Source organism: Campylobacter geochelonis, from assembly GCF_013201685.1.
GTDB classification, from domain to species: domain Bacteria; phylum Campylobacterota; class Campylobacteria; order Campylobacterales; family Campylobacteraceae; genus Campylobacter_B; species Campylobacter_B geochelonis.
In genome coordinates this window covers 1,729,943-1,787,613 of sequence record NZ_CP053844.1, presented here as the reverse complement: position 1 = coordinate 1,787,613, position 57,671 = coordinate 1,729,943, and the positions used below count along the sequence as shown (strand labels likewise).

The 57,671-nt window shown below is 34.3% G+C and carries 58 protein-coding genes and 1 pseudogene (1 of these 59 cut by a window edge); 45 read left to right on the top strand and 14 right to left on the bottom strand.

Annotated elements, in window-relative coordinates; all coding sequences use genetic code 11:
* Positions 1 to 7 precede the first annotated feature (7 nt).
* The 4 genes from nhaA to CGEO_RS08215 are packed head-to-tail and all read left to right on the top strand — an operon-like array spanning position 8 to position 3,062.
* Positions 8 to 1,168 carry a Na+/H+ antiporter NhaA gene (nhaA, locus tag CGEO_RS08230; protein ID WP_172658131.1) on the top strand — a complete coding sequence of 387 codons (1,161 nt, stop codon included), beginning with the start codon at positions 8 to 10 and terminating at the stop codon, positions 1,166 to 1,168.
* A 25-nt stretch (positions 1,169 to 1,193) separates the two neighbouring features.
* Positions 1,194 to 2,294 carry a peptide chain release factor 2 gene (prfB, locus tag CGEO_RS08225; protein WP_075494558.1) on the top strand — a complete coding sequence of 367 codons (1,101 nt, stop codon included), beginning with the start codon at positions 1,194 to 1,196 and terminating at the stop codon, positions 2,292 to 2,294.
* Positions 2,295 to 2,315: 21 nt separating this feature from the next.
* A complete protein-coding gene (locus CGEO_RS08220; protein ID WP_075494557.1) occupies positions 2,316 to 2,639 on the top strand; it encodes a type II secretion system protein in 324 nt (107 codons plus the stop codon).
* A 9-nt stretch (positions 2,640 to 2,648) separates the two neighbouring features.
* Positions 2,649 to 3,062 carry an SEL1-like repeat protein gene (locus CGEO_RS08215; protein WP_075494556.1) on the top strand — a complete coding sequence of 138 codons (414 nt, stop codon included), beginning with the start codon at positions 2,649 to 2,651 and terminating at the stop codon, positions 3,060 to 3,062.
* A 483-nt stretch (positions 3,063 to 3,545) separates the two neighbouring features.
* Here CGEO_RS08215 and CGEO_RS08210 read toward each other — a convergent pair whose 3' ends face one another.
* The 8 genes from CGEO_RS08210 to gatC are packed head-to-tail and all read right to left on the bottom strand — an operon-like array spanning position 3,546 to position 10,458.
* The gene (locus CGEO_RS08210) at positions 3,546 to 4,331 is read right to left on the bottom strand and encodes a shikimate dehydrogenase (RefSeq protein WP_075540134.1); all 786 of its coding nucleotides are present in this window, start codon (positions 4,329 to 4,331) and stop codon (positions 3,546 to 3,548) included.
* Positions 4,331 to 5,194 (bottom strand): SPOR domain-containing protein, encoded by an 864-nt coding sequence (locus tag CGEO_RS08205; RefSeq protein WP_075540135.1) that lies wholly within the window; start codon positions 5,192 to 5,194, stop codon positions 4,331 to 4,333. The genes CGEO_RS08210 and CGEO_RS08205 overlap by 1 nt, the downstream gene beginning before the upstream one ends.
* Before the next feature lie 19 nt (positions 5,195 to 5,213).
* Entirely contained in the window at positions 5,214 to 6,458 is a 1,245-nt protein-coding gene (locus CGEO_RS08200) for a serine hydroxymethyltransferase (RefSeq protein WP_075494553.1), read from the bottom strand.
* Between the two features lie 2 nt (positions 6,459 to 6,460).
* On the bottom strand, positions 6,461 to 7,969 hold the full coding sequence (lysS, locus tag CGEO_RS08195) for a lysine--tRNA ligase (RefSeq protein ID WP_075540192.1): 1,509 nt from the start codon (positions 7,967 to 7,969) through the stop codon (positions 6,461 to 6,463).
* 9 nt (positions 7,970 to 7,978) lie between these two features.
* A complete protein-coding gene (locus tag CGEO_RS08190) occupies positions 7,979 to 8,449 on the bottom strand; it encodes a Fur family transcriptional regulator (protein ID WP_075494552.1) in 471 nt (156 codons plus the stop codon).
* On the bottom strand, positions 8,433 to 9,074 hold the full coding sequence (locus CGEO_RS08185; protein ID WP_075494551.1) for a CvpA family protein: 642 nt from the start codon (positions 9,072 to 9,074) through the stop codon (positions 8,433 to 8,435). The genes CGEO_RS08190 and CGEO_RS08185 overlap by 17 nt, the downstream gene beginning before the upstream one ends.
* The gene (locus tag CGEO_RS08180; RefSeq protein ID WP_075494550.1) at positions 9,075 to 10,157 is read right to left on the bottom strand and encodes a type IV pilus twitching motility protein PilT; all 1,083 of its coding nucleotides are present in this window, start codon (positions 10,155 to 10,157) and stop codon (positions 9,075 to 9,077) included.
* A gap of 10 nt (positions 10,158 to 10,167) precedes the next feature.
* A complete protein-coding gene (gene gatC, locus CGEO_RS08175) occupies positions 10,168 to 10,458 on the bottom strand; it encodes an Asp-tRNA(Asn)/Glu-tRNA(Gln) amidotransferase subunit GatC (protein ID WP_075494549.1) in 291 nt (96 codons plus the stop codon).
* A 124-nt stretch (positions 10,459 to 10,582) separates the two neighbouring features.
* Here gatC and CGEO_RS08170 point away from each other — a divergent pair, with 124 nt between their 5' ends.
* Genes CGEO_RS08170 through hisG form a run of 5 tightly spaced genes read left to right on the top strand, consistent with a single transcriptional unit; the run spans position 10,583 to position 13,697 of the window.
* Positions 10,583 to 11,152, top strand: a complete 570-nt coding sequence (locus CGEO_RS08170) for a hypothetical protein (RefSeq protein ID WP_075494548.1) — start codon at positions 10,583 to 10,585, stop codon at positions 11,150 to 11,152.
* The gene (locus CGEO_RS08165; protein ID WP_075540136.1) at positions 11,149 to 12,159 is read left to right on the top strand and encodes a hypothetical protein; all 1,011 of its coding nucleotides are present in this window, start codon (positions 11,149 to 11,151) and stop codon (positions 12,157 to 12,159) included. Before CGEO_RS08170 ends, CGEO_RS08165 begins: the two co-directional genes overlap by 4 nt.
* Positions 12,159 to 12,491: a hypothetical protein gene (locus CGEO_RS08160; protein ID WP_075494546.1), complete on the top strand. Its 333-nt coding sequence runs from the start codon at positions 12,159 to 12,161 to the stop codon at positions 12,489 to 12,491. The genes CGEO_RS08165 and CGEO_RS08160 overlap by 1 nt, the downstream gene beginning before the upstream one ends.
* Entirely contained in the window at positions 12,478 to 13,092 is a 615-nt protein-coding gene (locus CGEO_RS08155) for a type III pantothenate kinase (protein ID WP_075494545.1), read from the top strand. The genes CGEO_RS08160 and CGEO_RS08155 overlap by 14 nt, the downstream gene beginning before the upstream one ends.
* Positions 13,089 to 13,697, top strand: coding sequence for an ATP phosphoribosyltransferase (hisG, locus tag CGEO_RS08150; protein WP_075494544.1), 609 nt, complete (start codon positions 13,089 to 13,091; stop codon positions 13,695 to 13,697). Before CGEO_RS08155 ends, hisG begins: the two co-directional genes overlap by 4 nt.
* Here the strand turns inward: hisG and CGEO_RS08145 are convergent.
* Positions 13,692 to 14,579 carry a LysR family transcriptional regulator gene (locus CGEO_RS08145; protein ID WP_075494543.1) on the bottom strand — a complete coding sequence of 296 codons (888 nt, stop codon included), beginning with the start codon at positions 14,577 to 14,579 and terminating at the stop codon, positions 13,692 to 13,694. The two genes, hisG and CGEO_RS08145, sit on opposite strands and share 6 nt — an antisense overlap.
* A 117-nt stretch (positions 14,580 to 14,696) precedes the next feature.
* Here CGEO_RS08145 and CGEO_RS08140 point away from each other — a divergent pair, with 117 nt between their 5' ends.
* Complete coding sequence (locus CGEO_RS08140; RefSeq protein WP_082258972.1) at positions 14,697 to 15,791, top strand: YeiH family protein; 1,095 nt, start codon at positions 14,697 to 14,699, stop codon at positions 15,789 to 15,791.
* Between the two features lie 722 nt (positions 15,792 to 16,513).
* Here CGEO_RS08140 and CGEO_RS08135 read toward each other — a convergent pair.
* The 3 genes and pseudogenes from CGEO_RS08135 to nadD form a co-directional block, all read right to left on the bottom strand.
* Positions 16,514 to 17,884 carry a sodium-dependent transporter gene (locus CGEO_RS08135; RefSeq protein WP_075494542.1) on the bottom strand — a complete coding sequence of 457 codons (1,371 nt, stop codon included), beginning with the start codon at positions 17,882 to 17,884 and terminating at the stop codon, positions 16,514 to 16,516.
* A 100-nt stretch (positions 17,885 to 17,984) separates the two neighbouring features.
* On the bottom strand, positions 17,985 to 18,311 hold the full coding sequence (rsfS, locus tag CGEO_RS10240) for a ribosome silencing factor (protein ID WP_242647992.1): 327 nt from the start codon (positions 18,309 to 18,311) through the stop codon (positions 17,985 to 17,987).
* A 57-nt stretch (positions 18,312 to 18,368) separates the two neighbouring features.
* Positions 18,369 to 18,848 (bottom strand): annotated as a pseudogene (gene nadD / locus CGEO_RS10235) (nicotinate (nicotinamide) nucleotide adenylyltransferase); the annotation flags it as partial.
* A 61-nt stretch (positions 18,849 to 18,909) separates the two neighbouring features.
* Here nadD and gap point away from each other — a divergent pair.
* The 34 genes from gap to CGEO_RS07960 all read left to right on the top strand — a co-directional run bounded on the left by gap (position 18,910) and on the right by CGEO_RS07960 (position 54,455).
* Positions 18,910 to 19,914 (top strand): type I glyceraldehyde-3-phosphate dehydrogenase, encoded by a 1,005-nt coding sequence (gene gap, locus CGEO_RS08125; RefSeq protein ID WP_075494540.1) that lies wholly within the window; start codon positions 18,910 to 18,912, stop codon positions 19,912 to 19,914.
* Positions 19,915 to 19,917: 3 nt separating this feature from the next.
* On the top strand, positions 19,918 to 21,126 hold the full coding sequence (locus tag CGEO_RS08120; RefSeq protein ID WP_075494539.1) for a phosphoglycerate kinase: 1,209 nt from the start codon (positions 19,918 to 19,920) through the stop codon (positions 21,124 to 21,126).
* The gene (locus CGEO_RS08115) at positions 21,123 to 21,806 is read left to right on the top strand and encodes a triose-phosphate isomerase (protein ID WP_075494538.1); all 684 of its coding nucleotides are present in this window, start codon (positions 21,123 to 21,125) and stop codon (positions 21,804 to 21,806) included. Before CGEO_RS08120 ends, CGEO_RS08115 begins: the two co-directional genes overlap by 4 nt.
* Before the next feature lie 35 nt (positions 21,807 to 21,841).
* The gene (locus tag CGEO_RS08110; protein ID WP_075494537.1) at positions 21,842 to 22,132 is read left to right on the top strand and encodes a hypothetical protein; all 291 of its coding nucleotides are present in this window, start codon (positions 21,842 to 21,844) and stop codon (positions 22,130 to 22,132) included.
* Complete coding sequence (locus CGEO_RS08105; RefSeq protein WP_082258973.1) at positions 22,129 to 22,623, top strand: type II toxin-antitoxin system death-on-curing family toxin; 495 nt, start codon at positions 22,129 to 22,131, stop codon at positions 22,621 to 22,623. Before CGEO_RS08110 ends, CGEO_RS08105 begins: the two co-directional genes overlap by 4 nt.
* On the top strand, positions 22,620 to 23,447 hold the full coding sequence (gene fabI, locus CGEO_RS08100) for an enoyl-ACP reductase FabI (RefSeq protein WP_075494536.1): 828 nt from the start codon (positions 22,620 to 22,622) through the stop codon (positions 23,445 to 23,447). Before CGEO_RS08105 ends, fabI begins: the two co-directional genes overlap by 4 nt.
* Before the next feature lie 44 nt (positions 23,448 to 23,491).
* Positions 23,492 to 24,517 carry an NADH:flavin oxidoreductase/NADH oxidase gene (locus CGEO_RS08095; protein WP_075531435.1) on the top strand — a complete coding sequence of 342 codons (1,026 nt, stop codon included), beginning with the start codon at positions 23,492 to 23,494 and terminating at the stop codon, positions 24,515 to 24,517.
* Positions 24,514 to 25,368, top strand: a complete 855-nt coding sequence (locus tag CGEO_RS08090; RefSeq protein ID WP_075494534.1) for a 3'-5' exonuclease — start codon at positions 24,514 to 24,516, stop codon at positions 25,366 to 25,368. Before CGEO_RS08095 ends, CGEO_RS08090 begins: the two co-directional genes overlap by 4 nt.
* 18 nt (positions 25,369 to 25,386) lie before the next feature.
* A complete protein-coding gene (locus CGEO_RS08085) occupies positions 25,387 to 26,202 on the top strand; it encodes a DNA ligase (RefSeq protein WP_082258974.1) in 816 nt (271 codons plus the stop codon).
* A gap of 297 nt (positions 26,203 to 26,499) precedes the next feature.
* Positions 26,500 to 27,489, top strand: coding sequence for a UDP-glucose 4-epimerase GalE (gene galE / locus CGEO_RS08080; protein WP_075540138.1), 990 nt, complete (start codon positions 26,500 to 26,502; stop codon positions 27,487 to 27,489).
* An 18-nt stretch (positions 27,490 to 27,507) separates the two neighbouring features.
* Entirely contained in the window at positions 27,508 to 28,011 is a 504-nt protein-coding gene (locus CGEO_RS08075; RefSeq protein ID WP_075494532.1) for an ecotin family protein, read from the top strand.
* A gap of 22 nt (positions 28,012 to 28,033) precedes the next feature.
* On the top strand, positions 28,034 to 29,569 hold the full coding sequence (locus CGEO_RS08070) for an oligosaccharide flippase family protein (RefSeq protein ID WP_075540139.1): 1,536 nt from the start codon (positions 28,034 to 28,036) through the stop codon (positions 29,567 to 29,569).
* Positions 29,566 to 30,852: a Coenzyme F420 hydrogenase/dehydrogenase, beta subunit C-terminal domain gene (locus CGEO_RS08065; protein ID WP_075540140.1), complete on the top strand. Its 1,287-nt coding sequence runs from the start codon at positions 29,566 to 29,568 to the stop codon at positions 30,850 to 30,852. Before CGEO_RS08070 ends, CGEO_RS08065 begins: the two co-directional genes overlap by 4 nt.
* An 11-nt stretch (positions 30,853 to 30,863) precedes the next feature.
* On the top strand, positions 30,864 to 31,958 hold the full coding sequence (locus CGEO_RS08060; protein ID WP_075494529.1) for a polysaccharide pyruvyl transferase family protein: 1,095 nt from the start codon (positions 30,864 to 30,866) through the stop codon (positions 31,956 to 31,958).
* A 3-nt stretch (positions 31,959 to 31,961) separates the two neighbouring features.
* Positions 31,962 to 32,894, top strand: coding sequence for a glycosyltransferase family 2 protein (locus CGEO_RS08055; protein WP_075540141.1), 933 nt, complete (start codon positions 31,962 to 31,964; stop codon positions 32,892 to 32,894).
* Entirely contained in the window at positions 32,891 to 33,955 is a 1,065-nt protein-coding gene (locus tag CGEO_RS08050; protein WP_075540142.1) for a glycosyltransferase, read from the top strand. The genes CGEO_RS08055 and CGEO_RS08050 overlap by 4 nt, the downstream gene beginning before the upstream one ends.
* A gap of 274 nt (positions 33,956 to 34,229) precedes the next feature.
* On the top strand, positions 34,230 to 35,300 hold the full coding sequence (locus CGEO_RS08045; RefSeq protein ID WP_075540144.1) for a glycosyltransferase: 1,071 nt from the start codon (positions 34,230 to 34,232) through the stop codon (positions 35,298 to 35,300).
* A complete protein-coding gene (pglJ, locus tag CGEO_RS08040; RefSeq protein ID WP_075540145.1) occupies positions 35,297 to 36,421 on the top strand; it encodes an N-acetylgalactosamine-N,N'-diacetylbacillosaminyl-diphospho-undecaprenol 4-alpha-N-acetylgalactosaminyltransferase in 1,125 nt (374 codons plus the stop codon). The genes CGEO_RS08045 and pglJ overlap by 4 nt, the downstream gene beginning before the upstream one ends.
* Positions 36,402 to 38,501: an STT3 domain-containing protein gene (locus CGEO_RS08035; RefSeq protein ID WP_075540146.1), complete on the top strand. Its 2,100-nt coding sequence runs from the start codon at positions 36,402 to 36,404 to the stop codon at positions 38,499 to 38,501. Before pglJ ends, CGEO_RS08035 begins: the two co-directional genes overlap by 20 nt.
* A gap of 565 nt (positions 38,502 to 39,066) precedes the next feature.
* Positions 39,067 to 40,182: a N,N'-diacetylbacillosaminyl-diphospho-undecaprenol alpha-1,3-N-acetylgalactosaminyltransferase gene (pglA, locus tag CGEO_RS08030; RefSeq protein WP_075531428.1), complete on the top strand. Its 1,116-nt coding sequence runs from the start codon at positions 39,067 to 39,069 to the stop codon at positions 40,180 to 40,182.
* On the top strand, positions 40,175 to 40,780 hold the full coding sequence (gene pglC / locus CGEO_RS08025; protein WP_075540147.1) for an undecaprenyl phosphate N,N'-diacetylbacillosamine 1-phosphate transferase: 606 nt from the start codon (positions 40,175 to 40,177) through the stop codon (positions 40,778 to 40,780). The genes pglA and pglC overlap by 8 nt, the downstream gene beginning before the upstream one ends.
* Positions 40,767 to 41,354 (top strand): UDP-N-acetylbacillosamine N-acetyltransferase, encoded by a 588-nt coding sequence (pglD, locus tag CGEO_RS08020; protein ID WP_075540148.1) that lies wholly within the window; start codon positions 40,767 to 40,769, stop codon positions 41,352 to 41,354. Before pglC ends, pglD begins: the two co-directional genes overlap by 14 nt.
* Complete coding sequence (locus CGEO_RS08015; protein ID WP_075494519.1) at positions 41,354 to 41,563, top strand: alkylphosphonate utilization protein; 210 nt, start codon at positions 41,354 to 41,356, stop codon at positions 41,561 to 41,563. The genes pglD and CGEO_RS08015 overlap by 1 nt, the downstream gene beginning before the upstream one ends.
* A gap of 27 nt (positions 41,564 to 41,590) precedes the next feature.
* Positions 41,591 to 42,685 carry a UDP-N-acetylbacillosamine transaminase gene (gene pglE / locus CGEO_RS08010; protein WP_075494518.1) on the top strand — a complete coding sequence of 365 codons (1,095 nt, stop codon included), beginning with the start codon at positions 41,591 to 41,593 and terminating at the stop codon, positions 42,683 to 42,685.
* Positions 42,686 to 42,716: 31 nt separating this feature from the next.
* A complete protein-coding gene (pglF, locus tag CGEO_RS08005) occupies positions 42,717 to 44,525 on the top strand; it encodes a UDP-N-acetylglucosamine 4,6-dehydratase (configuration-retaining) (protein WP_172658130.1) in 1,809 nt (602 codons plus the stop codon).
* Entirely contained in the window at positions 44,525 to 45,415 is an 891-nt protein-coding gene (locus CGEO_RS08000; protein WP_075494517.1) for a PDC sensor domain-containing protein, read from the top strand. The genes pglF and CGEO_RS08000 overlap by 1 nt, the downstream gene beginning before the upstream one ends.
* Positions 45,412 to 46,029 (top strand): imidazole glycerol phosphate synthase subunit HisH, encoded by a 618-nt coding sequence (gene hisH / locus CGEO_RS07995; protein WP_075540149.1) that lies wholly within the window; start codon positions 45,412 to 45,414, stop codon positions 46,027 to 46,029. Before CGEO_RS08000 ends, hisH begins: the two co-directional genes overlap by 4 nt.
* Complete coding sequence (gene hisA / locus CGEO_RS07990) at positions 46,029 to 46,736, top strand: 1-(5-phosphoribosyl)-5-[(5-phosphoribosylamino)methylideneamino]imidazole-4-carboxamide isomerase (RefSeq protein ID WP_075494515.1); 708 nt, start codon at positions 46,029 to 46,031, stop codon at positions 46,734 to 46,736. Before hisH ends, hisA begins: the two co-directional genes overlap by 1 nt.
* 72 nt (positions 46,737 to 46,808) lie before the next feature.
* Complete coding sequence (locus tag CGEO_RS07985) at positions 46,809 to 47,645, top strand: 50S ribosomal protein L11 methyltransferase (protein ID WP_075540150.1); 837 nt, start codon at positions 46,809 to 46,811, stop codon at positions 47,643 to 47,645.
* A gap of 2 nt (positions 47,646 to 47,647) precedes the next feature.
* On the top strand, positions 47,648 to 49,585 hold the full coding sequence (ftsH, locus tag CGEO_RS07980) for an ATP-dependent zinc metalloprotease FtsH (RefSeq protein ID WP_106381570.1): 1,938 nt from the start codon (positions 47,648 to 47,650) through the stop codon (positions 49,583 to 49,585).
* Positions 49,585 to 50,205: a phosphatidylserine decarboxylase gene (locus CGEO_RS07975; protein ID WP_075540152.1), complete on the top strand. Its 621-nt coding sequence runs from the start codon at positions 49,585 to 49,587 to the stop codon at positions 50,203 to 50,205. Before ftsH ends, CGEO_RS07975 begins: the two co-directional genes overlap by 1 nt.
* Positions 50,195 to 50,923: a CDP-diacylglycerol--serine O-phosphatidyltransferase gene (gene pssA, locus CGEO_RS07970; protein ID WP_075494586.1), complete on the top strand. Its 729-nt coding sequence runs from the start codon at positions 50,195 to 50,197 to the stop codon at positions 50,921 to 50,923. The genes CGEO_RS07975 and pssA overlap by 11 nt, the downstream gene beginning before the upstream one ends.
* A 170-nt stretch (positions 50,924 to 51,093) precedes the next feature.
* On the top strand, positions 51,094 to 52,620 hold the full coding sequence (locus tag CGEO_RS07965) for a 2-isopropylmalate synthase (RefSeq protein WP_075540153.1): 1,527 nt from the start codon (positions 51,094 to 51,096) through the stop codon (positions 52,618 to 52,620).
* Between the two features lie 815 nt (positions 52,621 to 53,435).
* Positions 53,436 to 54,455: an AbrB family transcriptional regulator gene (locus tag CGEO_RS07960; protein ID WP_075494510.1), complete on the top strand. Its 1,020-nt coding sequence runs from the start codon at positions 53,436 to 53,438 to the stop codon at positions 54,453 to 54,455.
* A gap of 349 nt (positions 54,456 to 54,804) precedes the next feature.
* On the opposite strand, the gene CGEO_RS07955 is transcribed toward CGEO_RS07960, so the two are convergent.
* Entirely contained in the window at positions 54,805 to 55,866 is a 1,062-nt protein-coding gene (locus tag CGEO_RS07955) for an FUSC family protein (protein WP_075531422.1), read from the bottom strand.
* Positions 55,866 to 57,107: a serine--tRNA ligase gene (gene serS, locus CGEO_RS07950; protein ID WP_075531421.1), complete on the bottom strand. Its 1,242-nt coding sequence runs from the start codon at positions 57,105 to 57,107 to the stop codon at positions 55,866 to 55,868. Before serS ends, CGEO_RS07955 begins: the two co-directional genes overlap by 1 nt.
* Positions 57,108 to 57,305: 198 nt before the next feature.
* On the opposite strand from serS, the gene brnQ reads away from it, so the two are divergent.
* Positions 57,306 to 57,671 carry the start of a branched-chain amino acid transport system II carrier protein gene (brnQ, locus tag CGEO_RS07945; RefSeq protein ID WP_075494507.1) on the top strand. Its footprint extends 948 nt past the window's final position, so 366 of the gene's 1,314 nt are visible here — the first part of the coding sequence; the start codon lies at positions 57,306 to 57,308; its stop codon lies beyond the right edge, outside the window.

Here is a 57,671-nt window from a genome sequence, read left to right as displayed (position 1 = left end):
ATGGTCGTTGAAAAAATTGCAAGCGCTACTTAGACATGATGCTATTGGTGGAATTTTGATTATAACTGCTACAATTTTAGCTTTGATTTGCCAAAATACAATTTTAACTGATTTTTATAATGAGCTTTTAAGAACCGAATCAGGCTTTGTCATCGGCGAATACAAAGTTATAAAGCCTATTTTGTTATGGGTAAATGATGGGCTTATGGCAGTTTTTTTCTTTGCTATTGGACTTGAGATAAAAAAAGAGATTATGATAGGCGAACTTAGCACTCCTTCTAAGGTCGCACTTCCAGTAATCGGTGGTATCGGTGGCGTTGTTGTGCCATCTTTGATATTTGTCGCTTTTACTTTTAGTGATCCGTTTTTGGTAAAAGGTTGGGCGATACCAACGGTTAGCGATACTGCTTTTGCGCTTGGAATTTTGCTTCTTCTTGGCTCTCGCGTTCCGCCATCTTTAAGGCTGTTTTTGCTTCTTTTAGCCATTATCGATGATATTTGTGCGGTTGTGATAATCGCTATATTTTATACGGGCGAGTTATCAAATTTTGCTTTATATATGGCTGGAGTTGCTTTTGTTATCATGGCGGTTTTAAATATTTTAAAAGTAAACAAGCCACTATTTTACTTTGCGGCTGGAGCTTTTATGTGGGTTGCGTTTTTAGAATCAGGCGTTCACTCTACAATAGCAGGCATCGTTGCGTCGCTCTTTATCCCGCTAAAACCGATAAAAGGCTATAGAATGCTTATAGGCATAGAGCATAGCTTAAAAGGCGTGATTACCTATTTTATAATGCCAGTTTTTGCCTTTGTAAATGCTGGAATTGCTCTAAATTCTCAAGCATTTTTAGGACTACTTCATCCAGTATCTTTAGGGATAATCTTTGGACTTTTGATTGGAAAGCCGGTTGGAATTTTTATCTTTTCATATGCGGCTATAAAGTTAAAATTATCAAATTTACCAACAGGGTCAAATTTCAAGCAGTTTTTAGGGCTTGGATTTTTAACAGGAATTGGCGCTAGTATGAGCTTATTTATCGATTCGATTGCTTATGAAGATAGCGATTTATTTGTTTATGCAGATAAACTTGCTATACTTATAGCATCATTTTTAGCAGCATTTATCGGTTGGTTTATTTTAAGAAATGCTACGGTAAAATTGAAATAAAGTAAATTTTGTTAGAAGGAAAACTTTGGATAGTTATGAATACACAGAGCTTTTAAAAACTTTAAAAAATAAAGTTGAAAACATATCTTTAATCATAAAGCCAGAAATTATAAAGGCTAGATTAAAAGAGATTGAAGATATGCAAAATGACCCATCTTTTTGGAATGATGCTAAAAAAGCGGGTGAAATAGGAAAAGAAAAAACTAAAATTTCATCTATGCTAAACAAATTTCAAAATGCTAAAAATGCAGTAGATGATGCAAAAGATATATATGATTTGGCAAATGAAGAGCAGGATTTAGAGACTATAAACTCACTTTATGAAGATGCAGATGAGCTTGAAGAAAGAGTTGTAAATTTAGAAGTTGCGATGATGTTAAGTGGCGAAAATGACTCTAAAAATGCCATTGTAACGATTCACCCTGGAGCTGGCGGAACTGAAAGTAGTGATTGGGCTAGTATGCTTTATAGGATGTATTTAAGGTTTTGTGAGCGTGAGGGATATAAGGTTGAGGTTTTAGACTTTCAAGAGGGCGATGAAGCTGGGCTTAAAGATGTGAGTTTTATCGTTTCTGGAGAGAATGCTTACGGGTATTTAAAAGCAGAAAATGGAGTTCACAGACTCGTTAGAGTAAGTCCTTTTGATAGCGCAGGCAGACGCCATACGAGCTTTTCAAGCGTTATGGTAAGTCCAGAAGTTGATGATGATATCGTTATAGATATAGAAGAAAAAGACTTGCGATTTGACTACTACAGAGCTAGTGGAGCTGGTGGACAACATGTTAATAAAACTGAAAGTGCGGTTCGTATAACTCACATACCAACAAACATCGTCGTGCAGTGCCAAAACGATAGAAGCCAACACAAAAACAAAGCAACAGCGATGAAAATGTTAAAATCGCGCCTTTATGAACTAGAGTTAATGAAACAAAGCGAAGCAAATAATAGCGTAGAAAAAAGCGATATAGGCTGGGGGCATCAAATCCGCTCATATGTGCTTTTTCCATATCAAAGCGTGAAAGATAACAGGTCAAATTTAGCTTACTCGCAAGTAGAAGCGGTATTAGATGGCGATATAAAAAAGATAATCGAGGGAGTTTTAATCTCTCATGCAGATAAAAAATAAATTTCTTATGAAAGGATTGATATGAACGAAGAGGGAATTTTAGTATCTTTAGGATATGTTATGAGCGATGCGAGTTTAGCGCAACTTAGAGCTATACTTTCAAAATGCGATTTTAATCAAAATGAGCTTGAAAAAATTGTTTTGTTAAACGATAAAATCAAAGCTTATGGCGCTTATGTTGCTATGTCAAATTCAAATGATTATTTTAAAATCAAAAACGAATCAGACAGCGAAGATGTTAGAAAGCTAGTTAGAGAGACGATTTTTGCGTGGTCTGATAAGTATAAGTTAAGTATAGAAAAAGTTGATGGTAAAGAGACATTTTATATCACAGGAAGATACTAAGGAGTTGATATGAAAAAGATAACCAAAATTTTGGTATTTTCTATACCAATCTTTTTTTTGGGTTGTACGGCTCAAAACCAAGGAGTTAAACCAAGCGCTACCACCCAATCTGGAAAGCAAGATTCACAAATAGTTCAAAAAGCAACTACAAATTTAGCTCAAATTTGTGATGGTTTATCTATAGCAGATTGCGCTTATAAGGGCGATAAGTTCTATAATCAAGGTGATTTTAGATCAGCTATTTACGCATATGATACAAACTGCGCTAGACAAGATGTAAACTCATGCTTAAAAATGGCTAAAATGTTTGAAAAAGGCGAGGGTGTAAGCGTAAGCAAAGCAGCTGCGCTTGATATATATGAAAGAGCTTGCTACTCTGGAAACACTCCAAGTTGTAAAGATATGCAAAGACTTCAAAAGTAATTTCAGTTGCCAAATTTATGCTAGTTAGGCTAAATTTGGCACTTTTGTTTTAAAATATTATTTAATTTTAACTCGCGATAAACTCAAATTGAGAAATTTTTAGCTATAAATTTGGTTATAAAATTTAAACACGGTGTTTAAATTTGTAACTTTTCTAAATTTAATGGGCTAAATTTAGAAAAATTCCACAAAATACCTATCATATAAAAAACTATATCCAAAGCTAGAAGTGGAATTTAATAGATAGGGTTTGCATATGGGAATTTTGATTTTACTTAATGCATTTAGTTTAAAGCGCTAGATTAGTTGGATGTGGATTGTATACATAGAAATTTTTAAACAAGTTTGATGGGTAAGATTTGATTTTATTGTGTGCTAGTCGCACGTTGTGGATAAGTTGTGAGTTAATTTTTGCTCATCGCCAAAATCAAGGTTTTACTAAATTTAGATTTTAATATTTTGCAAAAAAGTCTGTTATAAAAGCTACAAATTCATCGCTTTTTGCATAGAAGATGTGATTTTATCTTCATCAAGACTTTGATTGTAAAATAAATTTAGTGCTAAAACAGCTTGAAAAATCAGCATATCAGCGCCATTTTTAGACTTTAAATTTAGAGAATTTACTAAATTTAAAAATGGAGTTGGTTTGTTATAAATCACATCAAAGGCAAATTTAGACCCTTTTAAAACCTCTTTAAGCAAAACTTGTGGCATAGGAAACTCATCATCTTTTAGTCCAGCTGAAGTTGAGTTTACAACTAAATCATAGCCTTTTGGCGTAAAATCATCCCAGCTAAAAGTGTTAAAATCGCTAAATTCACTTAAGCGGTTTTTGCTTCTGTTTATTATATCAATCTCTATATTTTGTGATTTTAAAGCATAGGCTAGAGCTTTAGAAGTTCCTCCAGCTCCGATTATAAGAGCAGTTTTTATGCCCTCAAATGGCGCTATGGATTTTAAAAATCCAGGCGCGTCTGTGTTGTATCCATAAAGCAAATCGCCTTTTTTAACAATAGTATTCACTGAGCCTATGTTTTTAGCGTGAGAGTCTAAAACATCACAAATTTCAAACGCTACTTGTTTGTATGGAACTGTGATGTTTGCGCCATCAAGCCCTAAAGTGTTAAATTTAGCTTTTAAAAGCGCGCCATCTTTAAGCCAAACTCTGCCATAAAAGGCATCTAAATTTAGCTCTTTTATGGCAAGATTATGCAGCCTTGGAGATATAGAGTGGGCAATCGGGTCTCCAAAAACTGCAAACTTTTTCACTATTTTACCTTGTAGATAAATGCATTTTTGTTGATAGCAGCTCTTATGTTAGCTATCTCTTTGCTAAGCTCTGCACCGCTATATGGACCAACTAAAACTTTAGTAAATTCTTTTCCATTTACTGTGGTTTTGTGAAGTTTATAGCCATATCCTTTGCTTTCTAACTTTTTGATATAGTCAGCATCTGGTTTAAATTCACTAGTTGCAAGAACTTGTATATAACTACCTTTTGGCACATCTGTGTGCGAAGTGGTTGGCTTTTGCGCTTTTGTGGCAGTAGGATTTACTTTAGTTTTAGGCTCAACTTTTTTAACCGGTGCTTTTTTCTCAGGTTTGGTTGCAGTTTTTGGTTGCTCTTTTTTGGCTGTAACAACTACAACTTCTTTTTTAGGCTCAACTTTTTTAACTTCGCTCTTAGTCTTTATAGGCTCAACTTTTTTAATCTCGATTGGTTTAGGTTCGATTGGTTTTGCTTCAACAGGCTTAGTCTCTACCGGTTTTACCTCTACTTTTATCTCTTGTTTTATAGGTTCTACCACGGTTGGTTTGATAACTTGAGAGGTTGCGCTAGGAGTTTGTGGTTGAGACGCCTCATTTACTTTTGGTTTTTCTTCTATAATTATAGTTTTTTGTGGCTCTTGTGCTTCTGGTTTTGGTTTAAAAATCAGCTCTTCGCTAGGCATAACAAGAGGTTTGTTATCTACTTCGCCGCCACTATTAATAAATTTCATAATGATAAGCACTATAAGAAACAAAACAACTAATATCGCTATTGCTGTTAAAATTTTTTTGACATTATTAGATCTGCTTTTTTCGGGATCTAGTACAATGCTATCATTGAGGTTAAATTTATTATCTTTCATGCAAACTCCTATTTAAATTTTAATACATCGCTCTATCATAAATGATAAATTGATGAGCTAGTTCTTTTACCTCTTTTTTCACTTTTGCTTGAAGCTCTGTGTTGTTGATATCATCTAGCACATCTGCGATTTTGTTTGCAATAAAGCCAAACTCAGCCTCTTTCATACCGCGCGCTGTCAAAGCTGGGCTTCCTATACGAACGCCACTTGTTACAAACGGACTTCTAGTCTCGCCTGGAACTGTGTTTTTGTTAGTTGTAATTCCAGCATTTTCTAACGCGTTACTTGCCTCTTTTCCACTAAAGTCATTGTTAAGCAAGCTTAGTAAAACTAAGTGATTTTCAGTACCACCACTTACTAAGTCATATCCTCTGCTTACTAAAACTTCGCCTAATTTTTTGGCATTTGCTTTTACCTGTTTTGCATATACTTTCCACTCATCGCTTAAGTTGTGTTTAAAACCAACTGCTTTACCAGCGATTACGTGCATAAGTGGACCGCCTTGAATTCCAGGGAAAATCGAAGAGTTGATTTTTTTAGCATACTCTTCATCATTTGTCATTATTATACCGCCTCTTGGACCACGAAGCGTTTTATGTGTGGTTGAACTTACGACGTGGCAGTGTGGGAATGGATTTGTATGCTCACCAGCTACAACAAGACCAGCCACATGAGCTACATCGGCAAACAAAAATGCGCCAACACTATCGGCAATCTCTCTAAATTTAGCAAAGTCAATCTCTCTAGTATAAGCACTTGCGCCACAAACTATCATTTTTGGTTTTGTAATCTCTGCTATTTGGGCGATTTTTTCATAGTTCATTCTACCATCAAGTTCAACGCCATAAAAAAAGCTCTCATAGTATTTTCCAGAGCTACTAACTTTTGCACCATGAGTTAAGTGTCCACCATGGCTTAAGTCCATACCTAAAATTCTATCTCCTGGTTTTAAAAATGCTCCATAAACACCTTGATTTGCTTGACTTCCAGAGTTTGGCTGAACATTTGCAAACTCACAACCAAAAAGCTCTTTACATCTATCTATAGCGATTTGCTCTATCTCATCGACAAATTCGCATCCGCCATAGTATCTTTTACCAGGATATCCTTCTGCGTATTTGTTAGTTAGGATTGAGCCCATAACTTCCATAACATCAGGATAGGTAAAGTTTTCACTAGCAATCATCTCAAGATAATCGCACTGTCTTTGTAACTCTTTGTTTGTTAGGTCAAATATAGCCTTGTCAAAACTCTCTAATGACATATTTACTCCTTATTTTCTTGTGTTTCTAGGTTTTTTATAGGTTTCATAGCTGGGAAAAGTATCACATCGCGGATAGATTTTTTGTTTGTTAGCAACATAACAAGTCTATCTATACCAATGCCCTCTCCAGCAGTTGGAGGCATAGCATAGCCAAGCGCTCTTACATAGTCTTCATCCATCTCATGAGCTTCATCATCTCCTGCGTTTTTCGCATCAATTTGTGCTTTGAATCTAGCGTATTGATCAAGTGGATCATTTAGCTCATTAAAGCCGTTTGCAAGCTCTCTGCCGGCGATAAATAGCTCAAATCTCTCTGCGATTTGACTATCTTCATCGCTTCTTCTTGAAAGTGGGCTTATCGAGATAGGAAAATCGGTTATAAAAGTTGGATTTATAAGCTTAGCTTCAACATAGTTATCAAAAAGTTCAGCCCACAAATGACCCATATCAAGCTTGTCATTTGCTTCAAAGCCATCAGATTTTAGTTTTGCTAAAATCGCTGTTTTATCATCTAAAATTTTAACATCTAGCCCGCCTATATCAACAAGTGCGTCTTTATAGCTAATGCGTGCAAAAGGTTTAGAAAAGTCGATTTTCATATCATCAAATTCGACTATCTCATCTAAATTTAGCCTCTTAATCAGCGTTAAAAATAGCTCTTGGGTTAAATTCATCAAATCTTTATAGTTATGATACGCCCAGTAAAACTCAATGCTAGTAAATTCAGGGTTGTGAGTTAAATCCATTCCCTCGTTTCTAAAGTTTCGATTTATCTCAAAAACGGCTTCCATGCCACCTACAACAAGGCGTTTTAGATAAAGTTCTGGCGCTATTCGCAAGAAACGTTCAACATCCAAAGCGTTGTGGTATGTAACAAACGGTTTTGCGTTTGCGCCGCCTGCTATTGGGTGCATCATCGGAGTTTCGACCTCTAAAAAGCCTTTATCTTCAAAAAAGCGTCTTATGGTGCTAACGATGATGGAGCGTTTTGTAAAGTCATCTCTAACTTCTGGGTTCATTATCATATCAAGGTATCTTTGGCGATATCTTGTCTCGATATCAACAAGCCCATGAAATTTTTCAGGCAACAAACAAATAGCCTTGCTAGCAAGAACAAGTTTGCTAACGTGGATTGAAAATTCTCCAGTTTTAGTGATAAAAGCATAGCCTTTAACTAAAACTATATCGCCAACTTCAAGGTTTTTCTTAAATTTAGCATAGTCTTCTTCTCCTATGCTGTCGCGCGAGTAATAAATTTGTATATTTGCGCTTTCATCTTCTATGTTTCCAAAGGTTGATTTTCCAGCAACTCTTTTTAACTTTAACCTTCCGCCAAGCGTAACTTCTTCATCACATCTTTTGTTTTCTAACTCTTTTATATAATCAAATTTAGCCTTAAACTCAGTTATACTCATATCTTTTTGTAAGAAATGAGGGTATGGGTTTGCGCCTAAATTTCGTAACTCATCAGCTTTTTCTATACGTTGTTGCTCTAATACGTTATCAAATATTTCCAAATTTTACCTTTTCATCTTTTTATTACAATCTGAACAAATTCCATAAAGTTGCATCATATGCCCAGTTAAAATAAAGCCATTTTCTTTAGCTATACTCATCTGTTTTTTCTCTATCATCTGATCTTGAAATTCTACTATCTTGCCACATTCTTTGCAGATAAGGTGGTCGTGGTGAGGCTTAGTAGCAAGCTCAAACTTTTTGCCTTGAGTTCCAAAAGATACAGATGTTACCATTTTTGCATCTTCTAATAAATTTAGCGTTCTATAAACAGTTGCTATGCCTATGTTTAGTTCTGGATATTTATCTTTGATTTTAAGATATAAATTCTCAGGCGTAAAGTGACAGCTACTGTTATAAAGTACTCTTAAAAGCGCTTCTCTTTGCTGGGTGTATTTTAAACCCTCATCTTTTATAACTTTTTTAAACTCATCTAATAAGGCATCAAATTCTAAATTTTCAATATTTTGACTCATTACTATCCTTTATATTGTTTGTGGCATTTGCGTCATTTTCTTCACTTGATTCATATACTACTTTTGTGTTGTTATCATCAGTTTTTAACTCAACTTCGTCTAAATTTATCTTAAAGTCATCTCTATCAAGCTGCATTAGATAGTTGCCTGTGCTTAAAAGATATGGATATATTATACTGTTTTGAAAGTATGGTTTAGCCTGTTCGTTTAAAAGTGCAGAAGATCTTATAAATACAGCCAAAATAGAAAAAATCAAAAATATCTTAGCGCTACTAAAAACAAAACCGGCAAGCTTATCAAAAATTCCAAGTCCGCTAAGTCCTAAAAGTTTTGCTAAAATTTCTCCTAAAATCAATGATATAAACCAAATAGCAAACAAAGCAGCTATAAAGCCAACTACTATCTCTGTGCCATTTCCATTCATTAGTCCGATTTGGTTTAGGTTATAGACATTAGCACTTATCCACTTTCCAACTACGGCTTTGTATTTTATAGCAGCTATAAATCCACCTATCATTCCAATAATACCAAAAATTTCTCTTATCATACCGCTTTTTAGCCCTTTTAAACCAAAAATCAGTATCAAAGCAAGCGAAATTATATCTAGCCAGTTTGCACTACCCATTTACGCTCCTATAACATTTGTAAGCTCTTGAAGATTTGTTGAATATCTAAGAGCATTTTCTTTTGTTATCAAATTTGCTCTAATAGCTTTTACAAAAGATTGAGTTTGCGTTGTCATGCCAGTTTGTTGCTGGTTAAGTTGCATTTGAGAGTAAATTTGATGAACTTTATCTTCTCTAATAAGGTTTGCAATAGCGTTGTTGTTGATTAAAATCTCATGAGCAGCAAGCCTTCCGCCACCTATTTTTGGAAGAAGTGATTGAGAGATAATCGCAGTTAGTGAAACCGAAAGCATGTTTCTAACTTGCGTTTGCTCACCTCCATCAAAGCTATCTGTGATACGGTTTATTGTTTGTATTGCTGAGTTTGTGTGCAGTGTTCCAAAAACAAGGTGTCCTGTTTCAGCTGCGGTGATGGCAATCGAGATAGTCTCTTTATCCCTCATCTCACCAACTAGTATGATATCTGGATCTTCACGAAGAGAGTATTTTAACGCTCTTGCGTAAGATTTAGTATCAGTTCCTATGTTTCTGTGAGAAAAAAGCGCTTTGTTGTTTTGATGAACAAACTCAACTGGATCTTCAACTGTGATTATATGTTTTCGCTCAGTTAAATTTATCTCATTTAACATCGCTGCTAGGGTTGTTGACTTACCGCTACCTGTTGGTCCAGTTACTAGTATCATACCCTTTTCTCTTTTTACTATCTCTTTAAAGATAGATGGAGCTTTTAAATCATCAAGTGATGGTATAGTTATAGGAATGATACGAAAAGCAGCCGCTAAGTCGCCATTCATAGTATAATAGTAGTTACCCCTGAAACGACCGATGTTTGGTATCTCAAGCGCAAAGTCAAGCTCTCTGTTTTCTTCAAGCTCGCTTTTTTGCGAGTCGGTTATAACAGCGTAGCAAAGATACTCTATATCTGATCCAGAAAGTGCGTCCATAGCAAGTGGTCTAAGCTTGCCATCAATTCTAACTTGTGGAGCACTTCTGCTTACTAAGTGAAGGTCGCTCGCTTTGTTTTGAACAACTACCTTAAGAAGGGATTGGATATCTATGTTTAAATTTCTTTTTTCTTCCATAGTTTAAGACTTATTCTATGATTTTTGGGACTACAAAAAAGCTTGCATCTGTGCTTGGAGCGTGGTTTAAAATAATATCTATAATCTCTTTATCGTTATTTGGTTCATCTTCTCTAAGAGGAGTTCCGCCAGATATGGTACTAACCGCTACTTTGTTTTTGTCTAAATCAAGCTCGTTTAAAATTTCTACAAAATTTACAATTTTATCAAGTTGGGATTTTATCTCTTCTCTTTTGTCATCTTCAATTTTTAAAGCACTTAGCTTTTCAAGCTTATTTAGTAGGTTATCATCTATCGCCATATATCTTTTCCTTTCATAAACAATAAAAAATCTTTTTATTATAACACAAATTAGCTTATATTAGGCGGTATTTAAAATATTTTATGCTACAATTGTGCAATATTTATTTTTTAAAGGATGTTTTTTGGCTATTAAAGATGATATCAAAGATGTGCAACAAAGTATAGGCTCAGAAGAGCAATTTTTAGAGAACATTATAAAAAGTGAGATGTTTGTTAGAAAATACAAAAAGATGCTGATAGCTATTTTTGTAGTTTTAGTTGTTGTTGTTTTGGGATACAGCTTGTTTAACTATATCGAAGATAATAGATTTCAAAGCGCTCATAAAGCTTATAGTGAGCTTGTAGCAGATCCAAACAACCAAAAAGCAAAAGATGAGCTTAAGTCAAAAGATAAAAATCTTTTTGCTATTTATGAACTTAGACAAGCCTTAGATGCAAACGACACAGCTAAAATCAAAGAGCTAGCAAGCAACACGGCACTTGATCCAATACTTCAAAATATTATAAAATTTGAAGCAGGAGAGGATAGTGGCGAGATGATGAGTGCATACTCTGCTTTTATGAAAGGTTATACACTTTTAAAAGAGGGTAAAATCGAAGCTGCAAAAAGTGAATTTGCAAAAATTCCACCAAATTCACAACTTAGCAATATAGCAAGAAATTTAAGACACTACAACGGAAGTAAAAAATGAAAAAAAATGTAATAATTACAGCAGTTTTAGCATCACTTTTACTAGCTGGTTGTTCTACAAAAAGACAGTATTTCTCACCACAAGATGAAGAGATAAAAGGTGAAGTATCTTATGAGTATAAATTACCAGATAATATAGCCCAAACTACCATAAATGGCGCTACTTTAAAAGACGGCACGATAGTTACTAAAAATGGCGTTTTTAGTGGTTTTAAGCTTGAAAAAGGCGAGAAATTTTTAGGAGAATTTGATGGCAAATTTGCATCTTCAAATTTAAATGGAAATTTTAAACTTAGAGATAGTGCTGGAAATATTTTGCTTGAAAATGATTTTGATGAGCAGGTAGTTTCTGCTAGTATTAATGGAGATGATTTGGCTTTAGTTTCTGCAGATAACGCTATTTATCTAATAAAAATTTCATCAAACAAAACAGTTCTAGCCCAAAAATTTCCAAGCGTTTTTACGATAGATTCAAGAACTGCCTCACCGCTTTTTATCGAAGATATCATCGTATATCCATCTCTTGATGGAAGGCTTTTTATAGTTCATAGAGCAAGTGCAAGAATTATGCAAGATATGTTTGTAAGCACCGAGCCGTTTTTTAATAATATTATATTTTTAGATATGGTCGGACAAACTATGTATGCTGCAACAAACACAAACCTTGTGCTTCTTAGCCCGACAGGAAATAAAAGATTAGTAGAAGATATAAAAGATGTATTAAGATATAAGGATAAATTTTATATTCTTAAAAAAGATGGAGTTATAAAAGTGTATGATTTAAATTTAAACGAAGTTGCGCAAAACAAGTTTAAATTCGCCATCTATTCGGGTGTTATCGCTAAAAACGATAGCTTATATATCTTTGAAAAAACTGGATATTTTATAAAGACAGATTTAAATTTACAAAACCCTCAAATTTTTGAGCTAAGCGATGAGATAGATGATAAAAGTTTTACTGGAAGCGACGCTTTTTACTATGATGATAGATATTTAAAGCTTGATTAATGAACCAAAAACTAACGGAAATTTTGATAGAAAAAGGTATGCTTTTTAAAAAAACAAAAAGCATAGAACTATCAAAATTTACCCGTTCAAAGTCTTATAGCGCCTTGTTTGCTGTGGATATGAAGTCAAATAATACTTTGATTTTTATAAGAGATGCGCTTAGTAGATTTTTACAAAAAGATGTTGCGATTTTAGAAGAGATTTCAAATTTAGTAGCTGATGATGAGGGGAAAGTTATCAAAAAAAAACTCTTTTTTTATAACTCTCAAATTTGTTCAAAAAGCCTAAATTTACTAAAAGAAAAAGGCTGGAGTAGTTATGCTTTTGTGTGATATAGGCAACTTTTCTGCAAAAATTTATGATAATGGCAAAATTTCTCATATGAGCATAGAGGCTTTAAATAGCTATTTGCCAACCCAAAATATATACTATATAAATGTAAATTCTAAATTTAGCCCAAAAAGTTCTAAATTTATCGATATAGCTTCATGCTTTGAGTTTGATACGGCCTATAAAGGGCTAGGAATCGATAGAATAGCGGGTTGTTATACTATCGAAAATGGAGTTGTGGTTGATGCAGGAAGTGCTATAACTGTTGATGCGATGCTTGAAAACAGGCATCTTGGCGGCTTTATACTTCCTGGGATTAGCTCGTATTTAAAGGCTTATGAAGAGATTTCTCCAGCTTTAAAAATTCCATTTAACTCTCAGATAGACCCAAACGCTATCCCGCAAAAAACAGCCGATGCGGTAACTTATGGCGTGGTTATGCCTATAATTTTATCTATAAAAGATATTGCTAAAAATCAAAAGATATTTTTTACCGGTGGAGATGGTAGCTTTTTTGCTAAATTTTTTGATAATGCTATTTTTGATAAAAATTTAGTCTTTCGAGGTATGTTAAAAGCAATAAAACAAAAGGATTTAAAATGATAACAGTAGCTCTTCCAAAGGGACGAATCGCAGATGATACGCTTAAAATTTTTAGACAAATTTTTAAAAGTGATTTTCTTTTTGAAGATAGAAAACTTATCATGGAAGAGGGAAATTTTCGTTTTTTAGCTGTTAGAAATCAAGACATACCAACTTACGTATCAAACGGAGCTGCTGATATCGGAGTGGTTGGGCTAGATGTGCTTGAAGAGCATAAACCAGATGTTTTAAGACTTTTGGATTTGGGTATAGGAAGGTGTAGAATTTGTGTTGGAGTTAGAAACGAGTATGAGTTAGACTACAACAACCCAGGCATTAAAATCGCAACTAAAATGCCAAATATAACGCGCGAGTATTTTGCCTCAAAAGCAACACCAGTTAAAATCATAAAACTTTATGGCTCAATCGAACTAGCTCCTTTAATCGGGCTAGCTGATGCGATAGTTGATAACGTAGAAACGGGCGCTACTATGAAACAAAACGGACTTAAGGTGGCTGAAGTTATCATGCAAAGTTCAGCTCACCTAATAGCTAACAAAAACAGCTATATCATAAAAAGAGATGAAATTTTAAGCTTATATGATAAAATTTCAGCCATTTTATAAAGTAAGGTTGTTGTGATACATCCTTATCTTTTCGACTAAGATGTTTATAACTCTTGAGAATGTTTCACTCTCATCTTTATCTTTAGCATAGACTATAGAAAGATCTCTTAAGAATTTAACGCCTCGTATTTTAACCTCATAAAGTCCATCATCAAGTTCGCCTTTAAGAGCAAACTTTGGCATACAGGTAAAAAGAGTTTTATTTTTTATACATCTTTTTATAGACTCTGTTGAAGTTAGTTCTAAAATAACGTTTAAGCTAAGATTTTTTGGTAAATTTTCAAACAAAATATCTCTAGTTCCAGAGCCTTTTTCTCTTACAACCCAGCCTAAATTTGCTATTTCTGCTATGCTAAATTCTCTATCTTGAAATCTCTTATCGCCAGTTACAACAACAAGTTCGTCATTACAAATTTTTATAGAGCTGACTTCGTTATCTCTTAGGTTGTTTTCAATCAAGCCTATATCGCACTTATTTTTTTTGATAAATTCTAAAATTCTTTCAGTGTTGCATATTATAACATCTAAATCAATGTTAAAATCTTTATTTGTAAAATCGCTTAAGATATAAGGAAGTAGGTAGTTTCCGACGTTTTGACTAGACATTATGCTTATGTCAAACATACTAGAGTTCCTCATATTTTTTTCTATTTCTAAAATTTTATAATACACTGGAGTGATAGAATTTAAAAAAGCCCTGCCTCTTTCGTTTAGGATTAGACTTTTACCTCTTCTGTCAAACAGATTTCCATTTAAAGATATTTCAAGGTTTTTTATGGCAATAGACATAGCTGATTGAGAAATTCCGAAGAATTTAGAACACTCGCTAATCTGTCTTAGTTCGCAAACTTTTAAAAAATACTCTATTTGTTTAAGTGTCATAAGATTCCTTTATAAAAAATATTCTTTAATTATAGCAAAATAAATAGCAACTTTATATAAAAATTTTAGATATAATTATGGGATTTATTTTAAAAAACTAATATAACAGGTGAAAAAATGAACAAAAACAAGCCAAATAGGCACTTTCATAGTGTAACAAAAAGAGAAAAATTCAACGAAAAAAGCACAAAAAAATTATATTTTTATAGAAAAGTAAGTTCGTGGGTTATCATTATGGTTATAACTTCGTTGGCTTTTTTGATTTCGGAGTTAAAACCAGTCAAAACTTTAGCCATAAGTCCACTTATAATCGCTGTAATTTTAGGAGCAATTTTTGCAAATACAGCTAAAAATTCGACAAATTTGCTTAAAAAAACATCAGTTATCGCTATATCAACAAAGCAAATTTTGCGACTTGGAATTATATTTTATGGGTTTAGAATCACAGTTTATGAAATCGCACTCGTTGGCGTTGGTGGTGTAAGCATGGCGTTTTTGATAGTTTTTACTACATTTTTTATCGGTTATTTTGTCGGCCGGATGATTGGGCTTGATAAAAAAAGCTGTATTCTTATAAGCGCTGGAAGCTCGATTTGTGGGGCGGCGGCAGTTTTAGCTACTGAAAGCGTTGTAAAAGGAGGAAGCGCTAGAGTTGGCGTTGCGGTTTGTACGGTTGTTGTTTTTGGCACGATGATGATGTTTGTATATCCTTTGCTTTTTAAGGCTGGAGTTTTTGACATTAACGCCTCTCAAATGGGCTTTTATATGGGTGGCACACTTCATGAAGTGGCTCACGCAGTCGCTGCTGGATGTGCTGTTGGAGGTGAGGGCGAAGAGTTAAGTGTGATTATAAAAATGCTTAGAGTGCTAATGCTTGTGCCGTTTTTAATGATGATGGGAGTTGCTAAAAATTTTATGATTGCTGGCGATAGCGCTAATAAGGGAGTTAAAGGTTCTATCCCATACTTTGCGATTTGGTTTTTAGTCGCTGTTGGGGTTGGCTCGTTGTTTACTGGTGATTTTAGAGCTTTAGTTTTGCCGTATTTAAATTTTGCCGATACGATTTTGTTAAGCGTTGCGATGGTTGCGCTTGGGCTTGGTATTAGAAAAGATATCTTAAAAAGCGCTGGTAAAAAGCCATTTATCTTAGCTTTTATCTTGCTTTGCTGGTTGGTCGGGTTTGGATATGTGGCGACTTTGGTTTTAAGCTAAATTTAATGATTTGAAAATATGTTTCTCAAAAATTTTTAGCTGCCACTTCGTATAAAAATAGAAATTTGCAGTTAAATTAGCAATTTTAAAGTGTTTTTTAAAAATGCGTAGAATTTTTGTGGCTATGCGATAAATTAGGCTAAATTTAGGCTAATTTAGTTTAAAACGCATTTGCATTTTTTTAGCTTAAATTTAGCTTATGCGTTTAGACTCGCTGGTTTGTGGATAAATTTGCTATTTTTTAGCAAAAAGTATTGCTAAATTGAGCCTTGCTTTAAATTTTTATAAATATATTTTGTTTTTAAATTTATATAAAATATTTTAACAAAGCTATAAACGAACATTTACACTATATTTCTTGCTTAAATTTGCAAATTTTGATAAAAGCTTGATTTTATCATCATAAAAAGGCATTTAAATTTAGCACACATCTAAATTTGTAAATTAAAAAATATCTAAAAAATAAAACTATCATAAAAATACTAAATTTTACTAAAAGTAACAACTAAATTTAGCTATAAAATATAAATTTATATCACATTTTACTGCTTTAAAAAGCAAAGTAAATTTAGACATTTACCTTTGAAAAAGTAAATTTTACTAAAGATATTAAAAATAAATTTTTATAAAGTTAAAATGAATATAAATTTATAAAATATTAAGAATAAAAGCTAAATTTATATTAAAAATTCATATAAATTTAGCTTTTTAAAAGCGCGAGTTTAGATTGATTTTATGCCGTATAAAAAGACAACTAAAATGATAACTGGCAAGATGTATTTGACATAAATCAGCCAAGCCTTTGCCTTTTTGATATCGACTGTATGCTCGTTAGTAATCTCTGCTAATGCATCATCTTTTAAGACCCAGCCAACATAAAGAGAGCAAAGAAGTGCTGTTAAAACAAAGAATATATTTGCACTGATAAAATCAAACGCATCAAAGACAGAGCGCCCTAAAATACGCACGTTTGACAAAACTCCATCTGAAAGCAAGCAAGGTATGTTTCCTAAAAGAAAAATGCCGCCAAGAGTGTAGTTTGTAGCCTTTGTGATAGAGATTTTAAAGCGCTCTTCAACTACATTGATGATAACTTGATATATCGTTATTGATGTTGTTAGGGCTGCGATTAATAAAATCAAGAAAAAAACCACCGCTATAACGTTGCCAAATGGCATATGAGAAAAGGCAATCGGAAGGCTTTTAAAAACCAAAGATGGACCACTACTTGGCTCAAGTCCTGCTGTAAAAAGGGTTGGGAATATCATAAAGCCAGCTAAAACTGCTATGACTGTATTTAGCACGCCTGTTATGGTTGCAGTTTGAAAAAGCTTCTCATCTTTGTTTAAAAAACTTGATAACGTTATCATAACGCCAAATCCCAAAGATAGCGCAAAAAAGACTTGTCCTAGAACGTCGATTAGAAGTTTTGGAGTGATTTTAGAAAAATCTACACTAAGATAAAATTTTATCCCCTCAGCCGCGCCATCGAGCGTTAAGTTGTTTGCAATTATCGCAAGAAAGCATAAAAAAAGTGCTGGCATAAGAAATTTAACATACTTTTCAATGCCATCGATTATGCCTTTTTTTAAGATATACCAGTTTATCGCAACGAAAATAAAGGTATAAAGTCCCACCATTAGCGGATTATTAGCTATATTATTATCATAAAAAGCAGTTGTGTAGGCTTGATCTGTGATTTTAGCTGAGAGGTCAAAATTCCCCATCAAAATATTTGCTATATATGTCATAACCCAGCCGCCAAGAACCATATAGTAAGCTAAAATTCCAAACGAGCCAACCAAGCCCATATAGCCTACGATTTTCCATGCTTTGTTTATTTTTGTGCCATCTTTTTTAGCCACGCCAAATGCATCAACTGAGTTTTTCATCGCTCTTCTTCCGATAACATTTTCAACTAAAATCATCGGAATTCCAAGCGCTATCATCGCTATACAAAAGACTAGAACATACGCCCCACCGCCATTTTCTCCTACTAAATAAGGAAACCTCCAAGTACAGCCAAAGCCGATAGTCGCTCCAGCAACGGTTAAAATATAGGTTAGTTTGTTACTCCAAGTCTGTCTTTGCACTTTTTGCCTTTTGTTAAAATTTGTAGAATAAAGCGGTAAATTTAGCCAAATTTAGCTTAATTTAAGTAGTAAATTTTGGCTAAATTTGGAAAAAGTGGTGTTAAATTTGCTCTTTTTTAAGCTTTTCTAAAAACTCTTCGATGTTGTATTTTTCTCTATAAGTTTCGCTCATTAAGTGAACTATAATATCGCCAAGATCAATCACGCTCCACTCATCGCTACTTTCAATATTTAAAAATTTCTCTTTAAAAGGTTTTAAAACCCCTTTTAAATCATCAACCAAAGATAGCGCATGGCGACCTGTTAAAGTGGTTGCTATGATGACAAATTTAGCCATATACTCTTTCTCGCTCATATCGATAACTTCGATGTTTTCAGCCTTTTTTGTGTCTAAAAGCTCAGTTATGGCTTTTACTCTTTTTTCCATTTTTAATCCTTGATAAAATTTAATCACACTTTCGCGAATTTGAGGTAAAATTCCATCTTCGCTGATGAGATTTCGTATTTTTGTGGATGAGATATTAACATTTAAATCAATTTTTTGCAAATTTGGTGGTATTTTTATCCCATCGCGAGCGATAACTACAAACTTTACTAAATTTTTGAGCCTTTCAAACTCATCCCATAAATGAAGCGAACTTAAGTGATCTGCTCCTATGATAAGATATAGTTTTTCTATATCATACTTTTTTTTAAGCCATAAAACACTTTCTATGCTAGGAACTGGGCGGTTTTGTAAAATTTCATAATCACAAATTTCAACTTTATCTAAATTTTGCCAAATTTTCTTAACCCATTTTAATCTAAGCTCTGGTGGGGCGCAAAAGTCTGATTTAAAGGGATTTATAAAGGTTGGCATGATGATAAGCTTGTCTATAACTAAATTTGCTAAAACCACTTTTACAACGCCATCGTGTCCTAAATGAGGCGGATCGAAACTTCCGCCATAAAGTGCAATCTTCATTTAACGTTTTTTAACCTCAATTTTTGTAAAATTAGCAAAATTATACCCAAAAGGATATTATATGGCATTAAAAGTTGCAATTAACGGTTTTGGCCGCATAGGAAGATGCGCGGCTAGAATTATCTTAGATAGAGATGATGTGGAGCTTGTAGCGATAAACGATACAGCCAAAAGAGATATAACTAGATATTTGTTACAGTATGATTCTGTTCATAGAGAATTCAAAAAAAAAGTTGAAGTTATAGATGATGATTATATCGCAGTTGATGGCAAGAAAATCCGCGTTTTCTCAACTAGAGATCCGCAAGAACTTGGGTTTAAAGAATTTGGCGCAGAAGTCGTGCTAGAGTGCACGGGTGCGTTTTTAACCACGCAAAAATGCCAAGCATATATCGATATGGGTATGAAGCTTGTAGTAATGAGTGCACCTGCTAAAGATGATACGCCAACTTTTGTTATGGGTGTAAATGAGCATACTTACAAAGGGCAAAATATCATTTCAAACGCAAGTTGTACTACAAACTGTTTAGCGCCGATTGCAAAAGTTATAGATGAGAAATTTGGCATAGTAAAAGGCTACATGACTACAGCTCACGCATACACAGCAAGCCAAAATTTACTAGATGTAAAGGGTAAAGATTTTAGAAAAAGTAGAGCGGCTGCGATTAATATAATACCTACCACAACAGGCGCTGCAAAAGCGATTTCTTTAGTGCTTCCAAATTTAAAAGGCAAGTTAAATGGACTATCTTTAAGAGTTCCAGTGCCAAATGTTTCTATGGTTGATTTAAGCGTTTTGGTATCTAAAGATGTAACCGCTCAAGAGGTAAATGCCGCATTTAGCGAGTATGCAAATGGTTCGATGAGAGGAATTTTACTAGTTGATGAGGACGAGAGAGTTTCGAGTGATTTTATCTCATCAAGTTACTCAAGTATCGTAGCTAAAGATGTAACTGGGGTTGTTGATTCAAATATGGTAAAAGTCATGGCATGGTATGATAATGAGTGGGGTTATAGCACCAGACTTGTAGACTTAGCAGTTTATGCGATGAAAAATAGGGGCTAAGAGATGAGAGAGCTTTTATCAGTTAAAGATATGAATTTTACAAAAGATGCTAAGGTTTTTATAAGATGTGATTTTAACGTACCAATGGATGAATATAGAAATATCACAGATGATAGGCGAATTCGCTCAGCCATCGCAACTATCCGCTACTGCTTAGATGAGGGTTGTAGCGTGATTTTAGCTAGCCATTTGGGTCGTCCAAAAGAGGGTTTTGAAGATAAGCTTTCACTTGAGCCAGTTTCAAAACGCCTTTCAAGACTTTTGCAACGTGAGGTTAAATTTGTTAAAGATGTTGTTGGAGAGCAAGCTAGTGAAGCGGTCGATACGCTAAAAGCTGGCGAGATTTTACTACTTGATAATCTTCGTTTTGAAAAGGGCGAGACAAAAAACGATGCTTTGTTTGCTAAAAAGCTAGCTTCGTATGGGACGTATTATGTAAATGACGCATTTGGCGTATGTCACAGAGCGCACGCTTCGGTTGAAGCGATAACTAAATTTTATGATGATGAGCATAAGGCGGCTGGATTTTTGCTTCAAAAAGAGATAGCTTTTGCACAAAATCTTATAAAACGTCCAGCGCGCCCTTTTGTAGCGGTTGTTGGTGGAAGTAAAGTAAGCGGCAAGCTTCAAGCGCTTAAAAACCTACTTCCAAAAATCGATAAGCTAATCATCGGCGGCGGTATGGCATTTACTTTCTTAAAAGCGCTTGGATATGATATAGGAAACTCACTTTTAGAAGAGAATTTGATAGATGATGCGCTTAAAATCCTAAACAAAGGCAAAGAACTTGGAGTTAAAATTTATCTTCCAGTTGATGCGATTGCAGCGCCTACTTGCTCGCAAGATAGTGTTATGAAGTACGTAACAGCGCAAGAGATACCAAATGGCTGGATGGGGCTTGATATAGGACCTGCTACTGTTGTGCTTTTTAAAGAGGCGATTGATGATGCGCAAACGATTTGGTGGAATGGTCCGATGGGTGTTTTTGAGATAGATAAATTTGCAAGAGGAAGTTTTAGAATCAGCCATGCCATCGCAGAAAGCCCAGCAACAACGGTTGTTGGTGGTGGCGATACAGCCGATGTTGTGGAGCGCGCTGGCGATACAGATGAGATAACGTTTATATCAACTGGCGGTGGAGCAAGCTTAGAGTTAATAGAGGGCAAAGAGCTTCCAGGCGTTAAAGTGCTACTTAAAAAGGAAGAAGATTGATATATGCAGCAAATTTAAAGTGTAACCACACAAGACAGAGCTTTTCTTACTATGCAAAAGCTCTTGATGAGGGCATTAGCGATGAAAAAGTGCTTGTTTTTCCTCCAGCAAGTGCTTTTAGTAAAGGCGAGTTTAAATTTACTCAAGGTGCGCAAAATTTCTATCCGGTAAAAAACGGCTCATACACAGGCGAAATCGGCAAAGATATGCTTGATGAGTTTGATATAAAAACTGTTCTTATCGGACATAGCGAGAGGCGAGTGCTACTTGGCGAGGATGAGAGTTTGCTAAAAGCTAAATTTGACTTTGCAGCAAGAGAAGGTTGGGATATAGTTTATTGTATCGGCGAGAGCGATGTGGTGCATATGAACGGTTCTACAAAGGAGTTTTTAGCAAGCCAACTTAAAAACATAGATTTAAGTTATAAAAAGCTAATTATCGCTTATGAGCCAATTTGGGCGATAGGCACTGGAAAAGTCGCTAATGGCGAGATTATCCATGAAGTTTTAGAACATATCGCTACTTTTACAACCGCGCCTTTGCTCTATGGCGGAAGTGTAAATGAAAAAAACATAAGTGAAATCGCTAAAATAGAGCTTTGCGATGGAGTTTTGGTAGGTGGAGCTAGTCTGGTTGCGACTGAGTTTTTAAAGCTGATAGAAAAAGCTGGAAGAAAATAGCTTTTAAATTTAATAAATTTGGTTTGGGGATAACAATGGATATTAAAGATATGGAATTTAGTGAGAAGAGATTAGAAATTTCATTAGAAGATATGAATGATGATGAAATTACAAAATTCAAAACAGAGATGTATCAAGCCTTGTATCTTGCAATTTTTAAAACAGCAAATGAACAAAAAAAAGCAAAAATAAGGACATATAGTAGTATTGAAAACAGTAACAATACTTTGTCTGATGACGAGTTTAAAAAACTTAAAGATAAAATGCAAAATATAATTAATCAGAAAAAAAATAGAGAAGTTTTAGAGAGATTAAAGAATAAATGAAGTATTTAACTTTAAAGCAAGCAATCGAATTTCATGAGCAAATAATTGCAACATCTGGTGGCTTAGGAGGATATAATGAAATCCAATTAGGTTATTTAGACTCAGCTTTAAAGCAAATACAAAATGATGATTATTATTCAGATTTTATTGAAAAATTAACCCATCTAATACACTCTTGTATAAAATTTCATCCATTTTTAGATGGGAACAAGAGAACTTCTATACAGCTTGGAAGAGCTTTTATAGAAATGAATTTTCCAGGAGCTGATATTGACGATTATTATTTAAACATGGAAGATATGGTTGTTGGAGTAGCTGAAGGTAAAATAGCAAAAGAAAGTTTGTATAAAAAATTACAAGAAATGGTAGAAGTAAGAATTAAGGGAATAAAGATAATAAAAAAAGATGGCAGTATTGAAGAGCTTGACTTAGAAAAACTTAATCAAATAATAGTAGAAATTTTAACAAATAAAAATAAGGACAAGAAATGATTTTAAAAGGCAAAAAAGGGCTTATAGTTGGCGTTGCAAATACAAAATCAATCGCTTATGGTATCGCTAAAGCATGTCGTGAGCAAGGCGCAGAACTAGCATTTACATACTTAAATGATGCGCTTAAAAAGCGAGTTGAGCCGATTGCAGCTGAGCTTGGAAGTGATAAAATTTATGAACTTGATGTAAATAACGAAGAGCATTTTAAAGCTTTGGTAGTAAATTTAGAGCGTGATTTTGGCAAATTTGACTTTGTACTTCACGCTGTTGCTTATGCTCCAAAAGAGGCGCTAGAGGGCAGGTTTGTAGATACTACAAAAGAGGCGTTTGATGTTGCTATGCAAACTTCGGTTTATTCGCTTTTAAGTCTTACAAAGGCGGTTTTACCACTGCTTAATGATGGTGGCTCGATTCTTACGCTAACTTATTTAGGCGGAGAGAGATTTATCCCGCATTATAACGTTATGGGCGTGGCAAAAGCAGCACTTGATAGCGCTGTTAAATACCTTGCGAGGGATTTAGGAGCGCAAAATATAAGAGTAAATGCTATTTCGGCAGGTCCGATTAAAACATTAGCAGCAAGTGGGATAGGGGATTTTCGTATGATTTTAAAATGGAACGAGCAAAATGCCCCACTTAAACGAAATGTTAGCATAGAAGATGTTGGCAAGAGCGGAATGTATCTTTTAAGCGATCTTTCAAGTGGTGTAACAGGCGAAATTCACTATGTCGATGCTGGATATAACATCATGGGAATGGGCGATGTAACCACCGATGAAGAGGGTAAAACCACTCTTTGCTGGGATAAAAATCAAGATAAATAAATTTGGCTAACTTAGCCAAATTTCTACCTTTAAAAGGAAAACTTATGTCAAAAATACTTACGCCTATAACTCTAGGCAAAACCACAGTTAAAAATCGCATCGTAATGCCTCCAATGTGCACTTATAAAGCTAAAAACAACAACGGTTTTCCAAGATGTTTTCACAACCTTCACTACGCAACTCGCGCTTTAGGTGGAGTTGGGTTAATCATCGTTGAAGCCACAGCAGTTGAAGCTAGAGGGCGGATAACAAATGATGATTTAGGACTTTGGAATGATGAGCAGATAGAGTATCACAAAGAGCTTGTAAAACAGTGCCATAAATTTGGAGCTTCAATCGCAGTCCAGCTTGCTCATGCAGGGCGAAAAAGTGAGTGTGATGACTCGCGTTGTGTTGCTCCAAGTGCTATTAAATTTAGTGAAAAATACAGCGAGCCTTTAGAGCTTAGCCTTGAAGAAATCGCTTCTATAAAAGAGGCTTTTGTGCAAGCAGGAAAAAGGGCGGTTGCGGCTGGATATGACTTAGTAGAGCTTCACGCTGCGCATGGATATCTTTTGCACGAGTTTTTAAGCCCACTTACAAATTTAAGAAAAGATGAATTTGGTGGGAGTTTTGAAAACAGAGTTAAACTGCTTTGCGAAGTGATGGATGGGCTTAGGTGTGAGGGCGTTGAATTTGGCGTTAGAATCAGCGCTGATGAGTGGGAAGTGGGTGGTTTTGGTTTAGATGATAGTTTAAAACTTGCAAAGCTTATCCAAGATTTTGGCGGAGTATATATCCATGTAAGTGCTGGCGGAAATCACGAAAAACCTAGCCTTGTGCCTAAATTTGTTCCGTTTTATCAGTGTGATTATGCAAAAGAGATAAAAAAAGTAGTAAATTTGCCAGTGATTGCAGTTGGACTTATAACCACGCCATCTCAAGGAGAAGCGCTACTTTTAGGAGATGTTTGCGATATGGTTGCATATGGCAGAGAGCTTTTGAAAAACCCAAATTTAGCCTTTTATGCGATGAGTGAATTTAAAGAAAACGAGCTTATAGAAAAATCCTATCTAAGGGCGTTTGTATGATAAAACAAGAGCTAATATGCGTTTTTGACTGCGAAACAGTCCCTGATACGCAAAGTCTACTTAGAGTGCTTGAAAAAGAGGTTGTTGATAGTTGTTATGAGTCTAGTGATACAAGCGAAGAAAAGGTGCTAAATCACAAAAAGCTAAGCTATAAAGCTATGGAAGTTTTTAAAGAGAAAAATGGAAGTGATTTTTTACCAGTTTGCTTCCATCAAGTTGTTAGTATAAGTGCGGTTATGGCGGATAAATTTGGTAAATTTTTGCGTGTAAATACGATTGAGGGGGAAAATGAAGAGCAAATCATAACTAAATTTTTAAAATTTATAAATTCCCATCAACCACGCCTAATCAGCTTTAATGGACGTGGATTTGACCTTCCGATGCTTATGGTTAGGGCGATGAGGTATAATATAAGTGCGCCTGCATACTTTGAAGTAGAAAACCGCGAATTTAACAAAAACAAGTGGGAAAATTACAGAAGTCGCTATGATGGGCGCTTTCACCTTGATTTATTAGATCATATTAGCGAATTTAGAGCTGTTTCTGGACTAAAGCTTGATAATCTTTGTTGTGCGCTAAATCTACCTGGTAAATACGAAGTCGAAGGCTCGCAGGTTTTAGAGCTTTTTTATGATAAAAAGCAAGATAAAATCGATGAGTATTGTCAAAGTGATACGCTAAATACATACTGGCTTTTCCTAAAATACGAGCTTTTGCGCGGAAATTTGACTCTTGAAGATTATGCAAGTTATTTGGACGCGATGAGTGAGTATCTGCTAAAAGAGAGATTTGGTATGAGTTATACGCCGATTTTTACGCAATTTATAAAAGATGAGTTAAAAAGAGTCTAGTTTGCATAAGGATAGAATTTGAGAGTTTTAGCCCTGTTTTTGCTGCTTTTTAGCATTGTTTTTGCTAAAGATGTTATGCTTTTAAACGAGTTTAGAGGCGATGAAAATCTAAGTGGCTGGGTGATGAGCGAGAAATACGACGGCGTTAGGGCGATTTGGGATGGTAAGAGTTTAAAAAGTAGAAATGGCAACGAAATTTATGCTCCAGCTAAATGGAAAGAAAATTTTCCACCGTTTAAAATCGATGGAGAGCTTTTTACTAAACGTGGGGAGTTTGAAAGAGTTTTTTCTATAGTTGCTGATAAAAAACCAAGCGATGAGTGGAGTGGGGTTAAATTTATGATATTTGACGTTCCTGATGAAAATGGAAATTTAACCCAAAGATTAGCGGTTTTAAAGAAATTTTTAGATAAAAATCCAAACAAAAATATCGTGATAATAGAGCAAATTCCAGTAAAAAACACAGAGCATTTAAATCAATTTTTAGATGAAATTTTAAAAAATGGTGGCGAGGGCGCAGTCGTTAGAGATCCAAAAGCTGAGTATAAAAGTGGTCGAAGCGATAAAATTTTAAAGGTTAAAAAATTTCACGATAGTGAGTGCAAAGTGCTAAAAATCATCGCTGGAAAAGGAAAATTTAAAGATAAAATGGGCTCAGTTTTATGTCTTGATGAAAAAAGTGGAGTTGAGTTTAGGCTAGGTTCTGGCTTTAGCGATAAAATGCGTGCAAATCCCCCTAAAATCGGCTCTATAATAACATATAAATATCAAAATTTAACTAAAAATAACAAACCGCGATTTCCAGTTTTTATGCGTTTTAGAGATGAAATTTAGCTTAAAATAGCGCGTTAGGGATAAATTTGTATTTTATTTTAACGTTAAAAAGTTTGAAAATTTCTAACGAGTAAAAACGGCTTTGTCGTTTAGTTGCTGGGTTTTTAGATACAAAATGATAATAAATTTATAAACAGAGCTTAATATGGCTTTTTAGCGGGGTTTGTTCGCGCGTAAGTAGCTAGATAAAAAGAGTTTTGTTTTTTAAAATTCAAAGCAAAAAAGCATAGCTTATGAGGCTTGAAGGCTAAATTAATACCTTTTTTAGGTATAATCACAACAATTTAAGGAGAAAATATGAAAATTCTTATAACTGGTGGAGCTGGATATATCGGCAGTCACGTCGCCAAGGCGCTTTTAGAAGAGAACAAACACGAGCTAACTATCATAGATAACCTTTGTAAAGGCTCGCAAAAAGCCATAGAAGCGCTAAGAAGCGTTGGGGAGTTTGAGTTTATAGAGACTAGTTTAGAAGATGTTGCTAGGCTTGATGAGATTTTTAAGACTCATAAATTTGATGCGATTATTCACTTTGCAGCATTCATCGAAGTTTTTGAAAGTACGCAAAAACCGCTAAAATACTACTTAAATAACACAAGCAATGCTATAAATTTAATAACCTTATGTAACAAATACGGCGTTAAAAACTTTGTATTTAGTTCAACTGCGGCAACTTATGGCGAGCCAGATGAGGCGCAAGTTAGCGAAAGCACATCTCAAAACCCAATAAACGCATATGGCAGAAGCAAGCTTATGACTGAGTGGGTTTTAAAAGATACAGCTGCGGCAAATAGAAATTTTAAATATGCCATTTTAAGGTATTTTAACGTAGCTGGAGCTAGCTTAGATGGGCTTTTAGGACAAAACTATCCAAATGCAACACACCTAATCAAAGTCGCTACTCAAACCATACTTGGCAAACGCGATAAAATGTCGATTTTCGGCGATGATTATGATACAAAAGATGGAACTTGCATAAGAGACTACATCCACATAGAAGATCTTGCAAACGCGCATTTATCGGCTCTTAGATACTTAAAAGATAACGATAGTAATATCTTTAATGTAGGATATGGCACGGGATATTCTGTAAAAGAGGTTATTGAGGCTGCAAAAGAGGTTAGCGGCGTGGACTTTAAAGTCGAAATGGCTCCTAGAAGAGATGGCGATCCAGCGTGTTTGATAGCAAATTCAGACCGTCTTAGAAGCTTGACTGATTGGAAACCGGTAAATGATGATTTAAAAGTTATCATAAAATCGGCGCTAGAGTGGGAAAATAAAGCATAAATTTATAAGGAGTTTAAGATGAAATTTTTGACTGTTTTGATGCTGTTTTTTGGACTTGTTTTTGCTTTTGATACTTCAGTTTTTCCAAAGCCAAAAGATGGCGAAAGCTTGCAAACTCTAACTCTTAAACCCCTTAAAAACGAGCAGAACTACAAGGTTGAAGTTGAGTTTGGTAAAATCGTAGAGGTTGATTGTAATCATCACTTTTTTATCGGTGGAAAGCTAGAGCAAAAAAACTTAGATGGATATGGATACGTTTACTATAAATTTAGCGCCAAAGCCGATATGGCTGGAACTTTGATGGCGTGCGGGGACACAAAAAAAGAGGCTAAATTTATTAAATTTGAACCAAAAATCAGCACTTATTATAACAGCGCTTTACCGCTTATAATCTACACTCCAAAAGATGTGAAAATACGCTATAAAGTCTATAAACTCGTAGATGAGAAGTTTGTAGATGTGGTTGATGATGAAGCTAAAAAACTGCAAACTGATTCAAATAGCTCTTTGGCTAAACCATAACACCTAAATTTAAGCCAAATTTATGAGTTTTTTTATCTTAACCCCTGACAAACAACGAAGAGCAGGGGTTTTGCTATCATACGCAAATATTTTTTTAGGCACATTTTTAGCTTTTGTTTATACTCCTTTTATGCTTAGAATGCTAGGTCAAAGCGAGTTTGGTATTTATTCACTAGCAGCGAGTGTGATAGGGTATTTAGCAATACTTGATCTTGGATTTGGTAATGCTATTATTGTTTTTACTTCAAAATATATCACACAAAATCGCAAAGATGATGAAAAAAAACTTCATGGAACTATTTTTAGTATATATCTTGTAATGAGTATTATTGTACTTATTGCTGGAGCTTTGTTTGTAGTGTTTGCAGATGCGATTTTTAGCTCTTCTATGAGTACAGAGGAGATAGCAAAAATGCGGATAATGTTTGCACTTTTGACTCTAAATTTAGCTATAAGTTTTCCTTTTAGTATATATTCATCTATTTTGAGTGCTTATGAGAATTTTATTTTTATAAAACTTATTAGTATTTTTCGCACGGCTTTGATGCCTATTTTAATGGTTCCAATGCTTCTTTTAGGACATAAGGCTATAACTATGGTTGTAGTTGTAACGCTTATAAATTTAGCTTGTTTGTTAGCGGATTTTATCTACTGTAAACGAGTTATCAACCCGCAAGTTAGCCCTAAAAACTTCGATAAAAGTGTTTTGAAAGAGGTTTTTTCCTATTCGTTTTTTATCTTTCTTGGTATGATAGTTGATCAAGTTAATTGGAATGTTGATAACTTTATTCTTGGTGTTGTAGCTTCAAGTGTGGCAGTTTCAATGTATTCGGTTGCTTTGATAATTAATAATATGTTTATAACGCTCTCGGTTACGATCAGCGGTGTAATGCTTCCAAAAATGGCTAAAATGGTATCGTCAAATAGCACAAATACCGAACTTACAAACGAGTTGATTAAGGTTGGTAGGTTGCAGTATTATATAATTTTTTTAATCGGCTCTTTAATCGTGCTTTTTGGGCGAGAATTTATTGTGCTGTGGGCTGGAGCTGAGTATGAGATAAGTTATTATATAACGCTTATTTTGGTTGTTCCAGTTTGTATTCCACTTATACAAAATTTGGGTATCAGTATACTTCAAGCCAAAAATATGTTTAAGTTTCGTGCCATTGCGGCATTTTTTATGACATTAGTTAATATCGCTATCTCAATTCCACTTGCTAAACTATACGGAGGTGTCGGAAGTGCAATAGGAACGGCGTTTGCGTTAGTTGTGTTAAATATCTTTATAATGAACTTTTACTATCATTTCAAGGTTGGGCTTGATATGATTAGGTTTTGGAAAAGTATCGCTAAAATGAGCTTTGTATTTGTCTTATATGTCGGTTTGATTTTGATTTTTATGCATTATATTAGATTTAGTGGAATTTGGTTTTTGATAGTAAATGGTGGAATTTACATATTGATTTATATTTTTATAGCAGTTAAATTTGTGATGAACGAGTATGAAAAAGCGATATTAAACTCACTTTTGACTAAATTTAGGATAAAAATATGAATGTTATTAAAGAAGTTGTAAAACAAAATCGCTGTATTGGATGTGGAGTTTGCGCACCACTTTGTCCTGCAAATGTGCTAGATATGAAGCTTTCAAGCTTTGCAAATTTCACTCCTATATTAAGCGAAGGTTGTATAAAAGGCTGTGATATTTGCTTAAAAGTTTGTCCGTTTTATGATAAAGAACTTGAAGAAAACGAATTGACTAAAAAGCTTTATCAAAACACAGCAAATATCAAATTTGATGAAGACTTAGGCTATTTCTTAAACGGATATGAGTTTTATAACAAAGATGAAAAAGAACGCCTAAAATCAGCATCAGGTGGAGCAGGAAGCTATGTTTTAAAAAAGCTGTTAGAACAAAATTTAGTTGATAAAATCATCTGTGTTAAATCATGCCGTGGGTCAAACAGTAAAGGTTTTAATGAAAGTGATTTTTTATTTGAGTTTGGTGTTTTTGATAGTTTAGATGATAATTCTCGCTCATCAGCCTATTATCCGCTAAATTTACAAGAAGTTTTAGACTATGTTTTAAAAAATGATTTTAAATACGCTATTACTGCGCTTCCTTGTTTTGCAAAAGCTCTTAGGCTTGCTATGTCAAAAAGTGCAAGAATAAAAAATAGAATTAAATTTATTATTGGACTTGTTTGTGGGCAGAATAAAAGTGCAAATTTCACTCAAAAACTAGCTAGTATTGCTTTTGATAAAAAAGACATTAAGTTAAAAAGTGTGAATTTTAGGTATAAATTTGCTGATAAAAACGCTATGCAATTTGGGTTTAAATTTAGCAAAAATGATGATGAAATCGCTTTTGACGATAGAAATAAAAGTGCTTTTAAATGGTGGTCAAGCAGGGCTTTTACCCCATTTGCTTGTAATAATTGTATTGATACATTTGCAAAGTGTGCAGATGTTGTTTTGATGGATGCATGGCTTGAAGATAAAATCGCTGATTATCGTGGGCATTCTCTTGTTTTGGTGCGTTCAAGTATCATTGATGAGATTTTTAAAACCAGTGATGAGTTTTGTAAAAGTATAGACAAAAGCCTAATTTTGCGCTCACAAGCTGGAGTTATGGCTAATAAAAAACTTGTGTATTATGGTTCAAAAAACATTATAAAAAAACGAATTTTAGCCTTAAAACTTGAAATTCAGAAGTATTCAAACGAGCATTTTGACTGTGATGAGTTTGTAGAAAAAAGAGTTAAAAAAATAGAAAAATTTGCTAAAATGGATGCTAAATTTGAAACAGCAAAGTATCTTTTTAAAAAGTATTTTTAAAGGAAAAAATGATGAAAGTTGGAATTTTTACCCTTCCTCTTGTAAATAATTATGGTGGAATTTTGCAAGCATATGCCCTTAATAAGGCGCTGAAAAATCTTGGATTTGAAACGATTTTGATAAATATAAGTATTGAAAACTCTACTAAAAAATTATCTAAAAACTATCTTAAATTTTTGATAGCAAAATATTTGCTATTTTTTATGAAAAAATATCAAAATATAAATTTTACAGCATACAAACATCACAAAGATTGTAAAGAATTTATTAAAAATGAGATAAATCCAAAAACAAAAAAAATAACAACTTCAAAAGAGCTTTTAAAATTTTTTAAAATAAAGCAGTTTGACGCTTGTGTTTTGGGGAGTGACCAGGTTTTTAGACCATCATATTTTGTCGGTTTTAGTGAGGATTTTTCGCTTGGATTTTTAAATGATGATGTAATAAAAATCGCTTATGCTGCAAGCTTTGGAGGTGAAGAATTTGCCGGTGGAGTTAAAAATTTAGAAAGACACATACAAAATTTGGCTAAATTCAAAGCTATTTCTGTTAGAGAAAAAAATGGAGTTAAGATTTGTAATGATGTTTTTAAACAAAACGCAGTTCATGTGCTAGATCCAACGTTGCTTGTGGATAAATCAGAGTTTGATATCCTTATAAAATTTGGCAAAAGCTTGGCTGATGATAAAATTTTGACCTATATTTTGGATAAAAATAAAGAAAAAGATGAGATAATTGAAAAATGTTCCAAAAACCTAGCTACAGAAATTTATGCAATTGATGATGATTTAAACGGAAATAAGGTTAGTGTTTATGAATGGGTTAGAGCGTTTAGTAGGGCAAAAATGATAATCACAGATTCATTTCACGGGTGCGTTTTTTCTATCATTTTTAATAAACCATTTTTTGTTTTTATAAATGAAAATCGTGGAAATCAGAGGTTTTACTCGCTTTTAGAAATGTTTGATATAAAAGATAGAATTATAAAAACTATCGATGATATAAATTTAGACAATACTATAAATTGGCAAAGAGTAAATGAAATTCTAAAAGAAAGACGAGAATTTTCTAAAGAGTTTTTGATGCAAAATTTAAAGGCAAATTAAAATATGGAAAATTTAGTAAGTATGATAATCCCAACATATAATCGTCTTGAATTACTCAAAAAAGCAATAAATTCTGCTATAAATCAAACTTATAAAAATATAGAAATTATAGTAACTGATGATAGTACAAACGAGCTTAGTTATGATTATTGTAAAAAGTTAGCAGTTAGTGAACCGCGTTTAAAATATTTTAAAAACACAACTCATAAACAAAGCCCAAACGGAAATAAAAACAATGGATTTGATAATGCAAATGGTGATTTTATCTGTATTTTGGATGATGATGATGAGCTTAAAAGTAGTGCGATACAAGAGTGTTTTGAATTTTTAAGTAGTGGTTATAAAACTGTTTTTGCTGATTGTTTGTGTGAGATTGATGGGGTGATAAGTGAGCAAATTTCTGGAAGAAATCCATACAAAGTAAGCGGAAAAATGAGCAAAATCGATTATCATTGTGGTCGTATTAATGGAGAGTATTTTAAACTTTTTTCACGTGAGTTTATCGATGAGTTTAGGTTTGATGAGAACTCTTTTGGCGGAGAAAATGAGCTATATATTCGTTTTTTTGAAAAAGATGTTTATTATCATAAGAAACCTCTTTATATTTATAGAATTTTAAGAGCAGATTCTGCTACAACAAATGCGAGCAAATATCCAAAAAATGTAGCTTATGCGTATTTAAAAACAGTTAGTTTAACACAAAAAATAGCCTTAAAGCATGAGCCAAAATTTATAGCTTTTTTATATAAAGAAGCTGCATATTATGCTAAGATTGCTGGTGATTACGTACTTATGTATAGATGTATTTTCAAAAGCTTAAAAACAAAAATTACAAAAGAGGCGATAATATTTTTGTTTGTGAGTTTTTTGCCAAAGATTGCGTTATTTAAGCTTTCTAGTTGGCGAGTTAAAATTAAACAAAGATTTGGTATATGAAAATTTTATTTGTTATCTCGACTCTTGGTTTTGGTGGTGCTGAACGTGTGTGTTCGCTTCTTAGCTCTCGATTTGCTAAAGATTTTGAAGTATGCATAGCCAAATTTGATAAATCAGAGCCGTTTTATGAGTTAAACAGCGACATTAGACTTGTTAATCTTGATTTTGGTGTTGGCGAAAAAGGCTTTTTAGGAAATATAAAAAAGCGTTTTGGAAAGATTTTTTTATTAAGAAAATTTATAAAAGATGAGAAATTTGATTGCGTGATTTCGTTTATGGATAGTACAAATATCTTAGTATTAATGGCAACTAGGTCATTAAAAATCCCGATTTTTGTTAGTGAACATACTAGCTTTGAACTTGTAAAAGATAAAATTTGGGATAAATTAAAAAGAATTTTTTATCCACGAGCTAATGGATTATCTGTTTTAACTCATGATGATTACAGATATTATAAAAAATTTGTTAAAAATGTAAATGTGATTTATAATCCGTTTTTTGGAGAGCAAAAAGCTGTTTTGCAAAAGCAAAATTTAGTACTTTTTGCTGGACGACTTATCAAGCTTAAGGGTTGCGATTTATTTTTAAAAGCTATTTTTAAACTTGATAAAAAATTGATTGATTCATGGGAATTCGCTGTTGCTGGTAGTGGCGAGTCGGAAAGAGAATTAAAGAATTTAGCAAAAGAACTTGGAATAAAAGTAAAATTTCTTGGAAATGTAAAAAATATAGATGAAATTTATAAAAAGAGTAAGATTTTGGTTTCATCGTCTTATGTCGAAGGGCTTGGAAATACGCTAATTGAAGCGATTTATTATGAATGTGCTAGGATTTCTAGCAAGACAAGTGGAGGATGTGAGCTCATAAGGGATGAATTTGATGGACTTTTGTTTGAGGTTGGAAATAGCAATCAGCTAAGCCAAAAACTAGGAACTTTAATGCAGAGTGATGAAAAAATTACTCAAATAACAAAAAATGCGAAGTTAAAAATAGCTGAGTTTGATATAGAAACAATTTATCAAAAATGGCTTAATATGCTTAAAAATGGCGGTTTTGAATGAAAATATTTTATGATGGTTACAAAAATTTTCAAGAAAGATATTGCGCATTATATACTCAAACTAAGGTTGCAAAAACAAAAAATGCTTTAGAAGTTAAAATCATAGAGTTTTGCCCAAAAATACATGAGTTCTCTAATTTTGCAAGAGCAAATTTAAAATGTATTTTTTCTATAACAATAAAAAATAAAAGCTTTAAATTTCTTATAATTTTACTTAGAAATAGTCAAAGGCTTTTTAATCTGGTTTTAAAATTTATAAAAAATAAAGAGATAAAATGAAAGAAAAAACAAAGCTTCTTTTTGTAATTGCAGCGCTTCGAAATGGCGGAGCTGAGCGAGTTTTACAAGTTATAGCTAATCACTTTGCAAAAAGTTATGAAGTATCGATTGCCATATTAGAAGAAAATGAAAATTTATATAAATTTGATAAAAATATAAAATTTATTTATCTTAATGTCTATAAAAGTGGTTCTAAATTTGATAAATATAAAAAGCTAAGAGAGTGTTTTAAGGCTCAAAATCCTAATGTTATTATAAGTTTTATTGACTGGACAAATGTTGCGTGTGTAGTGGCAAATTTTGGGCTTTGGTACAAGCTTATTTTAACAGAACATAATGCACATGATTATCTAAAAAGCAAAATTTTTACAATTATACGAAATTTAGCCTATAAACAAGCTTCATCGCTTACGGTTTTGACTAAAAAAGACTATGAATATTACTCAAAATTTAACCAAAATTGCGTTTTGATGTATAACCCATTTTTTGGTAAAATATCATCAAATTTAACTCAATATAAAAAAGAAAATATCATCTTGAGTGTAGCAAGGCTTGAAGATGTAAAAGGCTATGATGGGCAACTTGAAGCTTTATCAATGCTAAATCCAACACTTTTAAATACGTGGAGAATTCTCATAGCAGGAGATGGCTCAAGACATGCGAGTTTAGAGCAAAAGGCTAAAAATTTAGGGCTTAAAGTTGAGTTTTTAGGTCATGTTGAAAATGTTGGCGAACTTTATAAAAAGTCTAAAATTTTTGTACTTAACTCATCTAGTGAAGGTTTGCCAAATGTGTTGATTGAAAGTGCGTTTTATGGGTGCGCAAGGTTAAGCTCAGCTACTTTTGGTGGGCTTGAATTGATAAAAAATGGCGTTGATGGAGTTTTAGCACCGATTAATGATACAAAAGCTCTGGCTAACAACTTAGAAAAACTTATGGTTGATGATGAGTTTAGGCAAAATTTAGTTAAAAATGCAAGTTTAAATTTAGATAAATTTAGCCCAAAAAATATAATGCAAAAGTGGGAAAATTTGGTTAATAGTGTTATAAAAGAGAGCAAACAATGAAAAAGCTTAGTGTTTTTATATACTCAATGGCTGGTGGTGGGGCTGAGCGAGTTGTAAGTATCTTGCTTGATGAGCTTGTTAAAAAATACGAAGTGCATTTGGTTTTGATGAATGAGAGGATTTTTTATGAGATTGCGCCTGAAGTTAAGGTTCATTTTATAGAAAAATCAGCTCCATTTGAAAATGGCTTTAAAAAGCTTATAAAACTACCATTTTTAGGGCTAAAATACAAAGCACTTTGTAAAAAACTCGGCATTGATATGCATTTTGTTTGGATGAACCGACCTTGTTATGTGGCTGGATTTGGGCGAGTTTTTGGCGATAAAAAGCCGATGGTTTTTAATGAGTGTTCAACTCCATCTGTGCTTTATAAAGAGGATAATTTCAAGTCAAAAGTTAGTAAATTTTTACTTAAGTTTTTTTATCCAAAAGCGGAGTGGATTTTCCCAAATTCTATGGGAAATTTAATCGATTTAAGAGATAATTTTGGCATAGATGAGCGTAAAATGAGCGTTTTATACAACGCCATCGATATAGAAAAAATTCACGCCTTAAGCTGCGAGCCAATCGATTTTAACAAGCCGTTTTTCTTAAGCGTTGGCAGGCTTGATAGTGGGAAAAATCACGAACTTTTAATCAAAGCTTACGCAGGACTTAAAAATAATGACAAGGATCTTGTGATTTTAGGCGAGGGTATTTTAAGAGAGTATCTTGAAGCGTTAATTAAAGAGCTTGATTTAGAAAAAAGAGTTCATCTTTTAGGCTTTGATAATAATCCTTATAAATATATGTCAAAATGCTATGCTTTTGTTTTTACCTCGCTTTTTGAAGGATTTTCAAACGCCTTAATAGAAGCTTTAGCGTGTGAAAAGCTAGTGATTACAAGCGATCATAAAAGTGGCGCAAAAGAGCTTATGGGTGAAAATGAGTGGGGCGTTTTAGTCGGTGTAAATGATCTATCTAGCACGCAAGCAGCGATGCAAAAAGCCATCGATGAGCCAAGTTATGTTAAGTTTTATGAAAATAAGGCTAAAATAAGAGCTTGCTTTTTTGAAAAGAAAAATATAGCTTCAAAGCTTATTATTAAATTAGAGGAAATTTATGAACAAAACAAGGCTTAACTCAAGAATTCTAACAATTGCGTTGATTTTTATCGCATTCATTTTTAGTATAACTATTAGGCTTTACTGGGTTTCGTGGGCTAGTGGTTTTGAGGATTTGATGTATAATGGCGAGGTTATGATAAATACCGGCGATGGATATGCCTTTGCAGAGGGCGCGCGTGATATTATCGCTGGATTTCATCAGCCAAATGACTTAAGCTATGTTTGGAGTCCGCTTTCAAAACTAACTGCTTTTTTATATACCATTTTGCCAGTTAGCTTTGAAGCGTTGATTTTATATATGAGTGTGTTTTTTAGTTCCTTGCTTGTCGTGCCTATCGTGATGATAGCAAACGAGTTTAGAGCTACAAAAGCAGGTCTTATAGGCGCACTAATCGCCTGTGTGGCAAACAGCTACTACAATCGCACGATGGCAGGATACTACGATACTGATATGCTAAATATCACCTTAGCGGTTTTTGTTTTATGGGGTATGATACGAGTAGTTGTGAAGCAAGATAGGTATTCTATTATCTTAGCGCCGTTTTTTGTGCTGATTTATCAGTGGTGGTATGGCTCGGCATTTACGCTAAATTCGGGCTTTCTTACTATGTTTTTGCTATATACTTTGGTTTTTGAAAGAAAAAGTTTAGTAAACTATCAAACTATTATTTTAATCATTTTAGCACTTTCTAACCTCTCTTTTGAAGTTAAATTTATAGCTATTTTTGCTCTGTTTTTGCTGTTTGTTTTAAAGAATTTAAACTACAAAATAATAGCTAGCATAGGAGTTGTTGTTTTTGCTGTTTTTGCTTATAAGGGTGGGTTAAATCCTATAATTTTCCAGCTTAAATTCTACATTTTACGCGATGTTGCTGAAGTAAGCCAACAAGGTATGGTTTTTAAATTTTTTAATGTAAATCAAACCATACAAGAATCAGGCATAGTCCCACCTGAGATTTTTATGAACCGCATTAGTTCTCACGTGGTTGTGTTTATCATATCTCTTTTTGGTTATGCGCTTTTGTGCTATAAACATAAAGAATTTCTTATCTCGCTTCCACTTTTGGTTTTAGGCTTTTTAGCGGTTAAAGCCGGACTTAGATTTACTATTTATGCAGTTCCTGTTATGGGGCTTGGATTTGGTTTTTTAGTTGTTTATTTGCTAAATTTACTTGGTTTTAAAAATGCTGTAAAAAACTCTATTTTGGTAGTTATAACCATGCTTGCTTTAACTCCAGCCATTAAGCATATCGTTGAGTATAAAAGTCCAACCGTGTTTTTCCACGAAGAAGTTAAGGTTTTAGATGAGTTAAAACACAAAACCGGCAGAGAGGACTATGTGCTTGCGTGGTGGGATTATGGTTATCCGATTCGCTACTATAGCGATGTTAAAACTCTTGTAGATGGCGGAAAACACTTAGGAAATGATAACTATCCAGTTAGCTTTTCGCTTTTTAAAGACCAAACTAGCTCAGCAAACATGGCGCGCCTTGCTGTTGAGTATACAGAGCGTCAATTTAACCAAAATTTCGCACTTTTAAATCAGATGTTAAAAGACTATAATCAAACCGATATAGATGACTTTTTATACGCGCTTTCTTTTAAGAGCTTTGAGTTGCCACAAAAAACGCGTGAAATTTACTACTATTTGCCAAAAAGAATGTTAAATATATTTCCAGTTGTTACATACTTTTCAAATTTGGATTTAAAAGATGGCAAAAGTTATAAAAACCAAATTTTTATAACCGCTCAAGCAGTTTCAAACAGTGATAATGGGCTTGTTTTGGATAACGGTATGCTTATAAGCCATGATTTAACAACGATAAATATGGGCAGTGAGCAGCTTAAGATAAAGAAATTTTATGAAACTGGTTATGATGCGAACAAAAAGCTTAATGTAAGCTCGATAGATGTAGATCTTGATGGGGCGCTATACTTGATTTTTACAAAAGAGAATGGAACATTTATAATAGCCGATGAAAAGGCGTTTAAATCGACATATGTGCAACTTTTTGTGCTAGAAAATTATGATAAAGAGCTTTTTGAGCCAGTGATTTTAGATAAAGATGCAAAAGTCTATAGGTTAAAAAGATGATGAATTTGGTTAAAAAAAGTCTAAATTTAGTGTTAAAACGACAACTTGCGACTTTAAAATTTGGAGTTTTAAGATGAGAATTTTTTCGCGTGTAAATTTAGATATATTTAAAGAAACAAGTTGCGAATATCGCGTGTTTTGCTTAAGCAAATTAAGGTATTAAAAAATGGCTAGAATCGGATTTTTAAGTCACGCGGATATGAGTAAACAAAGCAACGATACAAATTATCGTTGCGACTTTACGAACCACCGATTGCGAATATCGCGTGTTTTGCTTAAGCAAATTAAGGTATTAAAAAATGGCTAGAATCGGATTTTTAAGTCACGCGGATATGAGTAAACAAAGCAACGATACAAATTATCGTTGCGACTTTACGAACCACCGATTGCGAATATCGCGTGTTTTGCTTAAGCAAATTAAGGTATTAAAAAATGGCTAGAATCGGATTTTTAAGTCACGCGGATATGAGTAAACAAAGCAACGATACAAATTATCGTTGCGACTTTACGAACCACCGATTGCGAATATCGCGTGTTTTGCTTAAGCAAATTAAGGTATTAAAAAATGGCTAGAATCGGATTTTTAAGTCACGCGGATATGAGCCTCTACTTCTTTCGCGCTCCAATTATGAGGGAGTTAGCAAAAATGGGGCATGAAGTCTTTGCTATAGCTCCAAAAGGAGCCTATACAAAAGAGCTTGAAAAGGAGTTTAACACCGTAACTTACGAGCTTGATAAGGCTAGTATAAATCCGTTTAAGGTTTTTGATAACAACTCAAATTTAAAAGAAGTTTTAAAAAGCTTAAATTTAGATATGCTTCAAACTTCAGCCCACAAATCAAACGTTTTTGGCACATTTGTAGCCAAAGATATCGGCATAAAAGTTGTGCTAAATTTAGTCGAAGGTTTGGGTAGTTTTTATATAGACAGCGATTTTAAAACTAGAGCTATTTGCTTTATAATCGAACGGCTGTATAAAAAAGCTTTTAGCAAATCAAATGGCTGCATTTTTGTAAATGACTCAGATCCAGACTATATGATAAGTAAAAATTTAATAGATAAAAACAAGGTTTTTCGTATAAAAAGCGTTGGGGTAAACAGCGCTAAATTTGATAACAAGCTTTATAAAAGCTTAAATTTAAGCGATAAAAAAGTCGTTTTGATGATGGGTAGGGCTATGTGGCATAAGGGCGTGCGCGAGTTTTACGAGGCAGCTAAGCTTTTAAAACACAGAAAAGACTGCGTTTTTGTCTTTGTGGGCGAGGGTTATGAGGGAAATAAATCAAGCGCAAATGAGGCATTTTTAAAAGATGAAAATGTAATGTGGCTTGGCTGGAGGCGCGATATTTGCGAGCTTTATAAAAGCGCTTATATGTTCGTGCTTCCAAGCTACAAAGAGGGCTTTCCTATCACTGTTTTAGAGGCTATGAGTATGAGTTTGCCTGTTGTGGTTAGTGATTGTGATGGGTGCGTTGAAGCGGTTAAAGATGGCGCGAATGGGCTTATTTGTAAGATGAAAGATAGTGCGGATTTGGCTAGTAAGATTGAGAGTTTGCTTGATGATGAAAATATGGCTAAAAAAATGGGCGAAAATGGGCGAAATATGGTCTTAGAAAAATACGATGAAAAGATAATCGTTGAAAAATATATAGAAATTTATAAGGAATTTATCGATGTATAGTATGTTTTTTAAGCGAATTTTAGACTTTTTTGGTGCGTTGATTTTGATAGTTTTAACCTCGCCAATCATGCTTATAGTCTATTTTTTAGTGCGCAAAAACATAAGCCACACACCCATTTTTAGGCAAGAAAGACCGGGTTTGAATGAAAAAATTTTTAAAATTTATAAATTTAAAACAATGAGCGATGAAAAAGATGAAAATGGCGAACTTCTACCAGATGAGCTTCGTTTAAACGAGTATGGCAAAAAAATCAGAAGTCTAAGCCTTGATGAGCTTCCACAGCTTTTTAATGTGCTAAAAGGCGATATGAGTTTTATCGGTCCTAGACCACTTTTAGTTGAATATCTTAAAATTTACTCTTCAAACCAACGTCTTCGTCATACCGTTCGCCCAGGGATTACTGGACTTGCGCAAGTTAATGGGCGAAATGCGATAAGTTGGGAAAAAAAGTTTGAGTATGATACGCAGTACGCGCGTAATCTAACCTTTATGCAAGATGTTAAAATCGCACTTTTAACGATAAAAAAAGTGATTAAAAAAGATGGCGTTAGCAAAGAAGGCATGGCTACAACGGAGAAATTTAATGGTAAAAACTAAGATTTATATCTATGGAGCAAGCGGACATGGGCAAGTTTTATCTGATATCGCAAGAGCTTGTGGATACGATGAGGTTGTGTTTTTAGATGATAGTAGTGATACTAAATTTAGCAAAGATTTACCTAAATTTGATATCTTTATAGGCGTTGGAGTAAACGATACAAGAGCTATACTACAAGAAAAAGTTCAAAAGTGTGGTTTTAAAGTAGTAAATTTAATCCACCCAAGCGCCGTGATTTCGCCAAGTGCTAAATTTGGAGTTGGAGTTTGTGTTATGCCAAATGTCGTTGTAAATGCTTTTGCAAAAGTTAGTGATGGTGTGATTTTAAACTCAGGTTGTGTTGTTGAACATGAATGCGTTATAGAGCGTTTTGCTCACATTAGCCCAAATGCCGCGCTTGCTGGAAATGTCTACGTTGGTGAGTTTTCTCACATCGGCATTGGTTCAAGTGTGATTCAAGGGATAAAAATAGGCTCAAATGTTAGCGTTGGAGCCGGTTCGGTTGTGGTGCGAAATTTAGCACCAAATGGCGTATATGTAGGCGTTCCAACTAAATTTATAAAGGAGAAATAGTGCCAAAAGATGCAAACTCAAACGAGCTAAATGCGGGCGATAGTATAAGTGTGATTAAGGATTTGAAGTTAAAAGGGACAAGCGGAATTATCAAGCAAGGCACAAAAGCAAAGAGCATAAAACTCACTTCAAAAGATGATGAAATCGAGTGCAGGCTTGATAAATACGGCGTTGTCGTGTTAAAAACTTGTTTTGTTAAAAAGATTTAACTAAAAGCAAAAAAAGAAAGGTATAAAATGGCAAGAATTTTTCTTAGCCCCCCAAATATAGGAAAAAACGAAGAGCTATATGTAAAAAAAGTTTTTGAAAGCAACTATATAGCACCTCTTGGCGAGTATGTTAATAAATTTGAAGACAGTATAAAAGCTTATTGTAAAGTTGATGACGCTTTAGCATTAAATGCCGGTACAGCTGCGCTTCACTTAGCACTTCGTGTGCTTGGGATTAAAGATGGCGATGTTGTTTTAGCCTCTAGTTTTACCTTTGCAGCTTCGGTTAATCCCATCCTTTATGAAAGATGTGAGCCTGTGTTTATCGACTGCGATGAGAGTTGGAATTTAAGTCCAGAACTACTTAAAAAAGCGATTTTAACAGCACCTAAAAAACCAAAAGCTTTGATTGTTACTCATCTTTATGGGCAAGCTGCCAAGATGGATGAGATAATGGAAATTTGCGATAGTGAAAACATCGCAGTTATCGAAGATGCGGCTGAAGCACTTGGTGGCTGGTATAAAACTAAAGCTCTTGGAACAATCGGTAAAATGGGAGCTTTAAGCTTTAATGGTAACAAAATCATCACAACAAGTGGCGGCGGGATGTTGATCGGGCAAAAAGAGCTAGTAGAAAAAGCAAGGTATTATAGCACGCAAGCAAGAGAGCCGCTGCTTCACTATGAGCATAAAGATTTTGGATATAACTACCGCCTTAGCAATGTCTTAGGTGCGATTGGCGTTGGTCAAATGGAAGTTTTAGAGCAACGAGTTGCAAGAAAAAGAGAGATTTTTGAGCTTTATAAACTAAATTTAGCAAATTTAGACTTAGAATTTATGCCTGAAGTTGAAGAAAGCAGAGGCAACAGGTGGCTTACAACGCTTTTGTTTAAGCAAAAAAATGCCCACTTAAAAGTAATCGATGCTTTGGCAAAACAAGATATCGAAAGTCGCCCATTGTGGAAGCCGATGCATCTTCAGCCGTTGTTTAAAAACGCACTTGCAGTGGTTGATGGCACGAGCGAGGAGTATTTTGAGCGTGGAATTTGCTTACCAAGTGGAAGCGATTTAAAAGATGAAGAGATTGATAAAGTCTGTAAAATAGTCAAAGAAAATATATAAATTTGATTAAAAAATTAAAAAAGATAGATAAATGAAACTAAGTGAAATTTTTAAACCGACTAAATTAAGGCGAATCATATTTTTTATAACATGCGATATATTCGTATCGATTTTAGCGACTATTTGTGCATTTTTTCTTAGATTTAACGGAGATATACCAAATGAGTTTTATAAAGGTTTGCTTTTAGGTTGCGTAGTTCTAGCAGCTCTTAAGATTATATTTTTGTGGACTTTTAAAATTTATACCGTTCCGTGGCGATTTTTTGGGCTTTATGAGGCTAAAAAGATATTTTATGTTCATCTTATAGTTATGGCGATTTTCGCTGTGATTTTTGCTATCTTTTCAGATATTTTTCAGCCATTTCCACGAAGTGTTATCATTATAGACGCGGCACTTTCCTATATCCTTATAAGTGGAGTTAGAATTTCAAAAAGGCTATTTTTTGATAATGCTAAAATCACATCTAGCAATGAGCCTTGCGTTGTTATAGGAGCTACAAAAAAGGCGCTTCACGTGCTAAAAGGCATGAAAGAGGGTTATATAAACTACTACGCGGTTGGCGTTTTTGATGATAGAAAAAGCATGGTTGGAACAAGTTGTGAGAATTTTGTCGTTCAACCAAAGTCAAAATTAGCAAATTTGATAAAAAGCGATGAGGTTAAAACTGCGATTATAGCCTTAAAACTTGAGCAAGATGAGCTTAAAAAACTCTATGATGAGCTTATAGGTTATGGCATAAAAGATGTTAAAATTTTCTCACTTATCGGAGATGAAGAGAGTAAAATCAGAGATATTTCTATCGAGGATTTGCTAGCTAGAAAGCCAAAAGATTTAGATGATAGCGCGGTTAAAGAGTTTTTACACGATAAAGTTATCCTTGTAACTGGAGCTGGTGTGACTATCGGAAGTGAGATTTGCAAGCAGTGTTTGAAATTTGGTGCAAAATGCCTTATCATGGTAGATCATAGCGAATTTAACCTTTATAAAATCGACCAAGAAACAAATAGCGATGATAGAAATATCCTTAAAATGGTAAATATCGTTGATTTAGCCGAGATTGAAGAGGTATTTGGTGAGTTAAAACCAGAAGTAGTTATCCACGCTGCTGCTTACAAACATGTTCCGCTTTGTGAGTTAAATCCGCATATGGCGGTTAAAAACAACATTATCGGCACAAAAAACATAGTTGATATGTCTAAAAAATATGGTGTTAAAAAAGTCGTTATCATCTCAACAGACAAAGCCGTTCGCCCAACAAATATCATGGGAACAACAAAAAGAATTTGCGAAATTTACGCGCTAAACTCAAGCCAGATAGGAAAAACAGAAATCGTTGCTGTTCGTTTTGGCAACGTTCTTGGCTCAAGTGGAAGCGTGATACCTAAATTTAAATCCCAAATCAAAGCAAACCACGCATTAAGCGTAACTCATCCAGATATAGTTCGTTACTTTATGCTAGTAAGCGAAGCATGTCAGCTCGTGCTTCAAGCAGCTTCGATTGCAAAGGGTGGTGAGCTTTTTGTGCTTGATATGGGCGAGCAAGTTAAGATAGTTGATTTGGCTAAAAAGATGCTTCAACTAGCCAACAAAGCTGAGCTTGGTATCGAGTTTGTCGGACTTAGACCAGGGGAAAAGCTTTATGAAGAGGTTTTAATCGATGAAAATGATAAAAAGACCGAATTTGAGTCTATTTTTGTAACGAGTTCTAGTAGTTATGATTTAGAAAAGCTAAATTTGCAGATTAAAGAAATTTTAAATTCTCAAGGCGATGAAGTTGCTTTAAAACTTAAAGAGATTGTGCCTGAATTTAACCACGCGCTTAATAAAAAGGAAAATTAGTGTTTATAAAAGAGATTCAAGAATACAGCGATATAAGGCACAAAGCAAGAGCCTATCTGTCGTATCTATTTAACAGAAATATACAAAATTATCTGCCAAGTATAAGCAAAGAGCATGTTGAGCAAGGGCTAGAAAAACTAGCTCATGATGTGATTAAATTCGATGCTTTTTATATACTTGATAGAAATGGCGTTCAAGTTGGAAACAACTACAGCAACAACAAAGAGTATGTGATAGGAGATGGCGAAAACAGAAGCGGTAGATCTTACTACTACAACGCCGTAAAAGAGAAGCGTTGCTATCTAAGTGATCCTTATCCATCGTCGCTAACTGGTGAGCTTTGTGTTACGATGTCAATGCCTGTTTATAATGACAAAAAAGAGCTTATCTATATCGCTTGTATGGATATCTCTTTGGCTGATTTGCTAAGATTTATAAATCCAAGCTCGTTTGATGGAATTTTTGGTAAATTTACAAGAGGAATTTATACATTTTTTGCAGTAGCGCTTTTTATGATTTCATCATATCTTTTCTTTTTGGCTATGAGGAGTTTATACTATGTTTATACCCACGATACCGATGTTTCAGATATATTTGAATCAACCATTTTGCTAACTCTTGCATTAGCGATTTTCGATCTGGTTAAGACTATTTTTGAAGAGGAAGTTTTAGGACATAGTAACTCCAAAGAGGGCGGCTCAAATACGATGGTTAGGTTTATTGCTTCTATTATCATAGCTTTGGCGATTGAGTCGTTGATGTTGGTGTTTAAATTTGCTATTACAAATCCACAGCACGTGGTTTATGCGATATATCTAATTGCTGGAGTTGGGATAATGATGATATCTTTAAGTATATATATCTATATAAATAAAAAGGCAAAAGAGTGATAGGGATTATCGACTATGGAGCTGGAAATATACAAAGCGTTGTAAATGCGCTTGATTTTGTTGGAGCAAAGTCTAGCCTTGTTAAAAACGGCGATGATGTGAGTAAATTTGATAAAATTTTGCTTCCTGGAGTTGGAGCTTTTAGCGATGCGATGAGTAAGTTAAAAGATAGAAATTTAGACCAAGCGTTGCGTGAGTTTGTAAAGAGTGGAAAGCCATTTTTAGGCATTTGTCTTGGGCTTCAGCTTTTGTTTAAAGAAAGCGATGAGTTTGGACTTAGCAAAGGACTTGGCATACTAGATGGGCGAGTGGTTAAATTTGATAAAACTAAATTTAGACAAGACGAGCATCTTAAAATCCCGCACATCGGCTGGAATACCATGGAATTTACTCGCGATACAAAGCTAAATTTAGGTTTAAACAAAAGCGCTTATCTATACTTCGTTCACTCATATCACGTTGAGTGTGGCGATGATATTGTGCTAGCAAAAAGCAAATATGGATATGAGTTTGTAAGTGCAGTTTGCAAAGATAACATTTTTGCTATTCAGCCTCATCCTGAAAAAAGCCATGAAAATGGGATAAAGATACTAAAAAATTTTGTGGAGTTATAATGGAAATTTTACCAGCGATTGATTTAAAAGAAGGACTTGCAGTTAGGCTTAGTAAAGGGCTTATGGATAGCGCTAAAGTTTATAGCAAAGAGCCTTGGGAGCTTGCTAAAAAGTTTGAAGATATGGGAGCAAAATGGCTTCATATAGTTGATCTTGATGGAGCTTTTGCAGGTGAGGCAAGAAATCATAAAGTCATAGAAAAAATCGTTAGCTCAACTAACCTTAACATAGAAGTAGGTGGTGGAATTCGCGATGAAAAACGCATAATCGAGTATAAAAATTTAGGCGTTTATCGCTTTATTTTAGGCTCAATCGCACTTAAAAATCCGCAGTTTGTAAAAGATATGGCTTTAAAATACTCTCTTGTCGTAGGAATCGATGCAAAAGATGGCATGGTTGCAGTTGAGGGCTGGGCGGAAGTTAGCGATATGAGAGCTGTTGATTTGGCAAAAGAGTATGCAAATGCTGGAGTGGACGCGATAATTTGCACTGATATTAGCAAAGATGGCATGCTAAGTGGCGTAAATATCAAATTTAGCGAAGAAATCGCTATCGCAAGTGGAATTGACACCATAGCAAGTGGTGGAGTAAAGGATATAAACGATATAATAGCTGCAAAAAACAGTGGTAAAATCGCAGGCATAATAGTCGGAAAAGCGTATTATGAGGGAAAAATCGATTTAAAAGAGGCTTTTTCTTTAAGCTAAGCGAAATTTGAAGATAAATTTTGTAAAATCAAATTTTTCTAAAACTATTTAAAATTTAAAGGTAAAATTTTCATGAGTGATAATTTTTTTGAACTAACTATAAGTAGCACTAATGCAATCTCGCTTTTTAAAGACTTTGTTTTTGAGCTTGGTATCGAGTGCGTTGAAGAGAGAGAAAATTCATTTATAATACGCGATGAAGATAGTTTAGAAAATATTGAATTTGCACTTTTAGAATATAAAAAAATGCTTGAAAAAGAGTTAAATTTAGCTATTGATCTGAGTTTAAATTTACAAAGCAAAGAGAATATCGACTGGATAGAGCAGTATAAAAAGGGCGTTTCGCCAGTAGAAGTTGGAGAAATTTACATCCATCCTAGTTGGGAAGAGCCAAAAAATGGGCTTTTAAATGTTGTGATTGATCCTGCACTTGCTTTTGGTTCAGGGCATCATGAAAGCACAAATATGTGTTTAGAGCTTATTCAAAAGTATAAAAATGGCTATAAAACAGCGCTTGATGTTGGATGTGGGAGTGGAATTTTAAGCATTTCATTAAAAAAACTTGGGCTTGAAGTATTAGCGTGCGATACAGATGAGCAAGCTATACAAGCAAGCGTTGAAAATGCTAGCAAAAATGGCGTTAGTATAGATAAAACTTGGGTTGGTAGCATATCAAATTTAGATAAAAAGTGCGATATGGTGGTGGCAAACATTATAGCAGATGTGATTTTGATGCTTAAAAAAGAGTTGATTTTGAGTGTAAAAGATGGTGGGGTGTTGATTCTCTCAGGAATTTTAGAAAAATATCTTGAGCGAATCAAGGACAGCTTTAAAGAGCTTAAATTTGTTGAATTTGAGCAAAAAAATGAATGGGTTAGCCTTGTATTTAAAAAAGAAAGGGAAATATAAATTTGAGAAAAAATAGTCAAAACAGTCCTGAAAACGGGAATAACAATAATTTTTTTAACAAAAATCCTATTGTAGTTTTTTTGATTTTTGCGGTTTTAATAATTGTAATTTTTAGAGCTATGTCGCCAGATAGCGGTATAGGTGGTGGTATGAATGGCGGAGTGAATAAAAATATAACTTATTCAGAGCTTAAAAGCTTGATTAACGCTAAACAAATTTCAAAAGTCTACATCGGTCAAACTACGATTAAAGCTGAAGCTGGTGCTAATACGATTTATACAGTAAAAAAGGTTGAAGATCCAACTCTTGTGCCGACTTTAGAAGCCGAGAAAATACCATATGGTGCTTATAATGAGTCAAATTTCTTTACAGATATTTTATTTAGTTGGGTGATTCCGCTTGTTATATTTTTTGGAATTTGGATGTTTTTGGTAAGCCGTATGCAAAAAAATGTTGGTGGTGGAATACTTGGCGTTGGAAGCAGTAAAAAGCTAGTAAATTCAGAAAAACCAAATGTTAAATTTAGCGATGTTGCTGGAGTTGAAGAGGCTAAAGAAGAGGTTATGGAGATAGTAGATTATCTTAAAAATCCAGATAAATACCTTCGCTTAGGAGCAAAAATTCCAAAAGGAATACTGCTTGTTGGACCTCCAGGAACTGGTAAAACGCTTCTTGCAAGAGCTGTTGCTGGAGAGGCTGATGTGCCGTTTTTCTCTATTTCGGCATCAAGCTTTATAGAGATGTTTGTAGGCGTTGGAGCAAGTAGGGTTAGGGATTTGTTTGAAAATGCTAAAAAAGAAGCGCCATCAATCGTATTTATCGATGAGATTGATGCGATTGGAAAAAGCAGATCAAGCTCGCCTATGGGTGGAAATGATGAGAGAGAGCAGACGCTAAACCAGCTTTTATCGGAAATGGATGGCTTTGATGCGGATAAGTCGCCAGTTATCGTTATGGCTGCTACAAATAGACCTGAGATTTTAGATGCTGCGCTTTTGCGACCTGGCCGTTTTGATAGACAAGTTTTAGTTGATAAGCCTGATTTTAAGGGTAGAGTTGATATCTTGCGTATTCACATGAGAGGCGTTAAATTTGCTAAAGATGTTGATATCGAAGAGATTGGTCGTTTGACAACTGGACTTGCTGGAGCAGATTTAGAAAACATTGTAAATGAAGCAGCGCTTTTAGCAGGTAGAGAGTCAAAAGAGCATGTTGAGCAAAAAGATTTAATCGAAGCAGTTGAGAGAAGTATAGCTGGACTTGAGAAAAAATCGCGCCGTGTAAATCCAAAAGAAAAACGCATAGTTGCTTATCATGAGTGCGGACACGCGCTGATTGCTGAAGTTACAAAAGGTGCAAGAAAAGTTACAAAAGTTTCAATCATACCGCGTGGCTTAGCAGCGCTTGGATATACGCTAAATACGCCTGAAGAGAACAAATTTCTTATGCAACGCCACGAGCTTATAGCTGAAGTTGATGTGCTTTTAGGTGGGCGAGCAGCTGAGAAAGTCTTTATAAAAGAGATTTCAACTGGAGCTAGTAATGACCTTGAAAGGGCAACTGATATCATAAAAGCGATGATTTCGATGTATGGTATGAGTGATGTGGCTGGACTTATGGTGCTTGAAAAACAAAGAAATAACTTCTTATATGGTCAAACTATAAAAGACTATAGCGATAATATGGCACAAAAAGTTGATGAGCATGTAAAAGATATGCTTGCAAAAAGATTTGAAGATGTTGTAAATACTCTTGAGACTTACAAGCCAGCCATTGAAAGTATGGTAAAAGCTCTGTATAAAGAAGAGACAATCGAGGGCGAGAAAGTTCGCGAAATCATAAGAAATTATGAAGAAGAGAATGGGCTTCCTAGCCGTTTGGTTCCTTTAAAAGATGAAAACAACGAAGATATAGAAGAAGCTAAACATAAGGAAGAATAATGGATAATTTAGGGATAGTTTCAAAATATGGATTTAAAAATATCGCTATTTTAGGCGTTATTTTCTTGCTTTCTTTGATTTTTGATGAGTTGGAGTGCTTGTTTTTAATCCTGTTTTTGCTATCTCTTTTTATCTATAGAAATAGTGAAAGAGTTTCGCAAAATGATGAAGCAAACGCCATTCTTAGCCCAATTGATGGTAAGGTTATTTTAATTAGTCAAAGTGAAGAAAATAAAAAATTTATAAAAGTTGTTATAAAAAAAGGTCTTTTTGACTCTGGAGTTATAAGAGCGATTTGCGATATAAATGATGCTAGTATTTCAAGACGACATGGGCTTTTTTTATGTAATTTTATGAAAGATAGCAACCTTTTAAACGAAAAAATCACACTTAAATTTAACCACTTAAACGCTAAATTTGGTATGGAAGTTTTAGCTGGACCTCTTGCGAGGGTTTTGCATTTTGAAAGATTTACAAATTTAAAAGCCGCTAGAAGAGTTGGCTTTATGGTTGATGGAGAAGTTGTGCTTTTCTTGCCACAAGATACAAAACTTAGTGTAGAGGTTGGCGAGAAAGTAAAATCATGCGATTTGATAGGATTTATAGATGATGAAAAATAGTGAAAAACCATCTCAGATAATGTATCTAGTGCCAAATTTATTTACAGCAGCGAGCTGTTTTTTTGGAGTCTTAAGCGTTGTTGCTTCGATAAATGCAAGCTTTGAAAAAGCGATAATTTATATATTTATATCGCTTTTACTTGATGGGCTAGATGGAAGACTTGCTCGTATTACAAATACTACTTCAAAATTTGGTATAGAGTTTGACTCGCTTGCCGATGTTATCGCTTTTGGCGTAGCTCCAGCGATACTTTTTTATCAAACTATCGGGCATGAGTTCGCTAGAATGGGAGTTTTAGCAAGCGGTATGTTTGTAGTATTTGGCGCTGTTAGGCTGGCTAGATTTAACATCACAACTATGGAGAACGAACCAAATGTTTTTATAGGTTTGCCTATTCCAACGGCTGCGATTTCTATAGCGATATGGATAAATTTCTATCTTGATTATGGATTTTTAAAGCACTATGAGTGGGTTTATATCTTTGCTATGATGGTAACTTCGCTCTTAATGGTTAGTAATATCCGCTATCCAAGTTTTAAAAAAATCGATTTTAAAACAGCAAAATTTGGTAAAATTCTTATCATAGCGATGATTTTACTTGCTATTTTATATGTTAGTCCAGTTGAGTCTGTTACGCTTATTGTTACTTTATATATATTTTATGGAATTTTTAGAGCAATTTATAATGTTTATATTGCTAAATTTAAAAAAAGATAGTACAATCAATAAATTTTATCATTTAAGGAGGGCGTATGAGTATAGGTGTCATAAAATCTATAAAATTTTTACCAAAAATTGAAATCAAAAACGCGCTCCTTAGTCTGCTCTAATCTTTCAATCACTTTTTTAAATAAACAAAATAGATAAAACAAACAAAAGGACAAAAAATGGATAACAATAAAATTATTATATTTGATACGACTTTAAGAGATGGCGAGCAAAGCCCAGGCGCTTCGATGAATACAGAAGAAAAAATCCAAATCGCACTTCAGTTAGATAGACTTGGGGTTGATGTTATGGAAGCTGGTTTTGCAGCTGCTAGTGCTGGGGATTTTGATGCGATAAATCAGATAGCAAAAGAGGTTGATTATATAAGAGTATGCTCGCTAGCACGTGCTGTCGATAAGGACATAAAAGCAGCTGGAGAAGCGGTGGCGAATGCAAGAAACAAACGAATCCATACATTTATAGCAACCAGCCCGATTCACATGGAATACAAGCTTAAAATGACTCCAGATGAAGTGATAAAACGTGCAGTTCACGCAGTAGAGTATGCTAAAAGCTTTGTTGATGATGTAGAGTTTAGCTGTGAGGATGCGGGCCGAACTGAAATAAACTTTATGAAAGAGATAGTTGATGCGGTTATAAAAGCCGGTGCAACAACGATAAATTTACCAGATACTGTAGGATATCGCCTCCCATCTGAACTTTATGATATGATAAAGCAGATGTATAAATTTATAGATGGTAGAGCGGTTATTTCCGTGCATAACCACAACGATTTAGGGCTTGCTACGGCAAATTCGCTAGCTTGTATACAAGCTGGTGCAAGGCAGGTAGAATGCACGATAAATGGGCTTGGTGAGAGAGCTGGAAATGCAGCACTTGAAGAGATAGTCATGGCTATAAAAACTAGACAAGATATATTTGCGCCACTTTATACAAACATAGTTTGTAAAGAAATTTATCCATCAAGCCGCTTAGTAGCTTCTATCACTGGTATAGAGCCTCAACCAAACAAAGCGATTGTTGGTAAAAACGCCTTTGCTCATGAGAGTGGAATTCATCAAGATGGTATGCTAAAACACGCCAAAACATATGAGATAATCAGCGCAGAAGATATAGGCTTGGAAAAAAACAGTTTGGTTTTAGGCAAACACTCTGGAAGACATGCCTTTAAAGATAGGCTTTCTAGCTTGGGATATGATCTTGAAGCAAGCGAGATTGATAAAGCATTTGAGAAATTTAAAGACTTAGCCGATAGGAAAAAAGATATATTTGATGATGATTTGCGCGCTCTTGTGGCTGACGAGATTATAAAAATTCACAAAGCTTACGAGATAGTAACTCTTAGCACAAATGGTTGCAACAAGGGTCATGCAAGCGCTTCTTTGACTATTAGACACAATGATGAGCTTATAAGCGACTCTGCACTTGGAAACGGAACTGTGGATGCGCTATTTAAGACAATAGATAGAATTTCTGGAATTCATGGCAACTTAAAAGACTATCATGTAAATGCCGTTTCGCAAGGCAAAGATGCACTAGCAAAAGTTGTGGTAAAAGTGCAGTTTGATGGGGATAATGCAGTTATAGGTCATGGTCTTGATCTTGATACTATGCTAGCAACCGCAAAAGCCTATGTTGGTGCGCTTAATAGCCATATTTTGATGAAAAAACAGATAAATAAATAAAATTTTGGGAGTAAATTTAGGGTTAAATTTACTCCTTTTTTAAATTTATCTACTAAATTTTTGTGTTTTTAGTATTTTGGATTTTTGATGATTTTTCGCTAGTTTTGTATCTTCATAAATTTATAAGGCTTGGATTATGGCGATAGTTTTATAATAAAATTTATTTATGTAATTTTATCATTATTTGTATTTAAATAAGAAAAATTTATCCAAAGCTATAAACTAATCGCTTTTAAAAAATATATGTTTTTCTAAATTTACGCGTGCGATATCGCAGATAAAAAGCAAAGTTAAAAACTTTTCTAAATGATGTTGTATTTATATAAAATTTTATAATATATACTAAGCAAATTTATATCAGTTTAATACATCTAAAATATATCTGAATACTATTTTTATCACTACAAATGCCATAAACCAAGAAAAGATAAAGCATAATTTTATATAAAAATCGCTATCAAGATAAACTCTTTTAACCAGCGAAGTGGTGTTTTACCACTTTTATAAAAGCATTAAAACGGCAGTATAACAAAGATTTCGCAAAAATAACCAAATTTTTCACTACAATAAGATTTGATAAATAGCGAAATTTTATATCAAAATTTACTTTCAAAACTCATTGTTTATAGACAAAATAAATCTGATTTAAAACATCATGACAAATTTTGCTAGTTTAAAACGTTACGCCTATCTGCATATTTTAAAAATGTTATAATATAAAATTATAAAAATTTAGAGAATTTGCTAAATTTGGTTTAAATTTTCATAATTTTACTAACAAAATTTAGCTATAATTGCCACAACAAAGGCAAAAAGTGTTATATCTAAAATATCTTTTAACTATATTTATCGGCTTTTTGGGCGGTTTTAGCTTTTCTATGCTAAACATGCCATTACCGTGGCTTTTAGGACCGATTGTTTCGGTTATGATAGCGACTAGGTTTTTGGATTTAGTAAAGCCAACAGCTGTGATAAACTCAGCTCGAGCCACGCTTGGTATCATTATAGGAAGTGCTTTCACGCCCCAAATCATCGCGCTTTTACCGCAATACATTTTTTCTCTTTTGATGCTTGTGCCGATGGTTTTGGTTTTGGCGGTTTTTGGAGTGTATTACTATGAAAAAGTGATGAAATTTGACCGCATAACGGCATTTTTTAGCTCGATTCCGGGTGGAATTTTAGAGATGATTTTAATCGCTAAAGATTGTAATGCTGATATTAAAAAAGTAGCGCTTTCTCAGTCGATTCGGGTGCTTTTTTTGATATTTTTTCTCCCGCTTGTGGTTGCGCATTTTACTACTGTAAACATAAATGGAAATTTTGCCATCACGCAAAAGTTGATTGATACTAGTTTTTCAGATATGATTTTAATGATACTAGCTGGAGTAATCGGCGTAAAAATAGCGCTTAAACTCAATCTCGTTGGAGCTTACATAGTCGGTTCTATGGTGGTTTCTAGTATATTTTATATGTGTGGGTTTATACACAGCAAGCCACCAGATGAAGTTATAAAACTAGCGCAAATCGTGCTAGGCTCAAGCATTGGTTTTGCGTTTTATAAAATCTCAATTCGCGAAGTCGTTAAAAACATAGCCGCGACTTTTGGATACTTTATCGGTATTAGTTTGGTTTGCGCTGGGTTTATATTTTTGATGGCTAAATTTAGTGATTTTCCTTTACTTTCAATTATTTTAGCTTTTAGTCCAGGCGGGCAGTCTGAAGTAAATATGATAGCCATAACTCTTGCTACAGATATCCCATATATCGCAATACATCATCTTTTTAGAGTCTTTTTTATAACAGGAGTTTTACCAAATTTAGTTAAGAAACTTTAGCGAAGTTGGCTAAATTTAGCTTTATGTTCGAGTTTAAAAAAGATAAAATCTTCTATATATTGTTTAAATTTACCTAAATTTATAGCACACTCCAAAGTAAAAATCTAGTTTTAAAATCGCTTAGTTTAGCAAGTAAAATCAAAACTATTTTGTAAAATGGTTTTAATTTTGGCTGATACAAGATAAATTTATATATTTTCATTAAATTTGATAGATTAAATTTAAATATTTTGATTTATACAACCATACAACAGTTTTAATATCTTAAATAAAGTTAAACATAACAAGCCAAATTTTGCCTAGTTTGGCACAAATTTAGCTCTAATTCACCCTAAATTTAGAGCCAATCTTATCTTGCATTTTTAAAAAAGTATAGAAATTTAAGCGATTTGCTTACTAAATTTCTTAAATTTGGAGTGTGTAAAAACAATCCACCAAGCACCCCTATAAGGCTTCCAAGAACAATGTCTTCAAGTCTTGTTAAGACTATAAGAGTGCTACTATCAGCGCTTATAACGCCACTGCTTTCAGCCATCAATATAGTCATAGGCGTGATAAAAAGCATGGCAAATCCGTAGTTTCGCACGACAAAATACTCAGAAAGGAAGCTAAAAAGCATTATCAAAACAGCTATGCTCCACTCATTTAAGCTAAAACTTAGCAAAACCCACGAGAGCCCAACGCCAACAGCCGTACCAACGACTCTGTGAAGTTGTCTTATCCAAGTAGAGCGCATTGTCATGCCTTGCATTATCGCAACACAAGTTATCGGCACCCAATACGGCTTTTCAAGTCCGATTAGTCCAGCAACAAAAACAGAAAGTCCTACAAAAATGCCGATTATCACTGGATCTACGATAACCTCTTCAAAGCCAAGATATGTGTGCTCTTTAGGCGTTTCTATCGCTGTTTTTTGAAATGTTGCGATGCTATAGATAAAAGCAATCACACAAGCAAACATCGTTCCTATTAGCACAAGACCACTTAAATAAGGCAAATTCGCAACCTCAAAAGGCATATAAGCACCAAGAGTTGCAAGCATGATAAAGAAGAAATTTCCAGGAGTATTTAGTTGATAAAACCTGCAAACCATCGCACCAAGGCTTGCTATCATGCCTAAAACTAGTCCGATTAGAGTTGGACTAAAGTGGCTTAATGCACCAAGGGTAAATGATGTCGCCATACCAAAGGAACAAGCCATTAAAATGACCATTCTGTGGTGAATTTTTGTCTTTGGAATGTATAAAAACACAAGCCCACCAAGCGAAGCGACTATGCCGTAATTTAACTTGTCAAAATACGCACTCACAAGCAACGGCGCTCCAACGCAAATCGCACAAGCAAAGGGAAGTTGCCAGATACGATCTGTTTTGTTAAAATAAAAAAGTTGTGAAAATAGCTCTTTTAGCATTACATATATTTTTCAAGCACTTTTGGAATTTCTATACTTCCATCAGCTTTTTGATAGGTTTCCATAATGGCTATTAAGGTTCGTCCAACAGCCAAGCTTGAGCCATTTAGCGTATGAGCTAGAGTGTTTTTCTTGCCATCTTTATAGCGGATTTTAGCCCTTCTTGCTTGAAAATCACGACAGTTTGAAATCGAACTAATCTCGCGGTATTTACCTTGTCCAGGAAGCCAAACTTCAAGATCAATTGTCTTTGCCGCGCTAAATCCAAGATCGCCACTACAAAGTAGCATATGGCGATGGGCTAAACCAAGCGAAGTTAGCAAATCACTAGCACAAGATACCATCTGTTTAAAGACTTCATCGCTCTCATTAGCTTTTGTGATAGAAACTAACTCAACTTTTTCAAACTGATGTTGGCGTATCATACCGCGAGTATCGCGTCCTGCAGAGCCCGCTTCTTTGCGGAAGCAGTGGCTATAACAAGTAAATTTTAATGGAAGCTCATCAAGGTTTAAAATCTCATCGTTAAAAAGGTTTGTTACTGGAACTTCGCTTGTTGGGATAAGGTATAAATCAAGCTCATCATCATCGATTTTATATAAATCATCGGCAAATTTAGGCAGCTGTCCAGTGCCATAAAGAATCTCAGGTCGCACCAAAAATGGCACATTTACAAGCTCAAATCCACGGCTTTGGTTAAAGTCAATCATATAATTAACAAGCGCTTTATTAAGCTTTGCGCCAAGCCCACGAATCACAGTAAAACGACTCCCGCTTAGCTTAGCTCCTCTTTCAAAATCAAGCCAGTTTGTAAGCTCATAGTGGTTTTTGGGACTAAAGTCAAAAACAGGTGGCTCAAGAACTTTGCAAAGCTCGATATTTTCGTTCTCATCAGCTCCAAATGGCACATCATCATCGATGATATTTGGCACGCAAGAGGCGATTTCATCGAGGTTTTTTTCAAGCTCTTTAACGACTGCTTCGCTTGTTTGGATACGCGTTTTGTTCTCTTCAAGACTTGCTTTTAAAGATGTGATATCCTCGCCATTTCGCGCTTTTATGCCAACTTCTTTGCTTTTTGCATTTTGCACGCTTTGAAGCTCTTCAAGGGCTTGTTTTTGGGATTTTAACTCGTTGTATGTTTTTAGCAGGTTTTCTAAAACTTGCGGGTTTGTTTTTTTGGCTATAAGTTTGCGGTTAAACTCATCAAAATTTGTTTCAATTAGTTTTAAATTTATCATTTTTGACCTTAAATTTATGATTTAAGTTGCATTTTACCCAAATTTAGCTTTAAATTTAAGAACTGTGTGAGCTAAATTTAGACTAAATTTGTTTAAAAACTAAATTATATGTAGATAAATTTATGAATTTAAGCAAATTTTAAACTAAATTTAACCAAAACATATATAAAATTAAGTTTTTATAAATTTGGAGTTAAAATGAAAGGTCATATCACTAAAAGTCAGTTTTTAATCATCTCGCTTATGCTTTTTTCGATGTTTTTTGGCGCAGGAAACTTTATATTTCCGCCGATGGTTGGAAGAGAAGCTGGGGAAAATGTTTACGAAGCGATTATGTTTTTTTGTCTTACAGCAGTTGCATTGCCTGTGCTTGGAGTTGCGGCGATCGCAAAAGTGCAGAGCATGGATATACTAGTTAGAAGAGTTGATCCAGTATTTGCTGTGGTTTTTACACTTTTAATCTACATCACAATCGGACCTGCATTTGCGATACCAAGGGCTGCAAATATGCCATTTGAAGTTAGCGTTGCGCCGATGATTTCATCTGATTCCCATACTTACGCA

What these genes read in the sequence shown, in the direction of transcription:
- CGEO_RS08220 (WP_075494557.1), top strand. Translation starts at nt 2,316, where the DNA reads ATGAACGAAGAGGGAATTTTAGTATCTTTAGGATATGTTATGAGCGAT.
- CGEO_RS08215 (WP_075494556.1), top strand. Translation starts at nt 2,649, where the DNA reads ATGAAAAAGATAACCAAAATTTTGGTATTTTCTATACCAATCTTTTTT.
- CGEO_RS08205 (WP_075540135.1), bottom strand. Translation starts at nt 5,194, where the DNA reads ATGAAAGATAATAAATTTAACCTCAATGATAGCATTGTACTAGATCCC.
- CGEO_RS08200 (WP_075494553.1), bottom strand. Translation starts at nt 6,458, where the DNA reads ATGTCATTAGAGAGTTTTGACAAGGCTATATTTGACCTAACAAACAAA.
- CGEO_RS08190 (WP_075494552.1), bottom strand. Translation starts at nt 8,449, where the DNA reads ATGAGTCAAAATATTGAAAATTTAGAATTTGATGCCTTATTAGATGAG.
- CGEO_RS08185 (WP_075494551.1), bottom strand. Translation starts at nt 9,074, where the DNA reads ATGGGTAGTGCAAACTGGCTAGATATAATTTCGCTTGCTTTGATACTG.
- CGEO_RS08180 (WP_075494550.1), bottom strand. Translation starts at nt 10,157, where the DNA reads ATGGAAGAAAAAAGAAATTTAAACATAGATATCCAATCCCTTCTTAAG.
- gatC (WP_075494549.1), bottom strand. Translation starts at nt 10,458, where the DNA reads ATGGCGATAGATGATAACCTACTAAATAAGCTTGAAAAGCTAAGTGCT.
- CGEO_RS08165 (WP_075540136.1), top strand. Translation starts at nt 11,149, where the DNA reads ATGAAAAAAAATGTAATAATTACAGCAGTTTTAGCATCACTTTTACTA.
- CGEO_RS08160 (WP_075494546.1), top strand. Translation starts at nt 12,159, where the DNA reads ATGAACCAAAAACTAACGGAAATTTTGATAGAAAAAGGTATGCTTTTT.
- CGEO_RS08155 (WP_075494545.1), top strand. Translation starts at nt 12,478, where the DNA reads ATGCTTTTGTGTGATATAGGCAACTTTTCTGCAAAAATTTATGATAAT.
- hisG (WP_075494544.1), top strand. Translation starts at nt 13,089, where the DNA reads ATGATAACAGTAGCTCTTCCAAAGGGACGAATCGCAGATGATACGCTT.
- CGEO_RS08145 (WP_075494543.1), bottom strand. Translation starts at nt 14,579, where the DNA reads ATGACACTTAAACAAATAGAGTATTTTTTAAAAGTTTGCGAACTAAGA.
- CGEO_RS08140 (WP_082258972.1), top strand. Translation starts at nt 14,697, where the DNA reads ATGAACAAAAACAAGCCAAATAGGCACTTTCATAGTGTAACAAAAAGA.
- rsfS (WP_242647992.1), bottom strand. Translation starts at nt 18,311, where the DNA reads ATGGAAAAAAGAGTAAAAGCCATAACTGAGCTTTTAGACACAAAAAAG.
- gap (WP_075494540.1), top strand. Translation starts at nt 18,910, where the DNA reads ATGGCATTAAAAGTTGCAATTAACGGTTTTGGCCGCATAGGAAGATGC.
- CGEO_RS08120 (WP_075494539.1), top strand. Translation starts at nt 19,918, where the DNA reads ATGAGAGAGCTTTTATCAGTTAAAGATATGAATTTTACAAAAGATGCT.
- CGEO_RS08110 (WP_075494537.1), top strand. Translation starts at nt 21,842, where the DNA reads ATGGATATTAAAGATATGGAATTTAGTGAGAAGAGATTAGAAATTTCA.
- CGEO_RS08105 (WP_082258973.1), top strand. Translation starts at nt 22,129, where the DNA reads ATGAAGTATTTAACTTTAAAGCAAGCAATCGAATTTCATGAGCAAATA.
- fabI (WP_075494536.1), top strand. Translation starts at nt 22,620, where the DNA reads ATGATTTTAAAAGGCAAAAAAGGGCTTATAGTTGGCGTTGCAAATACA.
- CGEO_RS08095 (WP_075531435.1), top strand. Translation starts at nt 23,492, where the DNA reads ATGTCAAAAATACTTACGCCTATAACTCTAGGCAAAACCACAGTTAAA.
- CGEO_RS08090 (WP_075494534.1), top strand. Translation starts at nt 24,514, where the DNA reads ATGATAAAACAAGAGCTAATATGCGTTTTTGACTGCGAAACAGTCCCT.
- galE (WP_075540138.1), top strand. Translation starts at nt 26,500, where the DNA reads ATGAAAATTCTTATAACTGGTGGAGCTGGATATATCGGCAGTCACGTC.
- CGEO_RS08075 (WP_075494532.1), top strand. Translation starts at nt 27,508, where the DNA reads ATGAAATTTTTGACTGTTTTGATGCTGTTTTTTGGACTTGTTTTTGCT.
- CGEO_RS08070 (WP_075540139.1), top strand. Translation starts at nt 28,034, where the DNA reads ATGAGTTTTTTTATCTTAACCCCTGACAAACAACGAAGAGCAGGGGTT.
- CGEO_RS08065 (WP_075540140.1), top strand. Translation starts at nt 29,566, where the DNA reads ATGAATGTTATTAAAGAAGTTGTAAAACAAAATCGCTGTATTGGATGT.
- CGEO_RS08060 (WP_075494529.1), top strand. Translation starts at nt 30,864, where the DNA reads ATGAAAGTTGGAATTTTTACCCTTCCTCTTGTAAATAATTATGGTGGA.
- CGEO_RS08055 (WP_075540141.1), top strand. Translation starts at nt 31,962, where the DNA reads ATGGAAAATTTAGTAAGTATGATAATCCCAACATATAATCGTCTTGAA.
- CGEO_RS08050 (WP_075540142.1), top strand. Translation starts at nt 32,891, where the DNA reads ATGAAAATTTTATTTGTTATCTCGACTCTTGGTTTTGGTGGTGCTGAA.
- CGEO_RS08045 (WP_075540144.1), top strand. Translation starts at nt 34,230, where the DNA reads ATGAAAGAAAAAACAAAGCTTCTTTTTGTAATTGCAGCGCTTCGAAAT.
- pglJ (WP_075540145.1), top strand. Translation starts at nt 35,297, where the DNA reads ATGAAAAAGCTTAGTGTTTTTATATACTCAATGGCTGGTGGTGGGGCT.
- CGEO_RS08035 (WP_075540146.1), top strand. Translation starts at nt 36,402, where the DNA reads ATGAACAAAACAAGGCTTAACTCAAGAATTCTAACAATTGCGTTGATT.
- pglA (WP_075531428.1), top strand. Translation starts at nt 39,067, where the DNA reads ATGGCTAGAATCGGATTTTTAAGTCACGCGGATATGAGCCTCTACTTC.
- pglC (WP_075540147.1), top strand. Translation starts at nt 40,175, where the DNA reads ATGTATAGTATGTTTTTTAAGCGAATTTTAGACTTTTTTGGTGCGTTG.
- pglD (WP_075540148.1), top strand. Translation starts at nt 40,767, where the DNA reads ATGGTAAAAACTAAGATTTATATCTATGGAGCAAGCGGACATGGGCAA.
- pglE (WP_075494518.1), top strand. Translation starts at nt 41,591, where the DNA reads ATGGCAAGAATTTTTCTTAGCCCCCCAAATATAGGAAAAAACGAAGAG.
- pglF (WP_172658130.1), top strand. Translation starts at nt 42,717, where the DNA reads ATGAAACTAAGTGAAATTTTTAAACCGACTAAATTAAGGCGAATCATA.
- hisA (WP_075494515.1), top strand. Translation starts at nt 46,029, where the DNA reads ATGGAAATTTTACCAGCGATTGATTTAAAAGAAGGACTTGCAGTTAGG.
- CGEO_RS07985 (WP_075540150.1), top strand. Translation starts at nt 46,809, where the DNA reads ATGAGTGATAATTTTTTTGAACTAACTATAAGTAGCACTAATGCAATC.
- CGEO_RS07975 (WP_075540152.1), top strand. Translation starts at nt 49,585, where the DNA reads ATGGATAATTTAGGGATAGTTTCAAAATATGGATTTAAAAATATCGCT.
- pssA (WP_075494586.1), top strand. Translation starts at nt 50,195, where the DNA reads ATGAAAAATAGTGAAAAACCATCTCAGATAATGTATCTAGTGCCAAAT.
- CGEO_RS07965 (WP_075540153.1), top strand. Translation starts at nt 51,094, where the DNA reads ATGGATAACAATAAAATTATTATATTTGATACGACTTTAAGAGATGGC.
- CGEO_RS07955 (WP_075531422.1), bottom strand. Translation starts at nt 55,866, where the DNA reads ATGCTAAAAGAGCTATTTTCACAACTTTTTTATTTTAACAAAACAGAT.
- serS (WP_075531421.1), bottom strand. Translation starts at nt 57,107, where the DNA reads ATGATAAATTTAAAACTAATTGAAACAAATTTTGATGAGTTTAACCGC.